59 protein-coding genes and 1 pseudogene (1 of these 60 only partly in view) are annotated in these 55,815 nt (G+C 43.6%); 41 read left to right on the plus strand and 19 right to left on the minus strand.

Annotated features, from left to right (window positions below; genetic code table 11):
- The 3 genes from L9Q40_RS09510 to L9Q40_RS09520 all read right to left on the minus strand — a co-directional run.
- The coding region (locus L9Q40_RS09510; RefSeq protein WP_498793102.1) for an amino acid ABC transporter ATP-binding protein at window positions 1–441 on the minus strand (441 nt) is incomplete at its 3' end.
- A gap of 132 nt (window positions 442–573) precedes the next feature.
- The gene (locus L9Q40_RS09515) at window positions 574–1,233 is read right to left on the minus strand and encodes a lysoplasmalogenase (RefSeq protein ID WP_498793103.1); all 660 of its coding nucleotides are present in this window, start codon (window positions 1,231–1,233) and stop codon (window positions 574–576) included.
- A gap of 294 nt (window positions 1,234–1,527) precedes the next feature.
- Window positions 1,528–2,676 carry an iron-containing alcohol dehydrogenase gene (locus L9Q40_RS09520; RefSeq protein WP_498793104.1) on the minus strand — a complete coding sequence of 383 codons (1,149 nt, stop codon included), beginning with the start codon at window positions 2,674–2,676 and terminating at the stop codon, window positions 1,528–1,530.
- A 206-nt stretch (window positions 2,677–2,882) separates the two neighbouring features.
- Between L9Q40_RS09520 and L9Q40_RS09525 the strand changes: the two genes are divergently transcribed.
- Both L9Q40_RS09525 and L9Q40_RS09530 read left to right on the plus strand, forming a co-directional pair.
- Complete coding sequence (locus L9Q40_RS09525) at window positions 2,883–3,764, plus strand: AraC family transcriptional regulator (protein ID WP_065298553.1); 882 nt, start codon at window positions 2,883–2,885, stop codon at window positions 3,762–3,764.
- Window positions 3,765–4,040: 276 nt separating this feature from the next.
- Complete coding sequence (locus L9Q40_RS09530) at window positions 4,041–7,208, plus strand: chitinase C-terminal domain-containing protein (RefSeq protein WP_498793105.1); 3,168 nt, start codon at window positions 4,041–4,043, stop codon at window positions 7,206–7,208.
- Between the two features lie 79 nt (window positions 7,209–7,287).
- Here the strand turns inward: L9Q40_RS09530 and glgC are convergent, their stop codons facing one another.
- The 4 genes from glgC to L9Q40_RS09550 all read right to left on the minus strand — a co-directional run bounded on the left by glgC (window position 7,288) and on the right by L9Q40_RS09550 (window position 12,740).
- Complete coding sequence (gene glgC / locus L9Q40_RS09535; RefSeq protein ID WP_020334926.1) at window positions 7,288–8,502, minus strand: glucose-1-phosphate adenylyltransferase; 1,215 nt, start codon at window positions 8,500–8,502, stop codon at window positions 7,288–7,290.
- Window positions 8,503–8,861: 359 nt separating this feature from the next.
- Window positions 8,862–10,610, minus strand: a complete 1,749-nt coding sequence (locus tag L9Q40_RS09540) for a formate--tetrahydrofolate ligase (RefSeq protein WP_498793106.1) — start codon at window positions 10,608–10,610, stop codon at window positions 8,862–8,864.
- A 221-nt stretch (window positions 10,611–10,831) separates the two neighbouring features.
- Window positions 10,832–12,136 carry an inosine/guanosine kinase gene (locus L9Q40_RS09545; RefSeq protein ID WP_014234279.1) on the minus strand — a complete coding sequence of 435 codons (1,305 nt, stop codon included), beginning with the start codon at window positions 12,134–12,136 and terminating at the stop codon, window positions 10,832–10,834.
- A 130-nt stretch (window positions 12,137–12,266) separates the two neighbouring features.
- Window positions 12,267–12,740 carry a CreA family protein gene (locus L9Q40_RS09550; RefSeq protein ID WP_014234278.1) on the minus strand — a complete coding sequence of 158 codons (474 nt, stop codon included), beginning with the start codon at window positions 12,738–12,740 and terminating at the stop codon, window positions 12,267–12,269.
- Between the two features lie 260 nt (window positions 12,741–13,000).
- Between L9Q40_RS09550 and L9Q40_RS09555 the strand changes: the two genes are divergently transcribed.
- The gene (locus tag L9Q40_RS09555; protein WP_498793107.1) at window positions 13,001–13,510 is read left to right on the plus strand and encodes a flavodoxin; all 510 of its coding nucleotides are present in this window, start codon (window positions 13,001–13,003) and stop codon (window positions 13,508–13,510) included.
- A 355-nt stretch (window positions 13,511–13,865) separates the two neighbouring features.
- Window positions 13,866–14,534, plus strand: coding sequence for an HAD-IA family hydrolase (locus tag L9Q40_RS09560; RefSeq protein ID WP_014234276.1), 669 nt, complete (start codon window positions 13,866–13,868; stop codon window positions 14,532–14,534).
- Window positions 14,535–14,992: 458 nt separating this feature from the next.
- Here L9Q40_RS09560 and L9Q40_RS09565 read toward each other — a convergent pair whose 3' ends face one another.
- Window positions 14,993–16,423: a methyl-accepting chemotaxis protein gene (locus L9Q40_RS09565; RefSeq protein ID WP_498793108.1), complete on the minus strand. Its 1,431-nt coding sequence runs from the start codon at window positions 16,421–16,423 to the stop codon at window positions 14,993–14,995.
- A 550-nt stretch (window positions 16,424–16,973) separates the two neighbouring features.
- On the opposite strand from L9Q40_RS09565, the gene L9Q40_RS09570 reads away from it, so the two are divergent.
- Together L9Q40_RS09570 and L9Q40_RS09575 are read left to right on the plus strand one after the other, a co-directional pair.
- Window positions 16,974–17,570, plus strand: a complete 597-nt coding sequence (locus L9Q40_RS09570; protein ID WP_498793110.1) for an acyl carrier protein phosphodiesterase — start codon at window positions 16,974–16,976, stop codon at window positions 17,568–17,570.
- Window positions 17,571–17,637: 67 nt separating this feature from the next.
- Window positions 17,638–18,888: a DEAD/DEAH box helicase gene (locus L9Q40_RS09575; protein WP_498793111.1), complete on the plus strand. Its 1,251-nt coding sequence runs from the start codon at window positions 17,638–17,640 to the stop codon at window positions 18,886–18,888.
- An 87-nt stretch (window positions 18,889–18,975) separates the two neighbouring features.
- On the opposite strand, the gene L9Q40_RS09580 is transcribed toward L9Q40_RS09575, so the two are convergent.
- Both L9Q40_RS09580 and L9Q40_RS09585 read right to left on the minus strand, forming a co-directional pair.
- Window positions 18,976–19,764: an EAL domain-containing protein gene (locus L9Q40_RS09580; protein ID WP_498793112.1), complete on the minus strand. Its 789-nt coding sequence runs from the start codon at window positions 19,762–19,764 to the stop codon at window positions 18,976–18,978.
- A gap of 180 nt (window positions 19,765–19,944) precedes the next feature.
- Window positions 19,945–20,577 carry a hypothetical protein gene (locus L9Q40_RS09585; RefSeq protein ID WP_498793113.1) on the minus strand — a complete coding sequence of 211 codons (633 nt, stop codon included), beginning with the start codon at window positions 20,575–20,577 and terminating at the stop codon, window positions 19,945–19,947.
- A 206-nt stretch (window positions 20,578–20,783) separates the two neighbouring features.
- Here L9Q40_RS09585 and L9Q40_RS09590 point away from each other — a divergent pair, with 206 nt between their 5' ends.
- The 3 genes from L9Q40_RS09590 (at window position 20,784) to L9Q40_RS09600 (ending at window position 22,301) form a co-directional block, all read left to right on the plus strand.
- Complete coding sequence (locus L9Q40_RS09590) at window positions 20,784–21,026, plus strand: DUF2164 domain-containing protein (protein ID WP_014234269.1); 243 nt, start codon at window positions 20,784–20,786, stop codon at window positions 21,024–21,026.
- Between the two features lie 169 nt (window positions 21,027–21,195).
- Window positions 21,196–21,735 (plus strand): cytochrome b, encoded by a 540-nt coding sequence (locus L9Q40_RS09595; protein ID WP_420659596.1) that lies wholly within the window; start codon window positions 21,196–21,198, stop codon window positions 21,733–21,735.
- A complete protein-coding gene (locus tag L9Q40_RS09600) occupies window positions 21,732–22,301 on the plus strand; it encodes a YceI family protein (RefSeq protein WP_014234267.1) in 570 nt (189 codons plus the stop codon). Before L9Q40_RS09595 ends, L9Q40_RS09600 begins: the two co-directional genes overlap by 4 nt.
- A gap of 89 nt (window positions 22,302–22,390) precedes the next feature.
- On the opposite strand, the gene focA is transcribed toward L9Q40_RS09600, so the two are convergent.
- The gene (gene focA / locus L9Q40_RS09605) at window positions 22,391–23,842 is read right to left on the minus strand and encodes a formate transporter FocA (RefSeq protein ID WP_239951069.1); all 1,452 of its coding nucleotides are present in this window, start codon (window positions 23,840–23,842) and stop codon (window positions 22,391–22,393) included.
- Between the two features lie 257 nt (window positions 23,843–24,099).
- Here focA and L9Q40_RS09610 point away from each other — a divergent pair, with 257 nt between their 5' ends.
- Window positions 24,100–25,005 carry a LysR substrate-binding domain-containing protein gene (locus L9Q40_RS09610; RefSeq protein WP_372379178.1) on the plus strand — a complete coding sequence of 302 codons (906 nt, stop codon included), beginning with the start codon at window positions 24,100–24,102 and terminating at the stop codon, window positions 25,003–25,005.
- Between the two features lie 226 nt (window positions 25,006–25,231).
- Window positions 25,232–25,717, plus strand: coding sequence for a DUF1097 domain-containing protein (locus tag L9Q40_RS09615; RefSeq protein ID WP_020334913.1), 486 nt, complete (start codon window positions 25,232–25,234; stop codon window positions 25,715–25,717).
- Between the two features lie 127 nt (window positions 25,718–25,844).
- Here L9Q40_RS09615 and L9Q40_RS09620 read toward each other — a convergent pair whose 3' ends face one another.
- Window positions 25,845–27,479 carry an ATP-dependent endonuclease gene (locus L9Q40_RS09620; RefSeq protein ID WP_498793116.1) on the minus strand — a complete coding sequence of 545 codons (1,635 nt, stop codon included), beginning with the start codon at window positions 27,477–27,479 and terminating at the stop codon, window positions 25,845–25,847.
- A 258-nt stretch (window positions 27,480–27,737) separates the two neighbouring features.
- Between L9Q40_RS09620 and L9Q40_RS09625 the strand changes: the two genes are divergently transcribed.
- Window positions 27,738–29,480, plus strand: a complete 1,743-nt coding sequence (locus L9Q40_RS09625) for a bifunctional metallophosphatase/5'-nucleotidase (protein WP_498793117.1) — start codon at window positions 27,738–27,740, stop codon at window positions 29,478–29,480.
- A gap of 523 nt (window positions 29,481–30,003) precedes the next feature.
- Window positions 30,004–31,053 carry a TerC/Alx family metal homeostasis membrane protein gene (locus tag L9Q40_RS09630; RefSeq protein ID WP_498793118.1) on the plus strand — a complete coding sequence of 350 codons (1,050 nt, stop codon included), beginning with the start codon at window positions 30,004–30,006 and terminating at the stop codon, window positions 31,051–31,053.
- Here L9Q40_RS09630 and L9Q40_RS09635 read toward each other — a convergent pair.
- Window positions 31,021–32,259, minus strand: coding sequence for an ISL3 family transposase (locus tag L9Q40_RS09635; RefSeq protein ID WP_498791601.1), 1,239 nt, complete (start codon window positions 32,257–32,259; stop codon window positions 31,021–31,023). The genes L9Q40_RS09630 and L9Q40_RS09635 overlap by 33 nt on opposite strands.
- A gap of 398 nt (window positions 32,260–32,657) precedes the next feature.
- Here L9Q40_RS09635 and L9Q40_RS09640 point away from each other — a divergent pair, with 398 nt between their 5' ends.
- Window positions 32,658–32,849 (plus strand): hypothetical protein, encoded by a 192-nt coding sequence (locus tag L9Q40_RS09640; protein ID WP_014234260.1) that lies wholly within the window; start codon window positions 32,658–32,660, stop codon window positions 32,847–32,849.
- 158 nt (window positions 32,850–33,007) lie between these two features.
- On the opposite strand, the gene L9Q40_RS09645 is transcribed toward L9Q40_RS09640, so the two are convergent.
- The 3 genes from L9Q40_RS09645 to L9Q40_RS09655 all read right to left on the minus strand — a co-directional run bounded on the left by L9Q40_RS09645 (window position 33,008) and on the right by L9Q40_RS09655 (window position 37,533).
- Window positions 33,008–33,565 carry a PhnA domain-containing protein gene (locus tag L9Q40_RS09645; RefSeq protein ID WP_014234259.1) on the minus strand — a complete coding sequence of 186 codons (558 nt, stop codon included), beginning with the start codon at window positions 33,563–33,565 and terminating at the stop codon, window positions 33,008–33,010.
- Window positions 33,566–33,861: 296 nt separating this feature from the next.
- Window positions 33,862–36,270 carry a VolA/Pla-1 family phospholipase gene (locus tag L9Q40_RS09650; RefSeq protein WP_498793119.1) on the minus strand — a complete coding sequence of 803 codons (2,409 nt, stop codon included), beginning with the start codon at window positions 36,268–36,270 and terminating at the stop codon, window positions 33,862–33,864.
- 21 nt (window positions 36,271–36,291) lie between these two features.
- Window positions 36,292–37,533: an outer membrane protein transport protein gene (locus tag L9Q40_RS09655; RefSeq protein WP_498793120.1), complete on the minus strand. Its 1,242-nt coding sequence runs from the start codon at window positions 37,531–37,533 to the stop codon at window positions 36,292–36,294.
- Window positions 37,534–37,947: 414 nt separating this feature from the next.
- Between L9Q40_RS09655 and L9Q40_RS09660 the strand changes: the two genes are divergently transcribed.
- On the plus strand, window positions 37,948–38,976 hold the full coding sequence (locus L9Q40_RS09660) for a site-2 protease family protein (RefSeq protein ID WP_498793121.1): 1,029 nt from the start codon (window positions 37,948–37,950) through the stop codon (window positions 38,974–38,976).
- Between the two features lie 78 nt (window positions 38,977–39,054).
- Here L9Q40_RS09660 and L9Q40_RS09665 read toward each other — a convergent pair whose 3' ends face one another.
- The gene (locus L9Q40_RS09665; RefSeq protein WP_498793122.1) at window positions 39,055–39,843 is read right to left on the minus strand and encodes a M48 family metallopeptidase; all 789 of its coding nucleotides are present in this window, start codon (window positions 39,841–39,843) and stop codon (window positions 39,055–39,057) included.
- Window positions 39,844–40,013: 170 nt separating this feature from the next.
- Between L9Q40_RS09665 and L9Q40_RS09670 the strand changes: the two genes are divergently transcribed.
- The 5 genes from L9Q40_RS09670 (at window position 40,014) to cutA (ending at window position 43,066) form a co-directional block, all read left to right on the plus strand.
- Window positions 40,014–40,442: a hotdog fold thioesterase gene (locus L9Q40_RS09670; RefSeq protein WP_020334902.1), complete on the plus strand. Its 429-nt coding sequence runs from the start codon at window positions 40,014–40,016 to the stop codon at window positions 40,440–40,442.
- A 12-nt stretch (window positions 40,443–40,454) separates the two neighbouring features.
- Complete coding sequence (locus tag L9Q40_RS09675) at window positions 40,455–40,688, plus strand: DUF3389 domain-containing protein (RefSeq protein ID WP_020334901.1); 234 nt, start codon at window positions 40,455–40,457, stop codon at window positions 40,686–40,688.
- Between the two features lie 79 nt (window positions 40,689–40,767).
- On the plus strand, window positions 40,768–42,465 hold the full coding sequence (locus L9Q40_RS09680; protein ID WP_498793123.1) for an SgrR family transcriptional regulator: 1,698 nt from the start codon (window positions 40,768–40,770) through the stop codon (window positions 42,463–42,465).
- A 6-nt stretch (window positions 42,466–42,471) separates the two neighbouring features.
- The gene (locus L9Q40_RS09685) at window positions 42,472–42,723 is read left to right on the plus strand and encodes a hypothetical protein (protein WP_243978208.1); all 252 of its coding nucleotides are present in this window, start codon (window positions 42,472–42,474) and stop codon (window positions 42,721–42,723) included.
- 10 nt (window positions 42,724–42,733) lie between these two features.
- Complete coding sequence (cutA, locus tag L9Q40_RS09690) at window positions 42,734–43,066, plus strand: divalent-cation tolerance protein CutA (protein WP_014234250.1); 333 nt, start codon at window positions 42,734–42,736, stop codon at window positions 43,064–43,066.
- Here the strand turns inward: cutA and L9Q40_RS09695 are convergent.
- Window positions 43,028–43,396: pseudogene (locus tag L9Q40_RS09695) on the minus strand (DUF2238 domain-containing protein); the annotation flags it as partial. The gene cutA and the pseudogene L9Q40_RS09695 sit on opposite strands and share 39 nt — an antisense overlap.
- Window positions 43,397–43,571: 175 nt before the next feature.
- Entirely contained in the window at window positions 43,572–44,303 is a 732-nt protein-coding gene (locus L9Q40_RS09700; RefSeq protein WP_498793126.1) for an XRE family transcriptional regulator, read from the minus strand.
- 127 nt (window positions 44,304–44,430) lie between these two features.
- On the opposite strand from L9Q40_RS09700, the gene L9Q40_RS09705 reads away from it, so the two are divergent.
- From L9Q40_RS09705 to L9Q40_RS09805, 21 genes are all read left to right on the plus strand, one after another.
- Window positions 44,431–44,847, plus strand: a complete 417-nt coding sequence (locus L9Q40_RS09705) for a helix-turn-helix domain-containing protein (protein ID WP_498793127.1) — start codon at window positions 44,431–44,433, stop codon at window positions 44,845–44,847.
- Window positions 44,840–47,104, plus strand: a complete 2,265-nt coding sequence (locus L9Q40_RS09710) for a DDE-type integrase/transposase/recombinase (RefSeq protein ID WP_498793128.1) — start codon at window positions 44,840–44,842, stop codon at window positions 47,102–47,104. Before L9Q40_RS09705 ends, L9Q40_RS09710 begins: the two co-directional genes overlap by 8 nt.
- Window positions 47,105–47,127: 23 nt before the next feature.
- The gene (locus L9Q40_RS09715) at window positions 47,128–47,829 is read left to right on the plus strand and encodes an AAA family ATPase (RefSeq protein WP_498793130.1); all 702 of its coding nucleotides are present in this window, start codon (window positions 47,128–47,130) and stop codon (window positions 47,827–47,829) included.
- Between the two features lie 72 nt (window positions 47,830–47,901).
- Window positions 47,902–48,405 (plus strand): hypothetical protein, encoded by a 504-nt coding sequence (locus tag L9Q40_RS09720; RefSeq protein ID WP_498793131.1) that lies wholly within the window; start codon window positions 47,902–47,904, stop codon window positions 48,403–48,405.
- Window positions 48,402–48,839 (plus strand): helix-turn-helix domain-containing protein, encoded by a 438-nt coding sequence (locus L9Q40_RS09725; RefSeq protein WP_498793132.1) that lies wholly within the window; start codon window positions 48,402–48,404, stop codon window positions 48,837–48,839. The genes L9Q40_RS09720 and L9Q40_RS09725 overlap by 4 nt, the downstream gene beginning before the upstream one ends.
- Before the next feature lie 245 nt (window positions 48,840–49,084).
- Window positions 49,085–49,357 (plus strand): Kil protein family, encoded by a 273-nt coding sequence (locus tag L9Q40_RS09730; protein WP_498793133.1) that lies wholly within the window; start codon window positions 49,085–49,087, stop codon window positions 49,355–49,357.
- A complete protein-coding gene (locus L9Q40_RS09735) occupies window positions 49,342–49,539 on the plus strand; it encodes a hypothetical protein (RefSeq protein ID WP_498793134.1) in 198 nt (65 codons plus the stop codon). The genes L9Q40_RS09730 and L9Q40_RS09735 overlap by 16 nt, the downstream gene beginning before the upstream one ends.
- On the plus strand, window positions 49,527–50,141 hold the full coding sequence (locus tag L9Q40_RS09740) for a DUF3164 family protein (protein WP_025636975.1): 615 nt from the start codon (window positions 49,527–49,529) through the stop codon (window positions 50,139–50,141). Before L9Q40_RS09735 ends, L9Q40_RS09740 begins: the two co-directional genes overlap by 13 nt.
- Before the next feature lie 11 nt (window positions 50,142–50,152).
- Window positions 50,153–50,353, plus strand: a complete 201-nt coding sequence (locus tag L9Q40_RS09745; protein ID WP_498793135.1) for an ANR family transcriptional regulator — start codon at window positions 50,153–50,155, stop codon at window positions 50,351–50,353.
- Window positions 50,350–50,544, plus strand: a complete 195-nt coding sequence (locus tag L9Q40_RS09750) for a hypothetical protein (RefSeq protein ID WP_115206381.1) — start codon at window positions 50,350–50,352, stop codon at window positions 50,542–50,544. Before L9Q40_RS09745 ends, L9Q40_RS09750 begins: the two co-directional genes overlap by 4 nt.
- Window positions 50,545–50,604: 60 nt before the next feature.
- The gene (locus L9Q40_RS09755) at window positions 50,605–50,967 is read left to right on the plus strand and encodes a hypothetical protein (RefSeq protein WP_498793136.1); all 363 of its coding nucleotides are present in this window, start codon (window positions 50,605–50,607) and stop codon (window positions 50,965–50,967) included.
- 2 nt (window positions 50,968–50,969) lie between these two features.
- Entirely contained in the window at window positions 50,970–51,149 is a 180-nt protein-coding gene (locus tag L9Q40_RS09760) for a hypothetical protein (RefSeq protein WP_498793137.1), read from the plus strand.
- 4 nt (window positions 51,150–51,153) lie between these two features.
- Entirely contained in the window at window positions 51,154–51,834 is a 681-nt protein-coding gene (locus L9Q40_RS09765; RefSeq protein ID WP_498793138.1) for a DUF2786 domain-containing protein, read from the plus strand.
- Window positions 51,827–52,303 carry a hypothetical protein gene (locus L9Q40_RS09770; RefSeq protein ID WP_498793139.1) on the plus strand — a complete coding sequence of 159 codons (477 nt, stop codon included), beginning with the start codon at window positions 51,827–51,829 and terminating at the stop codon, window positions 52,301–52,303. The genes L9Q40_RS09765 and L9Q40_RS09770 overlap by 8 nt, the downstream gene beginning before the upstream one ends.
- Window positions 52,296–52,871 carry a gp16 family protein gene (locus L9Q40_RS09775; RefSeq protein ID WP_498793140.1) on the plus strand — a complete coding sequence of 192 codons (576 nt, stop codon included), beginning with the start codon at window positions 52,296–52,298 and terminating at the stop codon, window positions 52,869–52,871. The genes L9Q40_RS09770 and L9Q40_RS09775 overlap by 8 nt, the downstream gene beginning before the upstream one ends.
- A gap of 166 nt (window positions 52,872–53,037) precedes the next feature.
- Window positions 53,038–53,577 (plus strand): HI_1489 N-terminal domain-containing protein, encoded by a 540-nt coding sequence (locus L9Q40_RS09780; protein ID WP_169650499.1) that lies wholly within the window; start codon window positions 53,038–53,040, stop codon window positions 53,575–53,577.
- A gap of 8 nt (window positions 53,578–53,585) precedes the next feature.
- Window positions 53,586–53,852 (plus strand): hypothetical protein, encoded by a 267-nt coding sequence (locus L9Q40_RS09785; protein ID WP_498793142.1) that lies wholly within the window; start codon window positions 53,586–53,588, stop codon window positions 53,850–53,852.
- A gap of 143 nt (window positions 53,853–53,995) precedes the next feature.
- On the plus strand, window positions 53,996–54,601 hold the full coding sequence (locus tag L9Q40_RS09790) for a hypothetical protein (RefSeq protein WP_122069526.1): 606 nt from the start codon (window positions 53,996–53,998) through the stop codon (window positions 54,599–54,601).
- 92 nt (window positions 54,602–54,693) lie between these two features.
- The gene (locus L9Q40_RS09795) at window positions 54,694–55,095 is read left to right on the plus strand and encodes a Mor transcription activator family protein (protein WP_031831645.1); all 402 of its coding nucleotides are present in this window, start codon (window positions 54,694–54,696) and stop codon (window positions 55,093–55,095) included.
- A 144-nt stretch (window positions 55,096–55,239) separates the two neighbouring features.
- A complete protein-coding gene (locus L9Q40_RS09800) occupies window positions 55,240–55,686 on the plus strand; it encodes a DUF5675 family protein (RefSeq protein ID WP_065297129.1) in 447 nt (148 codons plus the stop codon).
- Window positions 55,687–55,693: 7 nt separating this feature from the next.
- A protein-coding gene (locus tag L9Q40_RS09805) for a hypothetical protein (protein WP_498793143.1) crosses the window boundary here: on the plus strand, window positions 55,694–55,815 show its 5' portion. The gene runs 145 nt beyond the window's last position; 122 of the gene's 267 nt are visible here — the first part of the coding sequence; it begins with the start codon at window positions 55,694–55,696; its stop codon lies off the right edge, out of view.

Here is a 55,815-nt window from a genome sequence, read left to right on the forward strand (position 1 = left end):
AACTCTTTGTTGTTGCCCACCTGACAATTGAATTGGGTACTTCTCTGCTTGCTCTTCAATATCGACACGTTTGAGATAGTGACGTGCGCGCTGTTCCGCTTGTTGTTTTGAAAGTTTTAGTGTTCGCATGGGCGCGAGCATAAGGTTTTCGAGTACGGTCAGATGTGGAAAAAGGTGAAAGTGCTGAAACACCATGCCTATTTTTCCTGGCTTGATCCCTTTGTTGCGTGCGGGTTGTCCAAAAACGTAAAGATGCCCCTCTTGTATCGACTCTAAGTCGTTAATACAGCGAATAAGCGTTGATTTTCCTGACCCTGACGGTCCACACACAACAACGATTTCACCTGAGTGGACAGAAAAGTTGATATCTTTGAGAGCGTGGTAATCACCATACCATTTGTTTACGTTGTTAAACTCAACGACAGGAGTAGTCTCTTTCAAAAAGTTCACGCTTTTAGGGTAACGATGACCTAAACATAGCAAGTCATGAACTTGATTTCAGTTAGTGTGAACACATATTTGAATAAGAATGGAACGATAGAGCTTTCTACACACTGCGTCTAACAATGCCGATTATGCATTGATAACAGTTAGATAAGGGGTACGAATCACAATGGCGATTACCGACATCGTAATAAGAGTTTGCGCTGAGTAATAGGTCACCATGACTACCTGACGGGAAAAAATGGATTGACCGTCAAAGCGTCCGAACGCCAATACCATTCCGGAAATAACGAAGAGTAAACATCCCAATATAGCAAAGGATGAGGACTGAGTCTGACCACTTAAATAGTATTCCAGTGCCATCCAACTCATCGCCATCAAAACCAGTATATAGATTGCTACGGGTAATTTCTGCTTTCCCAGACTCGGTCTAAAAAACATATAAATACAACCACCTAAACCAAAGATGGCGATGGGTAACCAGGGTGTGATATGCCAAGCGGAGATGAGTGCAAAACTAAAACAGTAGGATAAATGGGCTAAACAGAATGCACTGAATCCTAGCAGTGACTTGTTTCTGTGTAACATAAGCAAAATGTCTCCAAACAGGGAGAGCGACAGACCTAATAAAATCCATTGGGTGTAGGGTAGATGGGTGGCTTCGGATGTGATCAAAATGCCAATCATTAAGAGAAGCGGGAGCGGTTTTGATGCGTAAAACAGCCACTTCGGACCGTGACGAATACTCATAATATGCAAGGATGCCAATACGACAACGACTAGCCACATAGATTGTTCTCTTGAATAGACAAACTAAGCAGCATGGTGCTATCGCTCTGAGCAAGATATCCAAGTAGGACACTAACTCTTTCATATTTTTATTTACGCTAAGCTGCCGCTTTAAAATTATATTATTTTTAGTATTTTCGAGCTCTTAAGGAGTATTGCTTTTATTAACGTTACATTTAGCCTTAAAAGCCTAGATATCAAAACTCATATTTTTAAAGCGTAGCATAAAAAACGGTATTGTGACTTTGTATGCACAATACCGCAACGTTATATCAGTCGGTCTGAAAACCGCTCTTACGCGATGGCTAAATCTAGAATTTCGCGGCTAGTAGCAAGGTCAATGGCTTGGTTTTCACCAAGGACGGTCATACCGTGTTTTTCTAATTGCTCGATGACCGTATTAATTGCCTGTTGGCGGTCATCACCGTAATTTTCAAGTTTGGTTGCAACACCTAGTTGGTGATAAAAATCTTCAATCAACTGAACAGTGCGCTCAGCAAGATCATCACTCGCTTCTAACGCAAATACATTTCGGCCCATTTGTTCCAGCTTCGATCGCTTGAACTTCATTTGGTTGCGAAGCAGAGATGGTTGAATGATCGCAAGTGATCGCGCGTGATCGACACCCCAAACTGCAGTCAATTCGTGACCGATCATGTGCGTCGCCCAATCGTGAGGCACACCGCTACCAATGAGACCGTTCAGCGCCTGATTCGCTGACCACATAAGGTTTGCACGCCATTTGTCGTCATCGCGCTCGGCAAATTGTTCACCTAGTGTTTTTAGCGTTTTTAGCAAGGTCTCTGCGTACCCGTCTTGTACCATTGCACCTGTTGGTAACGTTAAGTATTGTTCACAAACGTGTACCCAAGCATCCACAATACCGTTGATTAACTGGCGTTCTGGCAGTGTTTTCATCACATCTGGGTCAAGAACGGCAAATCTTGGTTGTACCGCCGGTGACATGAACGGAAGTTTATCTTGAGTTTCTGCTTTGGTGATAACAGCGCCCATGTTGGATTCAGAGCCCGTTGCAGGTAGTGTTAAAATCGCTGCTAACGGTAGCGCTTCTTCCACTTGATGTTGACCAATCAGGATATCCCAACCGTCACCATCATATTTAGACGCTGCTGCCACGTACTTCGAACCATCAATAACAGAACCACCGCCTACGGCAAGAATAAACTCGACGTTTTGTGTTTTCACAATCTCTACGGCTTTGTCTAACGTTTCTTTGGTCGGGTTTGGCTCTACGCCAGAGAACTCTAACCACTCATGGCCTTGTAACGCATCCGCTACTTGATCATAAACACCATTCTTCTTGATAGAACCACCACCGTAAATGACCAGTACTTTTTGGTTTGCAGGGATGGCTTCTTTAATTGAAGCGATTTGGTTCTGACCAAAGTAAATTTTGGTCGGGTTGACATAAGAAAAGTTCATTACAGGCCTCTTGTTTCTTTGTTGAGGAGATTGAATACGTGCATATTAGTACTGTGTGGTGGGAAGTAGTAGGCTCATTTCTGGAAATAACTTGCCTATTTCTACAAAATTAATCATTGCCTGATAGAATATATTGCTTAAGTGAGTGTATATTACTCAATATCACCGCAAAATGAGAAAAGTATGGTTACTTGTGGAGGGTCTGGATGAGTTCATTAGCAGAAATTATGAAGCAGTATGTTGATCAGCATGATTTACATGAACTGGAAGGGATCAAACAAACCGCGATTGAAGGGGTATGGTTTTATCGCAGTAGTAAGGGAAACAACCGGCAGCCGTTTGTTTATCAATCTGGGATCATTGTTTTAGGCCAAGGACACAAAAACATCCATATAGGTTCGACACCTGTTCAATATGGTCCAGATGACTATCTTGTCGTTGGTGTACCGATGCCATTGGAGTGTGAAGCGTTTGCATCCAACGACGAGCCATTGTTGGGAATCTCAATTGACATCTCACCAGCGCTATTGAACAAACTCGTCAAAAAACTAGAAGCTCAAAATTACAGTAATACCTGCTCAGATAGCTCTCTATGTGGACTTAAATCCGTCAAAATGAACTCGAGTATGCTGGATGCGTGTAAAAGATTGATGAGTGCACTTTGCAATGAGCTGGACGTGGCAATTTTAGGTGATCTTCTACTCGAGGAAATCGTGTATCGCACCTTAGTCAGCAAGGAAGGGTATGTGTTATTTGAGCTCGCTCATCAGGAGGGCTCTTATGCAAGGGTGGCAAAAGCGTTAACCCGTGTTCATCAGGCATACCATGAACAACTCAACGTACAGACGCTCGCGGAAGAAGCGAACATGAGTATTTCTGCATTTCATCAGGCATTTCGTAGCGTGACGCTTGAATCTCCTCTGCAATACATCAAAAAAGTGCGACTTAATAAAGCTCGTGACTTAATTCAATTAGAAGGACGGAGAGTGAATGATGCGGCTCGACTGGTGGGTTACAGCAGTCCGTCCCAGTTCAGTCGTGAGTACAAGCGTCACTTTAATGAAACGCCAAGAGCAACAAAGTCTTAGTGATCTTGAGTCAAAAATTATAACTTTTTTCGCCTGTTTTATTAATTTTCGACGGACTTATTTATTTGAGCTAAAAAATTAGCGATTGCTGCCAAGTGATTGATACATATTTGCAACATTGTAGTGGATTGTTGAGAAGTGACACCGAAAATTGATCACAGTGAGAGGTGATTTTTAAAAACTGTACTTAAGTTATTTTACTTCGAAATAAAAGTGTAAATGCGTGCTACAAGCACGTTTGTTTATTTTTTAACAATAACTTAAGGAAAAGGGAAAATGCACCTTAAAAACGGGAAAGCAGTGAAAAGTGTTTTTACGCTTAGTACGCTGACGGCTTCTTGTCTCATGGCTTTTAACAGTTATGCTGCCGTTGATTGCTCTCCATTGGAGGTTTGGGAGTCATCAACAATTTATACAGGTGGTGAGCAGGTTAAGTTCGAAGGTAATGGATACGAAGCTCGCCATTGGACACAGAATAATAACCCTTCACAGTCTGGTGAGTGGGGGGAATGGGAAAACTTGGGGGCTTGTGAAAATACAGACCAGGTTGAACCACCACAAAACACCGCCCCAACTATTGCCTTGACTTCACCTTCTGCGTCAGACACTGTTTTCGTAGGGGAAGTTGTAACTTTATCTGCTGATGCGGCAGACTCAGACGGCACAATAAGTAAAGTAGAATTCCTTGTCGATGGTGTCATTGTTGGACAGTCCAATTCAGCGCCTTTCTCAGCCTCTTGGACTGCCACAGAAGGGCAACATAATTTCTCAACATTGGCGTATGATGATGCTGGTGCAGTGAGTTCAGCAAGCAGTGTCACCCTCACTGTTCAAAATTCTCAAGCGAGTAACGAAGCGCCAACCGTTGATCTCACGCTTTCAACATCCTCAATAGAGCTAGGTGGTAGTGTAACGTTGACTGCCAATGCAGCCGATGCCGATGGTACCGTGACTAAAGTTGATTTTTACATTGCAGGCGTATTAGCAGGAACCGCGACAAGTGCACCATACTCTTTAGACGTTACTCCTTCACAATCGGGTTCTCTGGCGGTCTATGCAAAAGCGACAGATGATGCTGGTGACGCTACAGATTCTTCATTACTCACTCTGAATGTGGATGGTGGCTCAGTGGCATCTAACTGTCGTCCTGATGGGTTATACCAAACTTCTGGTGTCGACGTTCCTTATTGTACGATCTACGACGAAGAAGGGCGTGAGAAGATGGGCGCAGATCATCCTCGTCGTGTGATTGGTTACTTCACCAGTTGGCGTAGTGGTGATGACCTACAGTCTACGTATCTTGTAAAAGACATTCCATGGGAGCAATTAACTCATATCAACTACGCGTTCGTCAGTATTGGCTCTGATGGCAAGGTTAATGTGGGTGATGTCAATGATCCAGCCAACCCTGCAACCGGAAAAACGTGGCCTGGTGTAGAAGTCGATCCTACTTTGGGTTTCCAAGGTCACTTTGGTGCACTGGCAACCTATAAGCAAAAACATGATGTTAAGACGTTAATCTCAATCGGTGGTTGGGCAGAAACCGGTGGCCATTTTGATACCACTGGTGAGCGTGTTGCAGACGGTGGTTTCTACACTTTGACAACCAATGCTGACGGCTCAGTTAATCACGCAGGCATTGAAAAGTTTGCGTCGTCTGCTGTGGAAATGATGCGTAAGTATAAATTCGATGGATTGGATATTGATTACGAATACCCAACATCGATGGCTGGTGCTGGCAACCCTTATGATACAGATTTTATGGAGCCAAGACGTGCGTACCTTTGGGCCTCTTACCAAGAGTTGATGAAAGTACTGCGCGAGAAGTTAGATGCGGCTTCGGCTCAGGATGGTGTTCATTACATGTTGACCATTGCCGCACCGTCATCAGGCTACTTACTGCGCGGCATGGAAACGTTCGACGTAACTAAGTATCTGGACTACGTAAACATTATGTCGTATGACTTACATGGTGCCTGGAACGACCATGTCGGTCACAACGCTGCACTGTTTGATACAGGGAAAGACTCGGAGCTTGCTCAGTGGAATGTGTATGGTACGGCAGCTTATGGTGGCATCGGTTACCTGAACACGGATTGGGCTTACCATTACTTCCGTGGATCTATGCCAGCAGGCCGAATTAACATTGGTGTTCCTTACTACACTCGTGGCTGGCAAGGCGTCACTGGCGGTGAAAATGGTTTATGGGGCCGTGCTGCGCTACCTAACCAGTCTGAATGTGCGGCAGGTACAAGCGAAGGTGAAAGCAACAATTGTGGTCATGGTGCGATGGGTATCGACAACATGTGGCATGATTTAGACCCAGCCGGAAACGAAATGGGGGCCGGTTCTAACCCTATGTGGCATGCGAAGAACTTGGAGAAAGGTATCTGGGGTTCTTACGCAGAGGCATACGGTCTTGATCCTGTAAATGATCCTACTGACCAGCTCGTCGGCACGTACACTCGTCATTATGATGACGTAGCGGTAGCCCCGTGGTTGTGGAATGCAGATAAGAGTGTATTCCTGTCTACGGAAGATAAAGCATCCATCGAAGTTAAAGCGGACTACGTTATCGACAAAGAGATCGGTGGCATTATGTTCTGGGAACTGGCAGGTGACTACAACTGTTATCTAATTGATGAAAATGGTAACCGAACTTCTGTCGATGCAACCGAGCAGGCGTGTGCTGCGGGGAATGGTGAATATCACATGGGTAACACCATGACAAAAGCCATTTACGACAAGTTTAAATCCGCAACACCATACGGTAATAAAGTTGCTATGGGTGCGCTTCCGACAGAAGCAGTCGATATTACAGTGAGCGTTGGCGGCTTTAAAGTTGGTGACCAAAACTACCCAATTAACCCTAAAATTACCTTTACCAACAATACTGGCCAAGCTATTCCCGGAGGTACCGAGTTCCAGTTTGATATTCCTGTATCCGCGCCGGACAATGCGAAAGACCAGTCTGGTGGTGGTTTGAAAGTTATCGCTTCTGGCCATACTCGTGCAAACAATATTGGCGGTTTGGATGGCGTAATGCATCGTGTCTCTTTCTCACTACCTACGTGGAAAGAACTTCCAGCAGGCGGAACCTATGAGTTAGACATGGTTTATTACCTGCCAATTTCGGGGCCAGCGAACTATACGGTTATTTCTGGCGGTAAAGAGTTTGCGTTTAAATTCGAGCAGCCAGACTTGCCAATTGGTGATTTAGCCTCGGGCACGGGTGGGGATGGCGGTACGACAGAGCCAGGAACTTGTGACACTGCCGGTCTGGTAACATACCCAGATCTTCCTCAAACGGATTGGGCTGGTAATCCAAGTCATGCCAATCAAGGTGATAAGGTGATTTACGACGGTGTGGTATACCAAGCAAACTGGTGGACGTCTTCTGTGCCGGGTAGTGATGGTAGCTGGTCTACGGTATGTAATATCTAAGATTTTATCTGACCACTAACACAAAAGCGCACGATATCAATCGTGCGCTTTTTTTGATTAAGCAGAAAGAGTCGTTGAATTAAAACGTATAACTTTCAGGAACAACAACAATCCCTTTCTCTGAAATTCGGAACCTTTTAGCGTCTTCTACTTTATTTAGTCCAATTTGAGTGTTCGGTGGGATTCGAACGTGCTTGTCGATGATGCAGTTAACTAGCTGGCAGCCTTCACCAACTTCAACATCATCAAATAGAATGCTGTCTACGACGGTCGCGCTGTCTTTAATGCGAACGTTGGAGGAAATAATGGAGTGCTGGACTGATCCACCAGAATTGACCACACCATTGGCAATGATAGAGTTGATGAAAATGCCTTCATTACCTGTTGCGGATGAAACGGTTCGTGCTGGTGGAAATTGAGGCTCATAAGTACGAATGGCCCAGTTCGACTGGTATAAATTCATTGGCGGAACGGGTTCTAATAAGTCCATATTGGCTTCAAAGAACGAGTCAATCGTACCAACATCTCGCCAGTAGCAGTCCTTATCAACACGTCCTTTGCTGCCGCAAAACTTGTAAGCGTATACCGATTCTGAATCAATTAATTTTGGAATGATGTCTTTACCAAAGTCATGGCTTGAGTTTTCATTATTTGCATCTTCGCGAAGCGCTTCTTTAAGTACGTCCATATCAAAAATGTAAATGCCCATGGACGCAAGACTCTTAGAGGGATCTTCAGGCAGAGTAGGCGGATTTGATGGTTTTTCTATAAAGGACTTAACCAGCCCATTTTCCGCAGTACCAATCACGCCAAACGCCGTCGCTTCTTCTACTGGTACATCCATACACGCGACGGTAAGTTTAGCGCCTTTTTCTTTGTGCTCTTCCAGCATGGCCGCGTAATCCATTCGGTAGATGTGGTCGCCAGATAATACAACGACGTATTTTGCATCATTTCGGGACAACAACCACAAGTTGTGATAGATGGCATCTGCGGTACCTTCATACCATGCACCACCTTTGCGCATTTGAGGAGGGACGGCGGTGATGTATTCACCAAGCTCTGGGTTAAAGATCGACCAACCATCACGAAGGTGCTTCTGTAGCGAATGAGACTTGTATTGTGTTAGGACTAAGATTTTTCTTAAACCTGAATTTAGACAGTTAGTTAGAGTGAAGTCGATGATGCGATATTTACCACCAAATGGTACAGCCGGCTTGGCGCGGTCATCAGTCAGTGGGCTAAGTCTGGAGCCCACACCTCCAGCTAAAATTACGGCGAGTGCGTCTTGCATAATGTTCCCTTTCCCTTGTAATACATGACCCAAAATAGTGCTGAACCGGGGAGAGGTGGTTCCAAGCAAACGGCATTTTGAATGACAGGTATTAGTGTGTTTATGTTCTAATGCAACTTTAGTACAAGAATCGAGCCATAGAATAAATTTTTATAAATCAATAAGATTAATTTAAATACAGACAAATAATGCCCTATTTTAGGGAAGGGTAAAAATAGTATGCACCATATTGATGCACTAGAATGGCCGTTTAAAAGTATGAAGAATTTACAATGTAAAGTAATGCCGAAACAATGAGATAGAGAGCGATATACGCTCTCTATAATGAGGTTTAATTTAAATGACAGGACGTAGTGTTGTTATGACAAACCAATAATGTTGCCTTCCTCATCTAAATCCAAGTTCATAAATGCAGGTTTGTCCGGAAGCCCTGGCATCGTCATCACACTGCCTGATAGTGCATAAATGAACCCTGCGCCAGCGCATAAACGTAATTCACGTATTGGAACCGTAAATCCACGCGGAGCCCCTTTGACGCTGGAGTCGGTAGTGATAGAAAGTGGTGTTTTTGCAATACACACTGCGAGGTCATTAAAACCTAAAGCTTCAAACTTCTTAAGCTGTGAAATGCTCAGATCACTCAATTCGACATTTGACGCGCCATACCCAGCTTCACAAACCGACATTAATTTCTCTTCCAGCTTTTGTTCTTTTGTATAAAGCGGGCGGAAATCCGTTTGAGTATTGCATGCTTCTACCACAAATTGAGCGAGCTCTACGGTACCTTCACCACCGTTTGAAAAAGCGGTACTGATGGCCACATTGACACTTGGGTCGTAGTCACGAATCATCTGACGGAGTACGGAGAGTTCCTGTTCGCAGTCTTGCGGAAACTGGTTGATCGCGACAACGGCAGGAAGGCCGTATTTCTTAACGTTATTTATATGCCACTTCAGGTTTTCAAATCCGGCTTCTAGCGCTGGCTTATCAGGATTAAATATCGATTCAGGAATAGCAGCGCCTGGACGAAGATCATAATGCCCCGAATTCGCTTTTAGGCCACGTAAGGTGGCAACAATCACCACACAATCAGGAGCGTGGTTTGAGGCTGCTGCTTTAATATTGCATGCTTTCTCCAGCCCCATATCCGATCCAAAACCGGCTTCAGTTACAGTGTAACTAGAAAGTTTTAGTGCAATTTCATCAGCGATGATAGAAGAGTTGCCGTGAGCAATATTCGCAAAGGGACCTGCGTGAATAAGAGTAGGGACACCTTCTAAAGTCTGCATTAGTGTAGGCGCAATGGCTTCTTTCAACGTTACTGCCATAGCACCCGCGACTTGAAGGTCTTCAGTCGTCACCGGATGGCCATCTAAATCATAAGCAACAACAATTCGTCCGATTCGTTTACGCAGGTCTGCTAAATCTTTGGCGAGTGCAATGATTGCCATGAGTTCTGATGCGGCAGAAATGTCGAAACCTTCGCTTCTTTCGATGCCATTAATGGTTTTACCTGGTTCGTTTAGACCAATTTTTACCATGCGTAGTGCGCGATCATTATGATCCATCACGCGCTTCCACGTGATACTGTCGACATCTATTTTTAACGCTTTTAAACCAGTACGAGCTTCAAATGCATCGTAGCCTTCACGTTGCTCGTGGTATAGACGAGCATCTAGCGCGGCTGATGCAAGGTTATGAGCAGCGGTAACGGCGTGAATATCGCCAGTTAAATGTAAGTTTAACTCTTCCATCGGTGCGACTTGAGAGTAACCACCGCCGGCCGCACCACCTTTGATTCCAAATACTGGTCCCATAGAAGGCTGTCTGATGCAGGCCATCACGGATTGGTTTAACTTTGCTAACCCTTGTGCAAGGCCGATAGTTGTGACTGTCTTACCTTCGCCGAGTGGCGTTGGTGTTATGGCCGTGACTAATACTAATTTACCGTCTTTGTTTTCTTTGAGACGGTTTAAACATCTTGGATGAACTTTGGCTTTGTGTTTGCCGTGCGTATCATATTCATCAGGCTGTAAACCTGCATTCGCGGCAATAGTATCGATTGAGGATAGAGGGGTGTTTCGGCAAATTTCAATGTCGGACTGCATGGATGCTCCCAAAGTGACTAAACCGTAGTGCATAAAGCGAAGGCATTGCTGTTACGCAATCGTTTGCGCGAGAATAATACTGGTAAAAAACCAACTGTAAAGAATTTAATGCGAATCTTTGCGGTGCATATTAGCAAAAACAACTAAACACTGCTCTAGATCAAAACAAAAAGGCCACCAAAAGGTGACCTAAGTGAATTTTTACACTGAAAATCAGGCTATTAGCGATCCCAGTATGCCTCTTCTAAACTGTCTTCGCGTTCAGGAAGAGCACGAGACAGGCGAGGAGAGTGCTGTGTTAATACTTCATAGCTCACTCGGTTTGCGTATTTACAAATTTGGGAAAGCGAAGAGTATGTTAAGCAGCGTACTTCGTGCTTTTCTGAACCTGGCACTTCTTTCTGGTGGAATGAGTTTGCTGCCATATCATGCAGAAGTGCGGAAAGTGCTGCATCGCCAGCACCATTGGTATTCTTAATTTCCAGAGGTCCGCCCAAGTATGGGCCAATGTGAGAGTACACTTTCATCGCATTTTTACAGTCAGATTTGCGCATTGCACGGCTAAATTCGTATTGGTTGAATTCACCAATGCTGCTTTCCAAAATGTCATGCGTGGTTTCACGCTTCACTGTCTCGTCAGTGTAGCCTGCCATGTACAAGCCATTTGGTCCTGCGGTGCACAGAACTAGATCGACCCAATCAAGCGTTTTATCGGCTGCTGCTAGTGGATCGGTTAATCCAGTTAGAGCCGCGCCTTCTTCTTCATTCATAGCAACTACAGATACATTTTCACGAATGTATTCCTGCCACCATTCAGCGTTGCCTTCGATCACGTATTTCGTCCCTAAAGTAAGTACAACCGGAACATCATGCTTTTTAGCAAAATCGATCGCTTTCTGTACCGCCTGTGGCATTGGATCTTCTTTTTTGCCACGCATTAGATAAGAAGAGACGACCAACGCTGATGCTTTGCTGAATACTTCTTCTGGGATACTTTCTGGTAGAAGTTGGTTCATGTGCCCTTCGTTTATCGCAAAGGTACGCTCGCCATCTTGAGAAATAAGGGTGTAGCAACGACCAATAGGGCCATCTACTGTTTGTAGATGATTAAGGTTCATGCGAGAAGAAGTCTTACATAGGTATCGGTATGCAAATGAACCTACTTGAATGTTTCTAGACATGACACCCAATAGCACTGATTTACTGTCTGCAAGTACTGAGTAGTTGTGCAGCGTATTGCCAATGGTATCTCCAGGATATTGGTGCGTAATCAGGCCTTGTTCAACCAGCTCTTCGTACAGTGCATCGGCTTTGTTCTCTTCAAGAACGAGAGAGTGTCCTTTACTTAAGTTGTACTTCTCTAAAAACGCATCGTCTACACGCGCTTCGATATCGACGATGGTTTGGCCTACACCGACAATCGTTGGACGATATAACTTTGGTGTTTGTCGAATTTGGTTAACGATTGGATCACGAGCGTGAGTTGGAAAGTAGTGTTTAGATTTACGCTGGCCAGGAAACTTCATGCTTGTTCTTGAGTGAGAAAAAAAGAGGTGTGATTGTATCACATAAAAATGAAATTAAACTGGTTTTGTTGCAAGAAAACTTGCCCACCAACACATTATGGTGGGCTTTCGAAGGATAATTGAGGAGGTATTAATTGGTTTTTGCTTGTGTCGGCTCGACGTAAGCTTTTGTTCCCCAGAGTGGCACAGTTGATAGACTATGTTTGAAGCTCCCCGACGTCTCCTTTGTAGAGTATGAAAGGTACATCAGCGTTTGATTTTCTGGGTCATAAATGCGTCGAATCTTCATCGACTTAAAGAAGATACTCTTTGACTTCTTAAAGACGACATCGCCAGATTTACTCTTATCAATCCTGGCTAGCATTTCAGGCGTGATTTCACCGGTTTGGCGACAAGAGATAGAGCTATCACTTGGGTCAGCAAGACTGAAATCCGCTTCAATACTGGCAACGTGACAAGTCACCCCCGGTACTTCGGGATCGACAAGCGTATTGAGTTTGATGTCTTTCATAGTAAACATGCCCAGTGATACATCACCAACTTCATCACTACCACAGCCGGCAAGCAGGGTTAGTAAGCTTAAAGCAAGTATGCGTTTTTTCATTATTTTGGCCTTCATGAGAAAAGTTTGTGGATTTAATCTATCAGACGTTAGCGAGTAAAACAAAATTTGGCGTTACCTCAGGACTTTAGCTAGGTTTGTTATAGGCTTCATGCTAAGGTACAGCCTCAAAACGAAGCTACGCGATGCGACTTTTAAGTTCAGAGGTATCCCACACGGATTTTGTTGTCGATACAAGACGCAATTTGCTTTCGCTTTTGACTTGCTACTACTTTGTAGCCTGTGATTGTTAAGGTATGTAAATGAATGAAATACAGTTAGCCAGCATAGAACGCAAGAACGCGTGGCTGCATGATCTGGTCGAAGTCGAGTTTCCTACACCCGAAAGTTTGAAAGGGCGAGACATCTACTTTCAAACGCTAAAACAGCAACAATACCAAATCGTTGATAAAGACTCGATGTTGGCCGGCGAGGCGGAGTGCAAAACTGACGATATCTTCCTCGTAGATTTCCATCGATTGACCATTATGTTTTCACTTCTTCAATCGCAGCGCTGGGATAAGCAATACGATAAAGACATGGTGGTTGAATACCTGACTCAAATCATTTTGACACCAGATTTTGAACTGTATGTCGGTTTTAAAGACGGAAGTCCTATTGGCGCTGCTATCACTAGCCATTTTGAAGGCAATACACTCATTTCAGATGTCGCTGTTGCCGATGTAATAGAGAAAAGCCAATTTGAGTCTGATCTAGCGAAGCGATTAGATAACGAAGCAAAACTTTGTGAGACAGTAATTATCGAGCGTTAACACATTCATCGCCATCTCTATAACGCAGCATCGCTAACCCTTTAATAACTGACGAAACTTTGCAATCAAGTGCCAAATTCTAACGTTATACGTGTTGCTGCGTTCGAACATTTTCCCCCTTCTCTACAGCTCTGGTCATTGGCTCTCGCAATATATCGAACATCCTATTAAAAAGTTCACACTTTTAACGGTAACTAGATAGAAATCGGTGATCTTGATTTAAAAAAAGATAATTCTTCGAATTCATTTTTGCGAAATGCAGAGTTCATCGTTTAAATAATCCTAAACTCAAATATTATTGTTCTACAAAACAAAATAAGCTCAGCAATATTTTTAACGTGTTTGGGGGAAGGTAATGGCAATTAATAATGTTAAGTGCGTGATTTTTGATTGTGATGGAACACTGGTCGATAGTGAGCGTTTATGTTGTCAGGCTTTAGTTCATGTATTCAACCAGTACGGTGCTGAACTCACTATCGATGAATGCGTGTCTCACTTCAAAGGTGGCAAACTCGCCGACATTTTAAGAGATACCAAAGCGTTAATGAATATTAATGTGCCGATTGACGTACTCGAACCCGAATATCGCCAGGAACTACATAAGCTTTTCGTTCGACACTTACAACCTATGGATGGTGCCAAACAACTGCTGAGCTTTTTTGATTCGCATAACATTGAATATTGCGTCGCATCTAATGGTCCGAAAGACAAAATAGAATATGCTCTGGAACTAACAGGGTTATTGGATTCTTTTAAAGGCAAAGTGTTTTCCGCGTTCGATGCAAATAGCTGGAAGCCTGAGCCTGATTTGCTGATGTACTCAGCAATGAATATGGGATTTTTACCCAGCGATTGTCTCTATATAGATGACACGCCTAAAGGTGTAGAAGCTGGAATAAATGCTGGTATCAAAACAGTGCATTTATTTAATGGTGAAGATATTAACCGTGTCGACGACGAACGCGTAATAAAAATTCAGCATTTTGATGAATTAAAAGAGCAGTTGTTAGGCTGCTCTATATAAGACATACATCGTAATCAAACCAGTAGTTAGTGACATATGCGACTTAAGCTGTGGATGTGTTTAACTTTGGATTGTAAGTAAGGCGTTTGATGTAAACATTGGATTGAAGAAAAGCTTTTCGTATGAAAACCGCAAGCCGCGCAAGTGAACTTTTCGCCATCCGCAGAAATTAAATATTCATCGCATTGGCATAGTGGACAGGTAAGGTTTTCGTTTTCGTTATTGTTTGTATCTTTGTAATTATTCATATTGTTTTTCCAGCAGCAAATGGAATCTACATGTTCAAGCATAGCGGAACACAATCTTGATGAACATTCTTTCATCAGGTAGTAATGGAACTTTCGATTCACTTCAAATATTTCAATTAGGTCGACAGTTTGTAAATGTTGGGTTAACAAAATCGAAATGAAAATAAGCCAGATAAACACACTGGGCTCTTTTTAGGAGCCCAGTCATTATTACTTGGTACGATAACGAAGAAGTACCTCTCCCAAATCAACAGACGCTTTGGTTAAATTCGCAACCCCAATTGTTGACTGTTGCGCCACTTCTCTAATCGTGCTGGATTGTGAGCGAATGTCTGTGAGCTCCGATGCAATGTCGTTGGCGACAGCACTTTGCTCTTCTGCTGAAGTAGAAATTTGGATACTCATGTCCATTAATGAACGCGCTGAATCAGCAATTGAAGAAATGTCATGACCAATTTCATCAATTAGATGGCTACTGGTTTGCGCTTGTTTAACTGTACGTTCAGTGATAGATGCGATGTTTTGGCTTTCAGTATGCAGCTTCTCAATCATTGCCTGAATCTCTACAGTAGCTTGCTGCGTGCGGCTGGCTAGTGTGCGTACTTCATCCGCGACAACTGCAAAACCACGGCCTTGTTCACCCGCTCGAGCGGCTTCGATGGCTGCATTAAGCGCAAGTAGATTGGTTTGTTCAGAAATCGCATTAATGGTTGTGATTACCTCATTAATTTGCGTTGTGTTCTCATTTAAATGGGTAACAGAATTCGCTACTTGCTCAATGAAAGAAGATAAGGTTTCTATCTCGCCAATAACATTTTGTACGCGGCCACGACTTTGTTCAATTTTGTGCGCATCCTGATCGGATTGTGAGGTCGCCTGTTGCGAAATACTTGAAACTTCTTTTGCAGAAGCCGTCATTTCTTCCATCGCGGTCGCGACAGAATCGAGCGTTTGATACTGATGAGATATCTGAGTTTCGCTTAATAGCATGTCTTTTTCGAAAGCTGAAGACGTTTCACTTAACGTGTACGCGTTATTTTTAACACTATTAACTAGCTCCGTCAGCGTATCCATTGATTTGTCGAGTGCGCAACCAATGGTACCGAATTCGTCTCGGCCCGGATGAAAGCCTAAGCGAGACGTCAGATCACCTTCACCAATTTTTTGAGTCGTAGTGTAAAGAACCCAAAGTGCACCTCCAATGAAAGTGGCAACCCAGTAACAAAACAAGGCAAATGGAAGAACCCAAATAAAGCTAAGCAGCAGCGAGGTTAGGGCATTAGACTTAACTTGTTTATATTCTGTACTTCTATCTTCGGCTAATTTAATCACTTCCCCGTTGTCAGTGTGTGAATAAACAGTGACAGACCCGTCTATGAATAGACTCTGCTGTTGTCTATTTGCTTCTGTGATGCCATCGACTTGATAGATATTGCTTGGTTTTGCGTCGATGATCCCCGAAAGTTTCGCCTGTGCAGAAATGATTGCTTGATGTTCAAACTGGTTGATTTCGTTGTAGTAACGGCTCCCTGCAACCGAAGTTAGAGCCAGCAGAAACAGTAGGAAGATAACCCAGACTTTGTCATTTATAGACATCTTAATAAAGAGTCGATCTATAGTTCTAAACTCAACTTCTCTCATTTAACACTCCGTTTGAGATATAAGGTATTTCATCTCGTTATCGTCAGTGTTGAGGAAAACATGAGACCCAAATCATTAAAAAATGTAATATCTATAACGTTAATTTAATTATATGTGACATAAGTCAACTTATGTAGTGGCGCTAGACATTGGCTTTGAGTCATTTGTCCGTTAAAAACAAGCAGTGAGCTGAGAGCTTACCGATATGCAAACGATTACCTTTGATGTTGCTCATAGGAAATTAAATCTTTACTTTTCGCTGTCATGAATGTGTCATATAAAGATTATAAAAAGGATTCACTGACATAGATTGTCAGTAGGAAGAAGCAAGTACGCTTCAAAATAAAACAAAGGAGGTCACAATGAGCGACCAGTACCAAAACGACGAGAACCTAGAGCTACTAGATGCAATGGAAATTGGCATCATCTTGTCGGATTACTTTGGCTCAGAAAACGAATCTGAGTAGAGTGTCACTTAATTATCAACGCTGTGCTCAAGACGTTATACTAAGTTCATGTTACATCAAGCCTAACGGCAATATGGCGTCTAATGAACTTTCTTGCCCATCTACACATCGCAGATCACTGTAACAGCCATTTATTGGGGAATTTGCTTGGAGACTTCGTGAAAGGGGATCCAAGCAAACAGTATCAAAGTGATATTTCTAATGGCATCAAACTTCATCGGTTTGTCGATCGTATAACAGACCATCATCCTATTGTTGAAGTGTGCAAGCCTCACTTTACTGGTGTTTCGCGACGCTTCGCTCCCATTGCTCTTGATATGTTTTGGGATCACTGTTTAGCTAAACAGTGGTCTGCGTTTCACCACCACTCTCTGGATAAATTTGTAAATGCTGCCTACCAGCGCGTTGACAGAGACGTTGGCGAGCAATTGCCAGAGCGTTTTCTTGTTCTGCATAGCAGGATGTGGACGGGTGGATGGCTTCAGTCCTATCAGGATTTAGAAAATATCGAATTTGCTCTGCATCGTATGTCCCAAAGAAGTCCTAGAATGTCAGATCTGACGACTACTTTCGCGGTATTAGATGAACAATATGCGACATTAGAGGCTAAATTTCCGCTTCTATACCGTGATGTGCTTCGACAAGCCTTTGAGTTCCACCAGCAATTAATCAATGCATAGAGTGTAAAGGTAGTATGGTCTGGAGTGCTCTGGTAAACTCTGCGCTCCAAAAATTATGAGGTTTATCATGTCCGTTAATTTTGCTGACCTTGGCATTGAACAAAATCTGGTGGAAACTCTGAGCACATTAAACATCGTGACTCCGACACCGGTGCAAGAAAAGTCGATTCCCCATGTTCTGGAAGGAAAAAACCTGCTCGCTGCTGCACAAACGGGTACTGGTAAAACGGCTGCGTTTGGACTGCCTATTATTCAAAGCGTACAGCAAGAAAAACTGAACGGAACGCCAAAAGCTCTAATTTTGGTACCTACGCGTGAACTCGCTCAACAAGTCTTCGAAAGTTTGTCTCAGTACGCGTCCCAGACGGCATTACGCATTGTTTGTGTATACGGTGGTACCAGTATTGGTGTTCAGAAGAAAAAACTTGAGGATGGCGCGGACATTCTGATTGCGACCCCTGGACGCTTGTTGGATCATTTGTTTAACGGCAATGTAAACATCTCAAAGACGAATACGCTTGTACTCGATGAAGCCGATCGTATGTTAGATATGGGATTTTGGCCTGATTTGCAACGAATCCTACGCCGCTTGCCAGATGAAAAACAGATCATGCTATTTTCCGCAACGTTTGAAAAGCGCATTAAAACCATTGCTTATAAGCTGATGGATTCTCCGGTTGAAATTGAAGTTACTCCACCAAACACGACCGCTGAAACGGTTACACAGATAGTTTATCCCGTCGACAAGAAGCGTAAACGTGAATTGCTCGCCTATTTAATTGGTTCAAAAAACTGGCAACAAGTGCTGGTGTTTACCAAAACAAAACAGGGTAGTGACGAACTGGCGAAAGAGTTAAAGCTAGATGGCATAAAAGCTGTGTCGATTAATGGTGATAAGTCACAAGGTGCTCGTCAACGCGCATTGGATGAATTTAAACAGGGTAAAGTACGTGCATTGATTGCGACTGATGTTGCAGCCCGAGGGCTTGATATTCAGGAACTAGAGCAAGTAATTAACTTTGATATGCCGTTTAAAGCTGAAGATTACGTACACCGTATTGGTCGTACAGGACGAGCGGGTAATTCTGGACTTGCCGTATCCTTAATGAGCCGAGACGAAGAGTATCTGTTGCATGCGATTGAAAACTTACTGGATCAGCGATTGCCACAAGAATGGTTGGCGGGTTTTGAACCTAGTTTAATCGAAGAGGTCGAGCCTGAACGTCACGGTGGTGGCCGTAAAAGTCGCTCGGCAGAAAAACGAAAACTTAAAGCCAAGTTAGCTATCCATAAAAATCGTGGTAAAAACCGTCGATAACTTAGTTTTTAGTGGGTTAAGTTTATTGATGACTTAGATTCGTTGATAAACTTAAGTAATTGGTTCATTTGGTAAATATCAAATGAATTAGGCTGTTTTCGCTTGATCATAAACGGCTAACGTTTCTGGAAGTGCAAGGTAATAGCCTTGATACATATCGAAGCCGAGTTTCTTCATTAAATTAAGTTGATGCTCGGTTTCAATTCCTTCGATAACGGTTTTCGCGCGTAAGTTTTTTGCCAATAAAAGCGCACTTGTCAGTGACGACAGGTCGCCATGTTCGTATTTAACCAGTAATGAACGGTCCATCTTAATGATGTAAGGTTGAACAGATTCAACTCGCTCTATTGTCGATGCATTAACACCATAATCGTCTATCGCAAGCTTAAAGCCGCATCTACTGAGTTCTTGCGTTGATTGATAAAAACAGGATTCATCGTTCGCATCCAACTCGATTAACTCCAACACAATCTGCTCTGTTTTCAAATGAGACTGACTGATGGTCTGCTTGAGCAACTGACAGTACGACATGTCCTGTAACATCATTTCTGCTGCTGTAGGAAGCACATTGAGAAAGAGCTTCTTATGTTGGTAGCGCGATTGGCCAAAGTTCTTTATGTGTATCAAGCGACTTAAACGTTCGACATTAAATTGGTCTGAAACCGGAATGCTTTCTGACTGGAAAAAATAGTCAGGGCGGATCGTCGAGCCGTCAATATCGGTGATTCTTACCAGTGCTTCCAGACCAACAATAGAATGATCCTTTTGATAAATGGGTTGAAATACGCTTTTCAGTGTTAAATTTTGATATTTTGCGATGTACTGTCCATCTGCCTGTTTAGAAATGCAGCAAGTAAGCTGCGAGATACTCATCATTATTACAACCTAAATTAATGCTTATCATCGATGCGAGTACATCAAGCTTCATTGATTATAAGAATCTAAGCGCGCGCGACCTGATGAGGCAAGCTCGTTAGTTAGTGTTAATAAGATTTATCGAGCGGTATCAAACAAATGTATAGATAGATTGATAAGGTACGTATTCCCATCTTTAAGCTACCACTGCAATACGGCGTATAGCTGGAGATATTTTCGAACAAGTTGCTGTTTGTTTGATCGGCGTAATGGGTGGCCAAATTTGATATAGCATGGGTTGATATCAAAGCGAGAATTGAGCGATTGCGTAAGCTGTGACTCACTGGTGTATAAAGTAATACCTTGTTCAGTATATTCATTTATTGGATCCGGTAACTCACCCATCCACCAATGCAGTAGCTCCCTGCTAGTTTTACTTCTACTTATCCAGTGATCACAAACCAGAAAAAGCAAATCGTTAGGCTGTAACGCGTAGCCATATTCGCTTTGCCACTCGGTTATCGAAGCAAGCATTTTTTCGCGACAAGGTTTACCCGCACTGACCATGTGATAACTCAAAACCCACACGGTGCCAATCTCTGAAGTAATGCGGTAATGGTGGGGAAGGTCGGGAGCATTAAGTACTTCAAGTGGTTTAATGACACTGCTGTGGCCAAAGTGACGAAGCGTATGCTCCATCCGCCTTGAAAACGCGAGACCTAAATGATGTTCACTCATCCCTTGGTTGTGAACCGCAGGGTAGTGCTTTTCGCAGATCTTGAGGCAGTCTTCCTGAAAATCATTAACACTTTGTATTACTAAGTCGAGTAGCAAAGAAAATCCCTTAACGGTTATAAAAACGATGAGAAAAAATTAGCATAGTCTTTTTAGCATAGACTAAGTTGAATCGGCAACTTCTTGATCTAAACATCAAAATTAGGAATTCTATCCATCAATATCTTAGATAGTCCTAGTGATTGTTGGATAGAGTAGATTGTCGTGAGGTCGATAATTGGACGATGAAATTTAGAGAGCAGTAAATGATTAAATTAGACAGAACACAAAAAGAAACATTATCAACGGCGATTCAAGATTATATGGAAGACGAACTAAGTATTGAAATCGGTCAGTTTGATTGCGAATTTCTCATTGATTTTATCACTGAAAAGCTTGGGGCAGTGTACTACAACAAAGGAGTTGAAGATGCCAAAGCCTTATTCGAGCGCCGTATGCTAGAAGTTTCCGACGAACTTTATGAGATAGAACAGGAAGTAAAACTCTAAAATTCATGAATTCTTACATTTAACTTATTCAAAAAATTCGAACAGGTTGGTAGATGTGCTGTAATTGGCTAGATGTAAATAATGGTAAATAATCTGTTTCATATAAAGTAAATCGGTTAATGTGTTGTTTCTTATTCAATATCAACACAGAAAATTCTTGGGAATTGAGATGGATACATCCGTAAAAAACTACAACCTTCTGACCCGCGCGATGCACTGGTTATCAGCCATCGTTATTGTTGGCTTATTTGCGGTCGGCTTATGGATGGTCGATTTGAGTTACTACAGCGAGTGGTATCGTACGGCACCTCATTACCATCGTTCTATTGGAATCCTACTCGCGATAGTCACGTTATTCCGGATCGTATGGAAGCACATGAGTGCATCTCCTAAGCCAGAAGGCAAAAACCATGAAATCATCGCAGCTAAGTTAGCGCATGGTGCGATGTATTTGTTACTTATTACCATTTTCGTAACGGGTTACCTGATTTCAACCTCGGATGGTCGAGGTATCGAAGTATTCGAGTGGTTTACCGTACCTGGCGCAGGCGAGTTGTTCCCAAATCAATCTGATCTGGCGGGTGAAATTCACTTTTACGCAGCTTGGGCTATCGTCCTAATTGCTGGTTTACATGCCGTTGCTGCACTTAAACATCACTTTATCGATAAAGACAACACATTAAGAAAAATGTTAGGAGCTTCAAAATGAAAAAGTCACTATTTGCTACAGGATTAGCGATCGCTATGGCACTTCCGTTTGGTGCGCAAGCAGCAGACTACGTTATTGATACGAAAGGGGCTCACGCTTCGATTAACTTCAAAGTAAGTCACTTGGGTTACAGCTTCATCAAAGGTCGTTTTAATACATTTTCTGGTGACTTTTCTTTTGATGAGAACAACGTTGCTGACGCTAAAGTGAATGTTGTTGTTGATACCACAAGTCTGGATTCAAACCATGCGGAGCGTGATAAGCACATCCGTAGCGGTGATTTCATCGATGCAGGTAAATTTGGTCAAGCAACGTTTACTAGTACAAAAGTAACGGATAAAGGCGACGGCAAACTAGATGTAACTGGTGATTTGACACTTCACGGTGTAACCAAGCCTATCACTATTGAAGCGGAATTCGTTGGCGCAGGTAACGACCCATGGGGTGGTGAGCGTGCTGGTTTCGTTGGTACTACTCGTCTAGAGCTAGCAGATTTTGATATCCCTGTAATGGGTTCTTCTAGCTATGTGGATATGGAACTTCATATCGAAGGCGTTAAGAAGTAATTTATTGTCACTCGTATAATAATATTAAAGCGCTCTTCAAACGAAGAGCGCTTTTTTAGTGCCAACTAACTAAAGTTAGTGTTTTATTGTTATGCGGTTTCTAATTCGTCTTGTTCTACTAGATTCAAACGCTCACCGTAAACGGTACGTAATGCATTCATTATTTCGACACGTGTTACTACGCCGACTAAGAGTCCATTCTCTAATACCGGAAGCACTTGCGGTTTACTGACGTTCATACTCTTGGCACGCTCTTCCAAAGAAAGAGAAGTTAAGCGTGTTGCAATGCCCATATTGCTTGTAGGGAAGAGCTTTTCTTTGTCGATACACATAAACTCAACCACATCGACTAAACGGTCACCAGCATCAATAGCGACAATGTCACGGCTCATCAAATCAACCACTTTCTGACCGTTAACCGGAATGTAATCCTCGCACCAAAGATCGACCATAATATCGTGCGCCGACAGGAAGCCCACTAAACGATTATGAACATCAACGACAGGGGCGCTGGTTAAGTGATGATCAAGTAAGGTATCAAGTGCTGTGACTACCGGAGTTTCTGCGCTGATAGTCACTGGAGCAGGGTTCATAATGTCCTTAACAAAAGAGCTATTTTTCATGTTGGATTCCTTAACTGACATGAGTGGTGTTGTTTTAGTGATGGTTTGAATGTTGGCGGCTTTTAGCTCAGGTCGACGGAAAATACACCAGTTTGATAAGCCAACTAATACAGCGCCGCCTACTATATTTCCTAGTGTTACCGGGATTAAGTTTGCAGTGACAAAGTGAAACACATTGAGGTCTGCGTATTGGGATGCAGGAACGCCGACAGACAGCCAGAACGACTCTGGCGCAAAATTAGCGATAACAATGCCAAGCGGGACCATGAACATATTGGCGACACAGTGCTCGAAGCCACTGCTTACGAACATAGCGACAGGTAAAATCGTCATTGCCGCTTTTGTCATCGCATTTGCAGAACTAAAGGTTAGCCAGATTGCTAGACACACCAAAAGGTTACATAGAATACCGAGTGCAAACGCCTGAACTAACGTGTGATGCAGTTTGTGCTGTGCGATGTTAAGCGCATTCAATCCCCATTGACCGCCGTCCATTTGGTATAAGCCTGCCGCTGTAACCAATGCGAGCAACAGCATTGCTCCAATAAAGTTACCCACATAGACCTTGCCCCAAATTGATAGCATTTTTCCAAAAGATATCTGCTTGTTCGCCCAGGATATGCTTGAGAGCACTGAGCTAGTGAACAGTTCGCCTCCACAGATAACGATCAGGATCAAACCCATACTGAAAGCTATTCCGCCTGCAAGACGACTCAATCCCCAACCTGCACCTGCGCTACCCGTTGTCACGGTGATATAGAACAAGAATGCCAAACCGATAAATGCGCCAGCCATTGCGGCAAGACTGAGTGTCATCGAGCTCGTTTTTTGGGCTTTGCTCAGTGCAAACTTCTCTGCTTCAGCCATCATTTCTTTCGGAGAAAAATACTGGTGATTGTCAGAGTTGATCACCGCCATACTGACTCCTTAGTTTTTGATGCCATAAAAACTCCTTGATTTATAAACTCATAACGATTGTTTTTGTATTTAGAACTGCGGTATTCCTCAACCGCACAATCAGGCTAATAGGAAAATTCCGACAGGGAAAATTGATATTGTTTAAGGTTCACATCAATTCAATTGATAACTGATCGAAGATGAGTAAAATGAATGCCGTTGCTTATGTTTTTAATCAGGTGAGGGTATGGGAATACTCGCTCGTAAAGGAGGACACATTGCGCTATTCACTAAAGCAATTAGCCGTTTTTAATGCAGTTGCCGATTCTGGAAGTGTAAGTCAGGCTGCAGACAAGCTGGCTTTGACACAATCGGCGACAAGTATGTCGCTCTCACAATTGGAAAAAATGCTTGGTCGGCCATTATTTGAAAGGCAGGGCAAGCAAATGGCGTTAACCCATTGGGGAGTGTGGCTGAGGCCAAAAGCAAAACGCTTGCTGCAAGATGCTTTACAGATTGAAATGGGCTTTTACGAGCAACATTTGTTGAGTGGGGAGGTTCGTATTTGTGCGAGTCAAACGCCTGCAGAACACTTAGTCCCTGATCTTATCAGTATTATTGATAATGACTTTCCTGAGATGCGTATCTCTTTAAAGGTGAAAAGTACCAGAAGCGTCCTTGAAGGCGTATTGGATTACAAGTACGACTTGGGAATCATTGAAGGCCGCTGTGATGACAACCGTTTGCACCAGGAAGTCTGGTGTCGCGACCATCTGACGGTTGTCGCGGCTTCACATCATCCTTTTGCCAAGCGCCAAACCGTAAGTTTAGCCCAGTTAGAACAAGCAAAGTGGGTATTGCGTGAAGATGGTTCTGGTACACGCAAAACCTTCGATAGTTCGATCAGTAAACTTATCGAGGATCTTGATGTTTGGCGTGAATACGAACATGTGCCAGTACTTCGTAGCTTAGTGGCTAATGGCCAGTACTTAACCTGCTTACCTTATTTGGATGTCGAGCGGTATATCCAAGCTGGTCTGCTGGTTGCCTTAGATGTTCCAGAGCTCAAAATGGAGCGCACGCTTTCATTCATCTGGCGAGCGGATATGGCAGAAAACCCATTAGTAGACTGCATTAAGCGCGAAGGCTTACGCATGATGAAAGGGAAGCCGACGATTCTATAGCGCTTGGTAATATCGCATGAATGACGGTGTTTGTTATTTACTAAATCTGTTGATTTATCGTTTACGTCAAATTTATAGTGTAATAAATGAAACACAAGTTATTTATTTGTGATCAGCGTCACCGATAAGCTGAGGGAATACTTCTAGTATCGGTTCTTGATTTCAATGTTTAACGCCAGTTATCAAACCAGAAGGGTCTGATACTAGCTAAGCAGGTACGAATACCATGACGACACTATTAGCGATTTCTATTACTACTGGGATTTTGTCCGGCGTTTGGGGATGGATAGCTATCTCTTTAGGCCTACTATCCTGGGCGGGGTTTTTAGGTTGTACTAGTTACTTTGCCTCCCCGACAAGTGGCCTGAAAGGATTGGCAACCAGCCTTATTACAAATTTAACCGGCGTGTTCTGGGCTATGGTCATTATCTATGGTTCAACCTACGTAGGGTTAGAAATTCTGGGCTATGTAATAACGGCAATTGTGGCTTTCTTTATGTGTATTCAAGCTAAGCAAGCTTGGTTATCTTACATTCCTGGTACATTTATCGGCTCATGTGCAACCTTTGCAGCGGATGGTAACTGGCAACTTGTTGTACCGTCGCTGGTATTAGGTGGTGTATTTGGTTATCTAATGAAAGCGACTGGTCTTTGGTTACACTCGAAATCAAATACTACTTCAACTTCTTCGCTCGCAGAGCAAGTGCAGTAGTGACCCCCGATCTAATTGGTATCCACTGAGCACTGAGAGTACTTTTCTTCTCAATGCTATTCATCAAAGTTATTGATATTTGATACAAGCACACTTTAATAGTGTGCTTTTTTTTACTTTTTCCGCCCTAAGTATTCCCACTTGCCATAGTAACGATACGTTTTAGGGTCCAGCGCAATAGAACAGGGATACATTCCACGCCGTTCTCTTCACAATGCGAAACAATCGCTAGGGCTAAATCAGGCTTGGCATGTTTTTTTAGCACTCGGTTGACCACTTTTTTCGCGGGAATTTGATGATCGTGAGGAACCTTTATCATGTCTTTAAAGAAAACTTCAAATCCATGGTTGTAAAGGAAATGCTCAATATCTCGATCAGGCAACTCGGTTAAACGGTGGCGCTCCTGGTCATGCTCTAATTGTGAACGAACCGTATGAGCGTACTTTTTACCAGCGGCATCGCCGTCTGTTACTACGTGCCAGTCAATACCAAACTCTTTTGCGACTTTAATTATTGAACGCAAGCCAGACTGAGCAAACTCGACTATCTGAACACCTTCAGCCGCTAAATCATAACCACATTGACGCGCTAACTCATTAAAAAGCCAGACTTCGGTTTCACCTTCCACTAGCAACCAGCAACGAGCAAAAAGCGCACCTGCTCGGTGAAAGCGTATGTGAAAACCAATACGCCTTAGTTCATCTCGCCCGAATTTAGATGGATTAAGGCTCTTCGCGATAGTGCGATCAGACAGGCGGTACAGACGCCGTATCGAATAAAGCGGAACGGAACCGAGCAAACTCCCACTGTTAGTGGTCAGAATTTTTTGCATCGGCAGTAGTTGAAGCAAGGACCAGGCTCTCGCTAAATGAGTAGGGTGTAAGCGACCTTCAGGATCTTCAATGATTAAGATTGGTCGTGCACAACGCCTTAGTTCGGTTGGTCCTTTCGCTTGCAGGTAAGTGTTAAGCAAGCCCATTAGAAGTAAGCGACTCTGCTTATCGTTAGTTTCTCTTAAATATTGGCTCAGGCCTTTATCGGAAGGATGGCTATTATAAAACAGTCCGTCTCTAGGCTTCCTTGGGTTCCCTCTGCTGGTACTTCGGAACGCGAAATAGTGATCGATCAACGTTTGCATAGAAGAAAGGCTACTGCGAATTTCCCCCTTATTGACTTGACCTGGCATGGCTAATAGTCGTCTACAAGTGTTGTCGATGCGCTTTTCAATCCGGGAATTTTTATTGTCACCGTTGATATGAGATGGGTGAGGGAAACGACGAGAGTCTCTTAAGCGAATGACAGGATGTAGCGTCATTAATTCAATAGCAAGTTTTTCAGAATGATGGATCTTTATTGTTTTCCCTTCATTATCGAGAAACGTATACTGAGTCGTGATGTCATGACCGACACGAGAGCCACTGATTCTGTAGTAGATTACATGCTCTCCATTGTCTTTTGTACACCAAGCAGGCTTAATCCTACGGTAACGGCCCGCTTTTACCTCTTGCCTATCTTGTGCTTTAAAGCAAAGAATAATCTCGATATGCTGAGATTGAGGGTGGGAGATAGAGTAATCAACGTGAAAATCTTTCAGGTCAAACTCATATAGATTCCCGTCTGTTGGTAGTGCAATGGATAGGGCATCAAGTAATGAAGACTTACCCCATGTATTCTCACCAATGAGCGTGGTGAGTTCATCAAAAGAGAGTGAAAGGCGTTTGATGCCTCTAAACCCGGAGATTTCGATGCGTTCTAGTCTCATCTCAATCCTCCTCGCAATTATTTGAATTATAGAGAATTATCTTGCTGTCTCTAAGCATATAGTAATTCTTGAATGTTGCTATAAGCTCAGTTCACAAATTTACGAGAGCCTGCATAGGAAGTGGATCGATACGTTTATGAAATGTGAGTTCACCTATGTATGGTCACGGAAAAATGAAATGGAAATTCGCTGTTTCATAAAATTCATGATTCTGTCATGATCCACTCCTTATTATTATAAGGAATGAAAAGAGAGAAGATGAAAATGAATAAAAATCATAAGCCAGTAAGAATAAAACTGGCACACATCAATGACACTCATTCCTACTTTGAGCCAACGTCATTACAGCTAAAATTACAAATCAACAAAGAAGTTACGCTAGAGCCTTACGTGAGTGCAGGTGGTTTTTCTCGCATTGCCACACGCGTCGAACAACTCCGTGATGATGCGAATCGCCAAGGGCACGGAATGTTATTTTTACATGCCGGTGATTGCTTCCAGGGTACTCTGTACTTTTCTTTATTTAAAGGCAAAGCCAATGCTGACCTGCTAAACGCGCTACAAATCGACGCGATGGCATTAGGCAACCATGAATTAGATATGGGTAATGAACCCGTAGCGCAGTTCTGTCAGCGTACCAATTTTCCATTACTTGCTGGTAACTGGGATCTGTCCAACGAATCAGTTTCTAAAACTCATCGAGTGAGTGATTGTGGCAATGTGCTGAGTTATCAGCATCAAACTCAAAGCGCGCAATATATGGTGAAAGAGTTTGATGGCGTACCAGTGGCCATTTTTGGTCTGTCGATCGATAAAATGAGTGATATTGCGAATCCCGATGCAGATACTCCTTTCGTGGCAGCGATTGAAACAGCTAAAGCGACGGTTGAGCAAATCCACGCGGCTGGAATAAAAAACATCATATTGCTTAGCCACCTGGGTTACGAAGGTGACTTAGAACTCGCAGAACAGGTTGACGGAATTGGGATCATCGTTGGTGGCCATAGTCATCGTCTGCAAGGCGATTTCTCATCGATAGGCTTAGGTAAAGACGACCAATACGGGGTGAACGTTAACGGGACGTATGTGGTTCAAGCTGGCTTTCATGCACTGACGATTGGACACTGTGTACTCGAGTTTGATGAAGATGGCAGAGCGACGATGCTAAATGGTCAAAATGAGCTTTTACTTGGCCGTCGTATATTTTGGGATTCTTCACTCAACCAACAACTGGACCAGGGCGTATTTGAAACAGCGTGTGACTTTATTCATGGTCAGCCAAATGTTGTCGTGTGTAAAAAACACCCTGAGACGCAGGCGATTTTAACGGACAAGTACATACCACGCGTACGCGCACTTCAATCGCAGGTTATCGCGAATGTCGAAAATAAAAAACGCCACGTTCGTATACCTGATGAATTTGGCGGTAGCGAACTCGCTTCCGCGGTGGCGCATTCATTCTTGCACAGTTTAAATCAACGTGGACATGAAATTCAGTTCGCCATTCACAACGCTGGTGGCGTAAGAACGTCACTCAACCCGGGTAAACTTACGATTGCCGATGTTGCCGGACGTTTATTGCCATTTGCCGTTCCTATTGGTTTTTATAACGTGCAGGGAAGTGTGATTCGCCGAGCTTTAGAAGGCGCAATTAATAACGCGTTGAACAATGGTGTTGAAGGCACCGGTTCTGGTAGTTATCCGTACACATACAACCTGAACTTTGAGTACAAAGCCCATCTTCCTAAAGGGAAACGCATTACCGTATTAGAGATCTTCAACGAGAATCGCTGGATCAAGGTACAAGATGAGGTTTGGTATCGTGGTACCTCATCGGCATATACAATGAAAGGCAAAGAAGGTTACGAAGCCTTATTGGATATGGAAGGTGAGGGAAGTGTCAGCAATCTGTCTATGGCGGATTGTTTCATTGAACTGCTCACTGATGATCCTAACTGCTTGAACCAAAATCACAAATTCTATACTCAGCAGCGTAGTTAGCCATTTTGGGTACTCATCTTGCTTATCTTTCCATGATAAATGGGGTGAAGGTAAAACGGATGTGGAACAAAGACTGGAGTGATGTTGCGGTAGTTGTTGCTTGGGTTGCCGCTTGGTCATTACTAGCACATGTTATGCCTGTGATGGGATATTGAGCTGAGCAAAATATTAAGAAAAGGGAGCACAGTCGTGCTCCCTTTTTTATGGGCATCACATTCATTAATGTAATGCTTTGAATGTCATAAAGTATCTCTGCCTTATCGATAGCTATTCTTTGTTGGAAAATTAAAATGACAGGCGTATGATGACCCCGTTTGGGGAGTAGTTAGCGCAAGTTTACTTATCGTCATCTCGTTAAGCGTATGCTTATCCGGTAAGTAAAGGTGTCATTGATTCATTTAATTTGGCACTTCAACGAGACCAACGCATTCAACAATTGGCAGACACATGATTCATGTGGCTGTTGGTTTATATTGTATGCGGAAGGTCACCAAACCAGTGGTTCTTCCGCGTAGGAGGAATCATGTCTCTTATTGAAAATACCACCCAAGTTAGTCAATCGGTTCTGCTTCAAGAATCTCTCAATATGTATGCCGTTTTCGGGCTATTTACACTCGTTTTAGTCGCGCTTGATATTTACCAAACGCGCGGTGGCGTTGTGTCGATGAAAAAAGCCATTACTTGGAGCATCTTTTGGTTTTTGTTGGCCTTTGTGTTTGCGGGGTCTATCTATCTGTTCTGGGATTTTTATGCGCCTCATAGCCACTATACCAATACAAAAGCGGCAGTTTCGTTCCTTACCGGGTATCTGCTGGAGAAATCACTCAGTGTTGATAACCTGTTTGTTTTCGCAATCATTTTTGCTCAGTACAACGTGCCTGAATATTTACGACCGAGAGCATTGCTTTGGGGTGTGATTGGTGCGCTGTTACTTCGTGCCGTCATGATTGCTGTCGGGGCGCAGCTATTGGCTCAATATCACTGGGTATTGTACTTATTCGCGGCATTTCTGATTTGGACCGGTATTAAACTCGCGCAAGGGAGTGATGAAAACGAAGAGGTTACCCCGTATCCGGAGAAGTTTATCCGTAAACTCATTCCAGTAACTGATGGTTACCACAATAACCACATGATAGTGAAGCAGGCGGGTAAGTGGTTGGCGACACCGATGTTCATCGTCGTAGCGGTGATCGCGGTAATGGATGTGATGTTTGCATTGGACTCAATTCCCGCGATTTTTGCAGTCACACGTGAGCCCTTCTTGGTGCTTGCAGCGAACGTATTTGCGTTACTTGGGCTTCGCTCATTGTATTTTGTATTACAAGCAATGTTAGATAAGTTCGTTTACTTGAAGCCAGCTTTGTCTGTGATCATGATGTTTATTGGTGTGAAAATGCTTTTGGTTGGTACGGACTATGAAATACCGACGATTTGGTCTCTCACATTCCTAATCTTGGTGATGACCTCGGCCGTAGTCGCTTCGGTTTATAAGAACAAAGAAGATGCAGTATCCAGAGTTAATATTACGGTTCTTCTCCGCTTAGGTGAGCTTGATATTTGGGTAAAAAGTTGAGTGGGTATCAGGAACCGATGTTTGTCTGATCTTCAACTTAAAATAATCTGTATCTCTTACTCCTCTGGCTCTTCGTCTGAGTAACCCTATAGATACATTGCCAGCCTCAACCCGAGCGTTGGTCAGCTTGTATTTTGCGTAGTTACAGATACCTACTTTTCTTTCTAATATTGAGTCTGCAAAGCTGCTTAGTGACATTATCCGAGTTGACTTTGCTAGACGGCACCAAGCTTCAAGAGCGGCTGTCATGGTCTCGTAACAAGGCTCATCCCATATCGCTTGTAGCTGCTCTTTTAGCATATAAATCACGCACAACGTCTTGTTACTCTCAAGTAAATCGTCGAGTCTGTCAGACTGCTTGTCATCCAATTTCTGTGCATTTTTCAGTAGGAGGAAGAGTGTGCCTTTAAGCATCCTTTTCTCATCGTGCGAGCCAATCCTAAAAGCTTTCGCTCTCTCTTTTCTGATTAAAATGCAGTAGTTTTGCATCACATGGAATCGGTCAAAAACGATGTCTGCATGAGGTAACATTTTTCTTACCGCTGATTGGTAAGCTTGCCCCATATCCATTGATACCGCTTTAATTCCAGCCTTTGTTTCCTCTGATAGTTGCTCGAAAAATGAGATAAGGACTTCTGCTTTTCGTCCATGTTCTACCCAAATTAAATGACCAGAAACAAGGTCGTAAACGACGGTCATATAATCGTGTCGTTTAGCTCTAGCTACTTCATCAACGCCAATGTGGAGTAAGTTCTTTAGTTTCTCGGGTTCTAAAGCTGGCAGGCTTGAACGCAAGTATTCTCTATCGATGTTTTTGACTGTTTCCCACCGAATACCTAAATGCTGAGACACGGCATGTATGCTCATGTGGCGGCATAATCCACTGATAAACTTGCAAAAGCGAGCGGTATAGCGACCTCCTTTAGAGACATAGTCAGTATCTTCAATTAGCCGTCTTCCGTCTTTATCTCTGGTTTTAGCCAGTTCAACTTCTATCGTGCATGGCCGTCCGCTAACAGGCAGATCCTGAAGTCGTCTTTTGACATAGTGGTCTACGGTGCAGGTTGCACCTGTGATTGGATCTTTGACCTTATATCTTCGGTCTCGACGGCAACGAACGAAAACTGATTGGGACACTTCTTCTATTGAACAAGATTCGACACACTGACCTTTAAAGCAAAACAACGAGGAATACAAAGACGACAAAATACACTACAAACTTATAATAAAAATAAGCATTATAAATCATGTGATTATGATAGGTTCATTGATGTTGTTTGACTCATGAAAGCGGAGAAGAGCCATATTACTAATCAAAAATATTGACGTGTTTGGTGTGTTAATTTGATATTGAATATTATATTGGTTAATAAAATGTTGCTAAATCGGGTTGGAATATGAGGTAACTTAAAGTTATTCAAGCATTATTGGGCTAATTTGAATAAATATTCGCCTGGCGAGTATTAGTATATTCAGTGTTTGTTATGAGTTTGTTTTATTAGAAAAAGTAATTCGAAAGGGTAGTTTTTGTCACTTTTTAAACTGAAACGATGTGACTATTATACACCCAACAAAACCTATTACTGCTTTAAAGAGAGGCAATCATGGCACAAGCAATGCAAATGACAAATGTAGCTTTACCAACCTCTATGGATAAGAAGACCTACTCGGTCAACTTCAAAGGATTGATTGCACACTTACTAGACATTCTTTTTGTAGATAACTCAACACCACGTGGTTACTACGCGGAAGATTTGTCAGCTCATATTCAGAAAGACATCGGTATGTATCGTTAATCTGAAGACAGTAATGAACAAAGCCAGCTTAATCGCTGGCTTTTTTGTATCTATTTCAGGGTCACCACAAGGCGGTATGACTAGCCACTCCATATAGCGAGCTGAAACAAAAACAGGGCTCCGACTGGAACCCTGTTTTTAGATAAAAGTAACGTCTATTACTTCTTACGACAGAACTCTGCGATCACATACATAGACTGACCACCGTTTGCCTTACCAGAAACCAATTTTGGATCGTCGCCAAGACTGATACCACGGATAACCGTACCTTGTTTGATTACTTGGTTTGTGCCTTTAACTGGTAGATCTTTAATTACTGTTACATCGTCACCTTTTTTAAGTTCAGTGCCGTTACAGTCAACCGTTTTATCATCAGCAGACATACCCTTCATGGCCCAGTTCATTTGCTCTTCTTCCATGTACATCATGTCAAGAGCATCTTGAGCCCAGCTTTCAGTGTTTAGGCGAGTCAGTTGGCGCCATGCAGTAACTTGTACTGCTGGCACTTGGCTCCACATGCTGTCATTTAGACAACGCCAGTGGTTAATGTCTTTAGGTTCTTCGATCTCGCTTAGACATTTGTCACAAACCATAATAGCGGTATCAACTGTTACGTTACCGTGTGGTGGAACAGCGTAAGCAGTTAATGGAGATTCAGAAGAACATAGTTCACATTTTGACTCGCAGCGTGCAAGCAAAGTAGATTCGATAGACATAAGGACTCACCTTAGTAATGTTATTTTGTGGCGGTATTATCCACTTTATCCTGATAAATAAAAGGGTGTTAGGGAATTTAGGTTTGGTTTTTACAATATTGCAACTTGATTAATGTAAATATGTAAAACATTTGGTAATAAAATTGATGTCGGAATATAAAAGCTCATTGTAACTATAAACAGGCATGAATCTTTTAGCGCTCCTGCCATGCAAATGCCCCCAATAATTGAAGATCAACTATTGAGGGCATAACAATAAGACTTAGGGTTTCAGTCTTAGATTTTATATCTGATGTTTATTTCAGAACTGACGTGTTAGAGACACCAGTTAACACATTATCCATTAGGAAATCGGTGTTCTCGGTTTGCATTTCGATGTAGTGATCGAGGTCAGCCAAAGTACCACTTGGTGATGCAAACGTACTGTGTGTCGCTGTCGAGTTGAACTGAACGAAGCTCGCCGTTGCTGAGACTGCTGGGTCTGAACTATTAACCTTCTTTAAGCCTAGTTTCTTGGCCAGTGGTTCTGTACCTGCGAATAGTGCGTTGTTAACGCTATTCGGAACTACTGAATCACCCTCAGTTTGTGTCATAAAGAATGGTGTTGATAGCGTACCTGAAGACATCAAATCACTAGCGTTAGTGAATGGGTCAACAGTATCGAGCGTTGTCTGAGCAGCGTAGATGAACTGAGAGAAGCCAGAGCCTAGTTCGGTTAGCTGCGCTGCAGTGGCCAGACCTTCAAAGGTCTCATAACAGGCTTTTGCATCTAATTCGGTACATTGTGCATCAGCAAATGACATGTAGCCCGTTGAAGCAGCGTAAGCCAGATTATGCTTTATCTGAGGCCCGAAGTTTGCCGAGCCCAATAACAAGTTACCAATTTGGCCGCCTGAGTTCTGGATAGAAGCCGCGCTAAACGAATAGAGCGCATCTGCCGTTGGGCTACCTAGAGAATTATTGGCTGCTGCAACCGCAGATGTACCAACGATACCGCCTAGAGAATGACCCAACATCTTAACTTGCGAGCCAGTCATTGGGTTGAAACCCTGAAGAGGCCCAGTTGCTAAAAGACCACCTTGTGCCGATACGACCAAGCTTGCACGAAGGCCCAGAACGTCCAGTACACTTTGACGTAAATTGTCACGAGCTACCGCTAAGTTCGATAGATTCAAATAAGCTAGAACGTTCGCATTCGCCGAGCGTTGTTCATCAAGGCTACGTGTGCCATGCATAGGCAAGTCGATAGCAATAACGGCTACGCCTGCTTTAACCATGTTGTAGGCAAACGCATAGGCTGTTTCTTTTGATGACGTGATGCCGTGTTGATAAACCACAACGTCTGTTGCGACACCTGACTGCGGAGTGAATAGAAGAAACTCTACATCTTCAACAGACTTAACTGCAGGAACAGGAGAATAACGCGTAATAATACGTTCACTGTCTAATTGGCTACCGTCGCTCAGATACAGGGTAGAACCAACCAGCTTAAGCTGTTCCGTCGGATCACTTGCCAGCTTCGTTACATCCACAGGGTTCTCTGCGAAAACACCGGTAGAAAGCTGCTGAACCATATTCGCTTGTTCGTTTGGATCGGCGAGAGCAGCGCTAAGTTTTGCAAGGCTTGGCATTGCAGAAACCATTGGCTGCATGTTCCAATCTGCACCTTTCTCAAGGTAGTAAGGGAGTTTTACCGAGCCTTGAGTCACATTCACGCTAGCGCCAGAAGCGTTGTAGAGGCCTTTTATCGCTGTCTTAGCTGCGTCTAGGTCACTAACGTATTGATTAAAATCCTGGTCATTATCAAGAGCCGTTACAAAATCCTCGGTCGTACCAAACGTCATGGTATAAGCGGCCGCGAGATCAACGGAATTATCATTTGAATCTGCTTTATACACATTATTCAGCGTGTTTGCGCCAGTTGCGAATCCTGTTGCCGTTACGCCTTTCACTGCGGCCAGAGTATCACCCACTGATTGCGTGCTAAACCAAGATGAGTAGACGATATCATCAGGGCTAACACTTGCTAAGCCGAAAATACCTTCAACTGCTGTTGTCACTGCTTGAACAGAAGCTAAGTCGCCGGTTTCGTACACGACTTCCTTACTTTTCGCGATAGCGTAGTTCGAAGATGTACCGATCGGGTCGCCATTAACATCAGTTATGTCTTGCGTTACAGCAAAAATGTACTCGCTCGATTCGTCCAGAGCATCCATAAACTGGATATAGAGTGAATTACCATTGGTTTGGACAACATAATCTGTGCCGAGTGTCAGAACTTCTTCGATCGGATTGCTGGTGCCATCCCAATCAGTCAGGCGCGTATTGATTTTGATGACTTTTACACCCGACGTCACCATGCCTGTAGCAAATCCATCACCGTCGAAGTTTAATACGATAGGCATTGATGTAGACCAACCATCCATAGTGTTCATCGAGGCTCTTGGATTGGTTAATGCATCATCGCCTTCGGTCGGCAGCCCTAAAGTGCCATCGGTCGAATCCATCAGTAGATAGGATGGGGCAGGAACCACTGCATTCGCACCTTGAAGGGTGAATTGTATTGATGTTTGGCGATCAAGTAGTGCCTGAACAGACGGTTCAAATCCTATTTGTTCCGAGGTGCCTCGACTGGCAGACTCGTCACCACAACCAGCAAGTAGGATGGCAGAACAAAGCAGAGATAATTTAAAAGTGTGTTTCATTGGTTTACTCCGTTAAACCTACTAGTTGAAGGTGTAATTCATTTGTACTGAACTGATGTAAGCCATACCGTCAGAATCGAATGTCAGCTCTTGGCCAGATGCGTTAGTTTCTTTGAAAGAACTGTCTTCACTCTGCACTAAAGTGAAACCAGCATCAAAAGACAGGTTGTCGTTCCACGCGTAAGTTAAACCCGCGCTATACCAGTAGCGATCCGTATCTGGGATGCTCAATGTTGGTTTACCAGCCTGCTCGTCGTATGCAACACCCGCACGGAATGTCCAGCTAGGGTTCAGCGTGTAAGTAGCACCAACTGAATAACGGTTATTATCATCGTATTTTTCTTGTTTGGAGAAACACACGCCGTTGTTACATTGGTCACTGGTCGCTCGTAGTTCAGTAAATTGACTCCAGTTGGTTAGCATCCAGCTGTAGTGAAACGCCCATTGGTCATTGACTTGGTGAAAGCCCGATAGCTCAAAGATAGAAGGAAGCGTGATCTTTATACGTCCGTCGACTTTGGCTGCGGTTGCGATACCAGAGTCGTAACTACGGAATTCACCTTCTTCGAAATCAAGGTCAACTTGTGAACGGTAGCCGATACCAAAACGGTTGTTCTTATTCACTTCATACAGGGCTCCAAGGTTCCAACCCCAGGCAAACGTCTCATCTTCCATGCTGATCAATTTGTCTGACTTTTGGCTTCCTGGTCCAAACAATGGTGCTAGTGAACCTTTATGTCGTGTTAACTCAGCTTCGGCATAAACCAGACTCACGCCGCCAGCAACACTAAATGCATCATTGATACGATATGCAAGGTTTGGATTTATGCTGACCGACATTAGCGATGTGTTACCTGCCAGATCGCCCGCAGAAATATCCGTTGGATACTCCGTTGCAACACCGTATGTTGTAAACATGCCGATGCCCCAAGCAAACTTATCGTTGATAGGACTGACATAGTAAGCAGCAGGAACGGCGGCCAAAGGTGCTATGTCATCAGAGTGTTCATCATAAAAAGTGTCATAAATATTTATTTCAGGATCAATCACGCTTATAGCGCCTGAAAACTGAGCTTGTTCGAAAAGTGTCATGGCTGCCGGGTTTCGTGCCAGAACACTGGCATTGTCTGCGACAGCGGCTTCGCCTGAAAATGCTCGACCAAGACCAGATGCTGAATGTTCAACAACCTGAAAACCCGCTGATTGGGCATTACACGCAAACAATATCGAAATTGTAAGCAGAGAGCAGCGCTTCTTGTTCATCCTTGACCCTCCTGGGGTGTCTTTAAGCTAGACCGTAGTCCTTTTAATTGTTGTGTAGTGATGAGGCCATTGTTTGTTATGAATTATGTTCACAATGTAAATGCAATGTTAAACGTATGTTTAATTAATTGTCAAAGATTGAGATGAATTTGTTTTTTAAATTTGATGCATAGGTCAAACGTTGGGACGTAAGCTTATGTATTGTCTTTGTATTTTTTATACGAATGGTTAGACCAGAATTATTTCGTAACACTAATGGATAAAAAGCGTTCAAAAGGCTGGCAATTAGGCTTTATGAAAGCCATATAACCTCTGATAAACTTGGTATTTTGAATTTTTAGGTCATTAGGCTAGAGCACGTTGGAATTACTACATATTGAATTTTTAGGCCGATCACTCAGATTAGAAGGATCAATGGCGGGCTGGCAGCAGTTGTATTGGGACAACACACTAGTCTCTCAGATTGATGCCAGTGAGAACGAGTCTGAGCGAAGCTCACATCAGTTTAAACTTATGGCTGGTGAAGAGGTATTGCAGTGTGAGCTAGATTGTGCAGTTCAGTGGCAGCCTTTCAGTTTGTCATATCACGTCAAAATGAATGACACTCTAGTGACTAGTGGTTCTCGAAATGAGAAAGATATTGAACGTCAGACACCACAAGTCGCACCTCCAAGTGAAAAGCGCTTAAGCCTAATTGGTATCGTATCGTTAGGTATGAAAGCCTTAAAAAGTGCCAAAGTCATTAAAGTGGCATTAGCTTCTGCTAGTTTGGCCGCATACTCTTGGTTGTTCTCAATCGAGTTTGCCCTCGCACTGATTGCCTGCCTTGTGTTTCACGAATGGGGGCACATTAAAGCGATGAAGTACTTTGGTATGAAAACCAAAGGTATTTACCTGATTCCATTTCTGGGTGGGCTTGCGTTAAGTGATGAAAAAATCAACACTCGCTGGCAAGATGTGGTCATCTCCATTATGGGACCGTTTTTTGGTTTGGTTTTGAGTATTGTTTTTACTCTTCTGTATTGGGTAACTGGTGAGATAACGTTTGCTGGTCTCGCCGTATTTAACGCATTGCTAAACCTATTCAATTTATTACCAATTTTGCCTTTAGACGGCGGGCATGTGCTGAAGAGTATAACCTTCTCCATGAATACCTGGGTTGGGTTAGCGGGCAGCGTAATCACTGCGATACTTGGTATCGTACTGAGTTACTCACTTGGTTTAACGCTGCTTGGCTTTTTATTGATCATGGGGATGCTGGAAGTGGTCATGGAATGGCGAACCCGTCACCACAGTCATTTATTGCCACTAACACGTTATGGGCAATTGTTCTCTTTTGCCTGGTATGTCGCATCCGTTGGTGGTTTCGTGGCTATTATTTGGTATTTCGCGAGCCTGGGAGATAGCTTACTCAGTTTACCGATGCAAATTTTAGGAACTTAAACCCCTAACTCTGAATGTTAAAAAAGCTCCAAAATGGAGCTTTTTAAGTTTATTCACACGTCGTTTTCTAAATGGGGCTTAACCACACTTCGGCGCTTTAACGTTGTAATTAGGCAACTTTCTTATTGTCGCTTGTAGCTCTTTAATACGCGTGCTGTGGGAAGGGTGAGTGGAGAAAAATTCAGGCGGCTGAGCACCACCAGATGCTGCACTCATATTTTTCCATAGATCGATGCTCTGGTTTGGATCGAAACCTGCTTTTGCCATGTAATCGAGGCCAACAATGTCAGCTTCGGATTCCTGAGTTCTTCCGTATGGTAAAATCACACCGAATTGGACACCAGCACCTAATGCCGCCATCGTCATTTCTTGATATTGCTTATATTCTGAAGCGCCAATAACAACGTTAGCAAGTGATAAACCCGTGTTTGCTAACTGGCTTTGAGATAGGCGTTCATTACTGTGGTCTGCAAGAACGTGCGCGACTTCGTGACCAATGACAGTTGCCAGCTGATCCTGGTTTTTGGCAACTCCAAGCAAACCCGTATACACCCCAATTTTTCCGCCAGGCAGAGCAAAGGCGTTGACCTGTTTACTGTCAAATACAACAACCTCCCAGCTTTGGAACCCTGGTTGCGAGGGAATGACATCTGTTACGTGTTTAGCAACACATTGAACGTAAGCGTTCATCTTTTTATCTTTACTGATTGGGATGTCTTTCTTCATTTGGTCGAAAGATTTCGCCCCGAGAGAGGACATCTCTTGATCAGAAAACATCAGAAGCTGATTACGACCAGTAGGAGATGCACTACAAGCTGTTAAACCTGCGACGGCCAAAAGAGCAGAAGCTTTAATCCATACCTTCATATTTGGTTCCACATATTTATTTCTATTTCGATCAACAGTATATACGTAATTATCGAGTATAAAAGAGCATCTTGCCGTTGTAGTTATGCCTTGAAGTAGAGACGTAATAGAGACTATGCTAGGCAATTCCTAATCCATAGTTACCAACACTTTAAAAATAAGAGCATAAAATGAGCATTTGGAAAAAGCCAATCAGTGTAGAGATACTTAATGCAACGTCAAAAAACACTATGATGGAGCATTTACAAATTGAATATACCGAATTCACCGACGACTCCATTAGCGCAACCATGCCAGTGTGTAGCATTACGCATCAACCGTTAGGGCTGCTGCATGGAGGTGCTTCTGTTGTACTAGCGGAAACGCTGGGTTCGGTTGCAGCCAACTTCTGTGTGGGTGAAGGAAGCTATTGTGTTGGCTTAGACATCAATGCCAACCATGTCAGAGCGATGCGCAGTGGTTATGTTATCGGTACAGCAAAACCATTGCATTTGGGCGTCTCAACTCAGGTTTGGCAGATCAATATTACCGACGAGCGTGATCGCTTAGTCTGCACCAGTCGTTTGACTATCGCTGTGAAACAGCAAAAATCGAAGTGAGTGTAGACTAAGATGGTCATTGAATTCTCACTAGGTAAAATCATCGCGACACAACGTGAAATCGTTATTAAGTTATCCGGTGCTTCCATGGTAACACTACAGGCTCAGACGGATGCCATTCAACTTCTCGGAAGAGGTGCAAACGTGGTGTTGTGTCATGGTGCGGAGTGTAAGTGGTCGATAAAACTCGATAACGAGGAGCAACTCATTCTGATTTCAAAAGAAATTGGTATAGATATTCAATAAATTACCCATCAAAATTTGCACTTTTTCATAAAAATGAGGAAACTTAGTTTATTGACATCTAAACAAGATTTTCCTCTTTATGAGTAGTCCGCGCCTACGTGTTCAGTTTGAAACACTATTTGAAAAATTCTCTGGAAACGATACAGAAGTTCAGCTTGAAGATATTACTGAAGCGCTGTTTTGTACGCGTCGTAATGCTCGCATTGTTCTCAATAAACTAGAAGAAGAGGGTTGGATTGAGTGGCACCCAGCCGCGGGGCGAGGAAAGCTCTCTAAGCTGGTATTCAAACGCAGTCGTAGCGATGTAAGTGAAAATCTGGCAAGACGCTATCTGGATGAAGGAAAAATTGGTCAGGCCTTGGAGGCGTTAGACAACGACGCAACCAGACTGACTCAGGTCATTCAAGGTTATTTAGGACTTCAGCACCGCCAAGGTGAGCAGGTTATCCGTTTACCTTATTACCGTCCGCTAGCCATGCTTAATCCACAAAAGCCAATGCGGCGCTCAGAACAACATATCGCAAGACAAGTTTTTAGTGGTCTGACTCGGCTGGATGAAAATGAACAGCTTAAACCCGACTTAGCTCATACTTGGGAGTCGCTAAGTGATACACACTGGCGTTTTTATTTACGCCGAGGGGTACGATTCCACAACGGTGAACTTCTCACAACGGATTGTGTTTTGGAAAGCGTTCGTGCGCTAAGTGGATTAAACCTGTTTGCGCATATCTCGAAAGTCTCATCACCTTTGCCTTGGACGGTTGATATAGAGCTTGTACGTCCAGACCGTTATTTGCCTCTTGCATTAAGTGAATCTCACGCAAAAATTCTGTTACCTCAGGCACAACGTTCAGAAGGGTTTGATAGAAAACCGATAGGAACAGGTCCTTTTCAGGTCAAAGTGAACGATGATAAACGCCTTATTTTAACGGCGTTCGATGGATATTTCGGCTTAAGACCTTTATTGGATCAGGTCGAGGTGTGGGTAATTGACGAAGCTTATTCATCAATGGTTTACCCAAGCTTATCCAAGCCTCAGATGGACAAGCATGCTTCAACCGATGAGGTCGAGCTGGATCCTGGCTGTACATTTCTCTTACTCAACAAGAATACTGGCATAGCCAAAGACCCAAGATGGGCCGAGTTCTTCAGTCAGGTGTTAAACAGCCATCAAATATACGCTCATGTACCACAAGATAAAGTCATAGAGCTTGGTGTGTTACAAGCTTTTGGGATTAAGCCGGGCTGGATTGATTTAAGGCCAGCTCAAGCTGGTGCTGTACCTCAGCAAGGTAAAGTTATTTCAGTAGCATACCAAAAGAAACACCCGATGTTTCCGGTGATTGCCAAAGCGATTAAGAGCCTCTTGAAACCTCATGGTGTCGAGGTTGAGTTCATTCGATATGATAGCCAGCCGCCAGAGCCAAACGCAGTAGACATTTGGATTAAAGCGATGGGTATCGCTACGAATCGAGACGATGCGCTCGCTGGTTGGCTGCTGGACTACAGTGACATTGAGACGTTTAGCTCCAGTTATGACTTTGCCGATTGGGCGGCGCTCGTTGATCAATGGCGTGCAGGCGTCTATGCGGAATTTCCCGCTCGTGAACTCGGTAAGCAGTTAGTCAAAAGTCATCAAGTGGTTCCGATGTTCCATTGCTGGCTGGGTGTGAATAAGGACCACAGCGGCGCATTACAAAATGCGAAATGTAACGCTTTGGGCTGGTTTGATTTTAGTAACGTATGGGTAAAACCGCACATACCCAATAATTTATAAATAACGATGGCAAAACCGAATAAAAAGCAACCGACGAAAACCGTCGATATTTATTGCGTAAAATGCAAAGCTCAGCTGTTTAAATACCGTAAAGGTGGAAAAGGCGCTTTAGTAAAATGTTTTAAAGAGCGTATCGTAGAGGACTTTACACAAACACCATGTATTTGCCCTGGCTGCCAACAAGAGTTTGCTAGAGATACATTGGTAAGAGGCACGCCGGCATATAAAATGATTGGTGGCAAAGTGACAATGAAGTAGGGAGTTCAGAATGACCACAGAGCATGATTACTGCATAGTGCTAAGTACCACAGCGAATGAACAGAACCGGGATCAAATAATAAAAGGTCTGTTAGAAGCGAAGCTCGCTGCGTGTATTCAAACGATGCCTATCGAGAGTCATTATGTCTGGAAAGGCGAAATTTGTAACGATACGGAATGGCTGTTAGTGATTAAAACTCGGCGTGAGTTGTACGAGCTGGTCGAAGAAAAAATTGAGAACTTGCACGAGTATGAAGTGGCTCAAATCGTACAAGTTCCCATTGTTGATGGTTTTAATCCGTACTTAGAGTGGCTTCGTGAGTCGACGCTGAGCCGACATTAGAATTAACGCGACGATAGCACCGACCGTGTCACATAGAATGTCTTTCTGGGCATCCCATATATCACCTTGTGAACCCAGAAAGGCAATGCCTTCATCGCCACCAGCAATAGCAGCGTACCACCACTCAATGATTTCATAGCCTGCTGCTAAAGACATAATGGCAAACAAGGCAAACCAACAAGAAAACTTAACATTGAGCTTCTTTTTATATATCAAATATTCCGCGATCGGGTAGGCGTACAAACCGATCGAGAAGTGGGCGACCCGATCAAAATTGTTTCTTTCTGATCCAATCAAATTGTTAAACCAGTCAAACGGAACTTCAGTGTAGGGAACCATTAATAATAAAAAACTAAGGATTAAGTAGGAAATGAAGGGATTTGGCGGGAAAGCTAGGCCACATAAGGGATTGTGGAAATTTCACGGCGATCCAAGAAGTTCGCAATAAATGAATAAAAAACGGCGGCTCCTTTTCACGGTGCCGCACAGATTGAAAAATAAATGACTAGGTATCTTTCGAGATCCTCATTACCTGGCCAATAACTTCTAGCTGGTGTACTTGTGTTTGATCAAGTACTTGAGGTGGGTACTCTTTATTATCGCTGATAATCGTCAGCCCTCCGCCAACCAGGCACTGAACGCGCTTGGCGTACAGTTCCTCTCCAAGGCGAATTACAAAAATCTTGCCGTCTATCGGAGTAGTGCGACTAATGTCGACCAGGAGTCTATCGTTATTCGTGATAGTAGGCTCCATGCTGTCACCTTTGCTTGATACAATCGCTAGGTTTTCAAACTGCAAGTTACGTTTACGCAGGTATGCCCTGGAGTAGGGTTCGCTACCTGTAATCTTCTCATCATCACAGATGGCACCATTGCCTGTACTCACTTGTACCGAATAGATGGGTACTTGGACTACCTCTGATTCAACGCTGTTTAAACGGCGTTTAATAGGCTTCCCCAGGTTGTATAGCCGAACTTTATCTTCCTCGACGATATCTGGGCTTGGTTTAATGTGACGAACTTGCTCCAGGCGCATTCCACCAACACCGGATAAAAGCCAGTTAGCGTTGAAGCCTAGCTTTACAAAGCCTGCAATTACGCTTGAGTTAGGAGTAGTTACTCCTCTCTCATTATCTTGATAGCCCCGTTTTTTTGCTCCAACAGCTTCAGCCATCTCTTCCTGACTCAATCCCAGGCTAGTCCTTGCCTTTTTAAGTCTATCTTCAAGAGTTTCCATGATCTAAGTATCGCTTCTCTAACTTGGAACTCTGATGCACGTTATTACGTGCTATCTCGTAAAAATAAGTTCCGTTAAATATCAATAACATACATTCACATACGACAGAATGCCCGTAAAAACGTACTTGGAAGTATTGAAAGTACGTAAAAACGTGTTTATATTGTTGGGCATGACCAAAACAAAACGCCGAAAAAAAACAGGCTTGGCGACCTGTGAGCACGAAGATTGGGACCGTGCTGATATCAAAGCGGCTTTGGAGAAAGCTGGATGGTCATTACGACAATTGTCCATCCACCATGGATTAACTCCAAAGACATTTCAACATGCACTGCAGCGGCCATACCCAAAAGCCGAAGCAGCTATAGCAGAAGTTATAGGTGTTCACCCCAGTGTCATATGGCCAAGTAGATATGGAGCGGATGGGAGACCGAACCGTAAACGAGGACGACGAGCGAAAAATCCTGAACTTCAACATGAGCAGGATTATAGCACTACAACTGAGTGCCATAAACCAACAAATCAAGGGGATAATGATGATTGATTGGGCAAGTGCTGTTGAGATCGCTGATGCGCTAGGCGTTTCGAGACGAAATGTCAGCATTAGAGCCAATAAAGAAAGTTGGACAAAAAGAAATCGTGCAGGTCGAGGTGGGGGATTTGAATACCAAATTTCACTGTTACCAGCAGATGTTCAAGGCATCGTCTCTACTCACTTGGCTCAAAAAGTATCTCAACTAAGACCAGAGTTTATTGATGGAAAGCGGGTAGCTGAAAAGGCTAATAAGCGAACTGAACGAGAGGAAAAGAACGCATCTCTAAACAAACAAAATGGGTTGGTTGAATTTAATCAATTAAAAGGAAGCGCAAAAAAACGTGCAGACGCAAAATTGCGTGTCTGTATGGCTTACAAACAGTTTCTAGTTCCATACACAGCAAAAGGGAAAAAAGTTGAAGGTGAGAAGGAGTTTATCAACCAGTTCAACTCTAAAAAACTTCAGCTGGGTGAAGATGTAACAAGTGTTATTAAGCAAGTCAGCTTTAGTGGGATACGTCGCTGGATTAAATCTCTGGATGAATTTGGGCCTGCTAGTTTAGCGGGAAACTACCGAGTGCAAGCAGAGCGTAAGCATCTAATAGACGAGCATGAGGAGCTTCAGGCTTTTTGTCGTGGAATGTTGTTTCACAAGCCGGATATACAGGCAACGAACTTAAGAGAAGCACTGAAGGGACAGATTGACCTGGGGAAAATTAATGTAGAACTGCCGTCACTTAGTGCATTTCGGCGTTGGATAAACTCTTTCAAAAGAGAGTTTGAACTGGTTATTCATCAACTTGAGAACCCAGATGACTTCAAAAACACAAGGCAAGTTGCCTGGGGTAAAGCTGATGAAGCTATTAAACGAATTAACCAGCTATGGGAGCTCGACTCAACTCCTTCAGACGTAATGTTAAAGGATGGAAGGCATAGCATTATTGGTGCGATTGATATCTTTAGTCGCCGTCCAATAGTCATTGTGCATCCAACATCCAGCGCTGAAGCGGTTTGTATTTTGATGCGTAAATCCATTCTTCAATTTGGTGTTCCGGAATCAGTCAAAACCGATAACGGTAAAGACTACACCAGTTTACGAGTCATGGGTGTGCTTGATGCGTTGGATATTCAGCAAGTAATAACCAAGCCATTTGCCGGTGATGAAAAGCCTCACATTGAACGGTTTTTTAAGACTTGGGCACATGGGATTAGCACTTTGCTGCCAGGTTATGCGGGACATAACGTGGCAAAACGGCAAGAACTTAGAGCTCGTCAAAGCTTTGCTGATCAAATTATGGCGAAGAAGAAGAGTAAAGACGACGACGGCAAAATGCGGCTCAGTAAAGGTGCAGATGTAGACGTTAGCCTCACTTCACAGGAACTGCAGAATATTATTGATGAGTGGATTGAGCACCACTACATGCACAAGAAGCATCGTGGAATAGGATGCACACCCTTTGAAAAGTGGCAAAGTCAGCGCACTACCATTCGCTCAATTGGTAATGAGAGAGCTCTCGATATCTTGCTAAGTCCAGTTCCTGCCGCATCGGGCAGACCAGCTGGTATTAGGAAAGCGAACAAAGATGCGGGGATCGTCGTTGAAGGGATCAGTTACTTCGCTCCTGAATTAGGTTCACGTATTGGACAAGCGCTCTACTGTTCCTGGGACTCACACGATGTCGGTCAGCTTTATGTATTTGAACCTCAAAGCATGGCGTTTATATGTGTTGCTAAAAACCCTGAATTTTCAGGAATGGCAGTATCACTGAGCGAGTTGAGTAAAGAAGCGAGAAGACAACAAAGCGCAAACATGGCGGAGCAAAAAGCACTACTCCGAAAAGCATCAAAATCAATATCAATTGGCGATGTTGCTACGGATGTTCTGGAAGCTGCTAAAAAACGCAATTCAACACTTACTGGTTTGCCTCACGAGGAAAAAGAGCATCAGACAAGTGCACTTAAGAACGCGGAGTTGGCAACGAGGCAACCTGAACAAGAACGACTTTCACGTAGTGAGTTCCAAAAGCAGCGTGAAGAGCAATTGGCTATGGAAAAAGCGCTTAAGGCTCAGGATGCAAAACCACGCTTTGCAAACCAAATTGAGGAGTTCACTTACTACTTGCGTCAACAAGATTTAAGAGAGCTAACACCTGATGAAATAGCTGCGATGAACCGATTCAGAGCAGCTCAGCCAGCGGCAGCAAAGATGGCAGAAAGGCTTAAGAACGGTGCTGGGGAATCAGCAGCGAAAAGAAATCAATTTTAAATTAGAGATAAAGGGAAAGAACAATGAAATACAAAGTAGCTTATACAGAAAACGTAGCACAGGCGAATATCCTTCTAACTAAACTGATTACTCGTTCTCCGGCGGTTCCTGGAATTGGTCTTATGGACGGTCGTCCTGGACTGGGTAAAACCTTTGCAACACTTAAGTTGCTCAACAACATCGATAACGGCGTTTATCTGCGAGCTGTTCGATTAGAAACACCGGCCACTTTCCTTGAGCGATTGTTAAAAGAGCTGAGTATTCGAGACTGTCCGCGAAGCAAAATGGATAAGTTCAACAAGGTTGTAGATGCACTCGCGATGGAACAGAAAGTTATCTTTCTAGATGAAGCGGATTACTACATGGACCAGCCAGAGTTGTTGGAGATGATTCGTGATATTCATGATTTAACAAGTACGCCAATTATCCTGGTTGGCATGGATAAAATCGCTCGAAAGGTTGCGGGACTACCTCAGTTGGATAGTCGCATTTCAGCACGTTATGAGTTCCAACCAGCGAATATCGAAGATCTCCAAATTATGGTTCATGAGTTATTTGAAGACGAAATCACAGTCGCTGATGATCTCTTAAGACGAGTGCTTATGGAGACGAACGGGAACTATCGTTTTACAGCGATTGCTCTGGAAACCATCGAAAGAAAAGCGCAAGTGGATAATATCCAGCACATTAACTCGGACCACTGGGGCGAAGAGAAAATCATCTAATCAATCTAGCTAAAGTGAGGTTTGTAAATGTTGTGTAGTACCAAAAGCCCTCGTGAGCTTGCTTGGTTAGAAATGAAAAAGCGCGTTGTTTTTAGCGTCGTAGAAATAGCCCAAGTGACGCCAATGACTAGGAGACAGGTATCGACGTTTGTCTCTAGGTTATTGGATAAACAGGTTGTTGAACTCGTTCAAAAAAATGGCAGGACGTATAAATATCAATTGAAAGCTGGGGCAAACATAGATTTTGGTAAAGGTAAGGCTTCTTCCAGTCCAAAGTCATTACCTCCTTCGCGCCCTAGGCACAGAATGTGGACGTCAATGCGAGTTCTGCGCAAGTTCAATATCTGTGACATTCAAACAGCCGGAGAGGTAAAGCGTAGCGCGGCAAATAAGTTCATCAATATTTTAGTTAAAGCTGGATATCTAAGAAAGCTTTCTCCTGGTAGTCCTACCGGAGAAAAGGCCATGTATTTGATGGTTAAAAACACTGGCCCTAAAGCACCGATTGAAAGACAAAAGAAGGGGTTATGGGACCCAAACCTATCGAAATTCGTTTCGTACAAGGAGGTTAAATGAAAAATAACTGGTTAGATGTCCTACGAAGCGAATGTGAGCCACCTAGTTCTCAACGCCAGGTCGCAAAAGAGTTAGGTGTGAGTCCCGCTCAGATATCTCTTGCTCTAAAGGGGAAATATGCAGGAGACATAGAACGTTTGGAGCAACTTGTTTTAGGTCGATACATGAAACAAGTTGTGAACTGTCCGGTACTAGGTGAAATATCCATTGATAAGTGTATCTGGCATCAAGAACGAGAATTTGCAGCGACGAACCCTCAAAGAGTGATGCTGTACAAAGCATGCAGAAGCGGTTGCCCACATTCAAAATTAGAAGCAACCATCACTGTGCGTAACAAAAGCACTCCTCGTGGAGAACTGCTTATTAAGCCCAAAGAGCACGATGAGAAAGTTATTTATTGTAAACCAGTAGGTGAAAAAAAACGCCGCCCCTAAGATAGATATCAATGAAGAACCGAACATGTACGACACCAATGTTCAACTTGAATACATAAAACGGGCAGGCGGCGGCAATAACTCAAAGTATTGTGACTTATTAGAAAAAGAACTCATAAAACTCGCAGCCAAATACAACCAGCTACTTTGGAATGCGAAGTATAAAAAATAGCCAAAACAATAACCGAAGTGAATCGGCTTCCTCCTATATAAAGGAGGAAACTGGTTCACAAGGAAGGTGATTTATGACCATTACAACGAACACAATCAGCAACCAAGAAAGACAGGCTTCCCACGTTATCAAGAAGCTCCGCCATTACGGTTGCAAAGTAGTAGTAGCACTGAAAACACCACGCGGCGTGATTATTAATATCGAACAGCCAACGCCTGAAATGAAAGCTAAAGCCATCGAGATTAAACAGTTTTTAAAGGGCGTTTATTCCACGGTTTACACACTTCAGGTTGATGGTTGCACCGTGAACTGGAAGCAAGGAGATCTGCCATGTCGACTGCATTAAGCGCCAAGGTGGTCATTAATGTGTCGCTGGATACTGAAAACAACAAGGTGTGTTACGCCATCACCACCAACGAGGGTGACTGCAGCGGCATTAACCAACTGGCTGAAAAGCTCACCAAAAGAATCTTACTTGCGCTTCCTGAATGCGCTAAACCACAAGGAATTACCAAATGTCAGAAGTAGCAGTACCAGAAGGCTATCGCCTAAAAGCGAACGGCACGTTAGTGCCTGAATCACAGGTTAAAGATATTGATATCTTACGTGATGATTTGGTCACTGGAATCGTGGAGAAGGCCAAGGCCGCTCAACAAGCATTAGCTGAATTCAAAGCCATAGCAATGAGCCAGATTCGTGATTTTGTTGACCTGTCTGCAGAAGAATACGACGTGAAGTATGGCGGTACCAAAGGCAACGTTTCGTTGCTGTCGTTTGATGGCAAGTACAAGTTGATGCGCGCTGTGGGTGAGCACCGCGTATTTGATGAGCGTATTCAAGTGGCGAAGAGCAAGATTGACAGCTGTATCAGCCGTTGGTCAGAAGGCGCAAATGACCACATTAAAGCGCTGGTGGAGCATGCGTTTCGAGTCAATAAGCAAGGCCACATTGATTTGAACTCCGTGCTCTCTTTACGCTCACTCAATATCGATGAGCCTGACTGGATGGAAGCCATGGAAGCGATTGCTGATTCAGTGCAAGTAACAGGGACAAGTGCTTACCTGCGTATTTATGAGCGTCAGGAGAACGGCCAGTACAAGCAGTTCCCCCTCGATATCTCAAAGCTCTAAGGAAGGACAAGATGGCAAAGGAAAAAAGCAATTACTCAGAGTATGCCGAGCATGCGGCCAGTTTAGAAAGAGTCGGTTACATCAAAGACGCCGCTTTTGCCTGGCAGGTAGCAGCAAACTATGCAGTTAAGCCGGAGAACCGTCACTGGGCAGAAAGTCGCTGTCAGTTTTGTCAGAAATGGGCTTGGCGTTACGAGAAGGAGGCAGCATGACACAGTTTACCAGCCCTCATGACCAAGAGGCCGTCGAGAAAGAAATCGACCTTGCGCAGACACTGATTGAAATCGAAGGAACGGGATACCCCGATGATACCTACGAAGATGGTGTGATAGCCGCCCTGCGATGGGTGCAAGGGCGATGGTCCGCCCCAACCAGTGATGCGATAGAGCACTTAGAACGGTAGCCAATAGATGTATGTCCCCGCTATCGCGGGGATTTTTTTACCTGAAATTTGGATAAACGTATGAAAAAACAACAACTAGGATGTGGCTATGTTGGCCATGAATTTGGAGCACATTACCCAGATGGTCAGTGCATTGATGGCTACATGTGGGATTTAGACAGTGGTGGTCTCGATGAAAGCGGAGATTCTTATCTAGATATTGGCGGAGAACTACCTTGCCGGAAATGCAACTCAAAAGCCTTTATTAGGTACCACGCTGATAGCTTACTTAACGATGGATATGAAAGTTTAGACCATCCACTTACAACAAAAATGGTCAAAAATGTTCTTTCAAAGCTCCCGTCACATCAAAGAAGAATGGCAAAGCGTTATTGGTGGCAAGGCCGTCGAGAAGCGATACGTGAAGCCAAGAAGGAGGGGTAAGCATGTCAATAATCACCAAAGAGCAACGGAAAGAGCTCAAAGATAACAAAGAGCAAGTTTTAATGCGTTTGAGAGAGGCAATTCAAGAAGCTGAGGTTTTTGGTTTGGTTCGAACTGAATCTGGTCAAGTCATCACGGGAGCGGTAATAACCGACGATGGTGTTGTGTTGGTGGAGGAATAACGAAATGAACGACAAAGTTTTGGATAAGATTAAAAAACTACTTCGCCTAGCTAAATCCTCAAACCCACATGAAGCATCTCTAGCATTGTCTCGCGCTCAAAAGCTCATGATTGAGCACAACATTGGCGCTGACAATCCTGAGTTGAACGGTGTTTGTGATGAGACCATTACATCTCAATTGAGAATTCAGACACCGCCTGCTTACCTATCGGGGCTGTTTAACGTAGTTAAGTTGGCCTTTGGTTGTGATGGGTACTTTCAGCCAACATTTACACGTATGGAGATGGTCTTTATCGGCCACGACCAACGGCCAGAGATTGCGGGCTATGTATACACCGTTCTTGAGCGCCAACTTACGGCTGCACGTAAAGACTTTATATCTACGTTGAGCAAAAGAATGAAGAAGTCTAATAAGACTATTCGCGCCGATCAGTTCTGTGAGGGGTGGGTCATTGGTGTTTATAAAAAAGTTGAAGCCTTTGCCTTAAGCGATGATGAGAAGCTGCAGATCGAAAGCTTTAAAAAATCCGAAAACCTTGAAAAAGCAAATGTTCGAGCAGCTAAAAGTGCAGGCCAGAAAGGTAACGAAGCTCGATACCAAGGCTTCAAAGAATCAAAGAACGTAGTGCTCAATCAGGGTGTTCCAGGGCAAGAAAGTAAAAAGTTGGAGGCTAGCAATGGCTAAAGTAATTAAGTTCAGTCCAAAGGCTGTGGCACTAGAGACTCACGAAGGTTTCGCCCACGAATGGGTTGAAACTGCAGAAGGTATCTATGATTTCGTCCGTGAAGCCATCAAAGATGAGTGTGACTGTGGATGTGGAGAGTGTGGCGGCTTCCCATTAAGTCAGCTTGCCAATGAAGAAATCTTACTTGCCCCTGGTGCAATCTATCGAGCCCGAAATACCAAGGAACCAGCAGAGTTAAAAAAGCCATCGCCATCTACGGAAGATAAGGTCAAAGGTGAAGCGGTAATGCAGTTTGTTAACAGCATTATTGGAGCGTATGAGACGGGGTTTATTGATAGCCATGAGCTCACCCTTGCTGACCTATATCTTTGCGCCAAAATGCATGTAACGGACAACTATCATATAGCCACACCAAAGTTAAATGATGCTTGGGGTGATGGTGCTGAGGAGTGGTGTAAAAATGGCTAACCGCAACCGCCTTATCCAAATAATCCATGTCGCCAAACGCGAGCTGGCTCTGGAAGATGATGTTTATCGCTTACTACTGGAAAGCGAAACAGGCAAAGCCTCCTGCAGCAAAATGAACATCAAAGAGCTGGAACAAGTAATTGCGGCGCTAGAGGCCAAAGGATTTAAACGCAAGGTAAACACCAGTAAAAAGCCATTTAAAAAGCGTTTAAGCCCTAAGTCAGGCAAATCGAAAAACACCATTATTGATAAGTGCCGTGCCATTTGGATCACGATGGCAACCCATGGCTTTGTTCGCGACCGCTCTGAAAGTGCGCTGGATAAATACACTCAGCGCATCCTCAAAAATCAAAAAGACAAAGTGGACTGCATTGCCTGGTGTGATGAAGACCAAGCCACACAGGTACTAGAAGCGCTTAAACGTTGGCACCGTCGCGTCATGATTGACGAGATGAAAGACAAAGGTTGGACGGTACCGTGGAATGAGCGCACCAACAAACCTATGGGTTATGACGCTATCGCACAGCACTACAACTGGATGTTGAATTTACGCAAGGAGGCCGAGTGAGCAATTTGAATCGCAAAGCCAAGGAGCTTATTAAGCACGTGCGAACCCATGGCAGTAAAACGGAGGAAGAAGCGATAGCTTACCTTGATCGGTATTGTGGAGATTGGCGAAACACACCATTACCAAGGGCTAAAAGAATAAAATCATTAGGTACAGGGGAGGTTGAATGAAGTTATCGAGATGTCCTGTCTGTCATGCCAACCTGCACCTAGAGTCGCTGGTTCAGGATGATGCAGGTCGAGAACTTTTGGGTGAGGTGGCAAAGTTGCCTGATTTTGTCGCCAAACCGATGTTGAGTTATTTGGGGTTGTTCCGTCCGGCCAAGCAGGATTTATCCAATGCGCGAGCGGTGAAGCTGTTGCGAGAAGTATTGGAGAAGTACCGAGCCGATCATGTTCTGGCTTCAGCCTTAGCGGAAACCGTGAGTAAGATTCATGAAAAGCGTTCTAGCTATAGCGATTCAAAACCCTTGGCAAACCACAACTACCTAAAGCAAGTCTATCAGTCTGCAGCGACTCGTTTAGGTGGTTCACCTGATGGCAAGCAATCAGGGCCGCAAGTGGATCAGCCAAAAGACGATGGTTCAGCCTGGTACTTTGAACAGGCCGAACGCATGATCAAGGCAGGGCAAGACCCGTTAGGGAAAGAAAGCTCCATAGCGAATCGATTGAAAGAGCTTGGCTGGAATGCACAAAATCAAAGGTAGATTTAGCAATGTATAAATGTCCAACTTGTAAAGGTCAAAGGCAGTCAATTGCTTTCGTTAATACAGGAATTGATAGCTCTAAGCACTACAGTGAAGTCCAAACGTGTGAAAGATGTTTAGGTGCTGGGTATGTATCTAAAGACATTCTAGATGCGATAGAGCGTGGAAAGCAGCTGAGGAAGGAGCGTATAGATAAAGGTTATACGCTTAGAGACGCGGCAAAAGCGGAAGGTGTTTCCGTCTCTATTATCTCAAAACGAGAACTTGGTTATTGAACCTTATTCTTTGACTAAAACTAAAGCCACTCTTCGGAGTGGTTTTTTTGTGGTTGAATTCTTGTTTTCTTGGTGCACGTTCTCTTGTCACGCTCAAATCAGTTACTATGCATTCGGTTACTATTCAAATGGATGTTTTATTAATGAAAAAATCAATATTACTTTTGCCTCTATTATTATCTGCCTGTGCAACTTCGCCAAGCGTCCATTGGATCGCAGATCGTTCAGTTGACGAGTTTACCGATGAATCTCGCTGTAAAGTGACGGTAGGTTCTGTCTATACGAGTAATAGTGTTTACACTGAGGTTGGTAAGCTGTATCCATTTCTTGAGCAAGTAGATGGAGAACTGCGAGTTGGTGTTATGAGCGGCGGTAAATACCAAGTTCCGGTTGGCACGGTACAACTGCGAATTGATAGCAACAAAGCTTGGACAATCACCAATGCTGAAACGCCAGTAGACAAGAGTCTCGACTTCACCTCAATGAGCAGCTACTACGAAAACCTGCCTGAAGACCAACAACAAATTGTCAAGTCTGCTATCGAAACCTCAAAGCAGACAACTAACCAAATGTTCCAGCCCTATACCGCGACGACTGGCGATAAAGCCAGAGCAATTCTCAATGAAATGCTGCGAGGCAAAACAATAATTTACCGCTCTGAAGGTGTGACAAACTCAGGCACAACCGGAAAGTATGAGTTGGATGAATCCTTAGCTGCTGCCATGAAGAGTTGTGGGATTCGAGTTTAGAATATCCTGAGATGATCTTTTCGCGGGTAACTTCCTCTTGAGGATCATTTTCACTGTTTCATACTTCCCATATGAAGTGGGAGGGTGTGAAGATGGCTCAACGAGAAATGTTCAGTGACGAAGAAATCGATAGCAAGGTGCTAGACCATATTGGTGACTTACCAGAAGGCAGTGCAGCTTGGCCTGCAATGCTTTTGGAACTGCATGGTGTTGTGGCCAATGAGCTCAAGCAAGCTGGTATCGAAACCCCTGACTTACCGTTAAAAGTGGTGATGAGCATTGGTGAATACATGGGCGGCATGCAGGTGTACTTGCCACGTGGTGACAAACTCAAGCAGCAAATCCGCGATATGGAGATTTTCAACGAGTTCAATGGCCGTAACGTTCCGCAGTTAGCCAAACGTCACCACCTGACCAGCAAAACCATCTACGAAATCATTGCCAGGATGAGACAAGTAGAAATCCAGCGCCGTCAATTCAGCCTATTTGAATAACCAACGCCTCCAACTCTGGGGGCGTTTTTTACCTGATCTTTTTTCAACTCTCCATTGTTGCGGGTGAATTCCTGCTCCCCACCAACCCCAATCAAAATGTTCATAACAATCAACGGAATCTATGCAATTCGTGAGGATATGAGCATGCCTGAAAGCCCACAAACTTTAGTTCTTTACCGTCGAGGCTTTGAACACGGCACCTTTGGTGTGCTGTGTGATGAATTCGGCAATGAAATCTGCAAAACCATTGAGCGCCCGTGGAAGGACAACGCGCCTATGATCTCTTGCGTTCCTGATGGTCACTATGACCTGGTGCCTCACCAGAGCCCTAAGTTTGGCAAATGCTACGCCCTAGACGGCGAAGAGCAAGGCGTCACTATCTGGGGACCATCTCAGCGCACTCACATTCTTATCCATGTGGCGAACCGTGTTGACCAACTGCAGGGCTGTATCGGTGTGGGGTTTGATTTCGGAGTCCTTAAAGACAAACAAGGCCGCAATCAGTGGGCAGTACTCGATTCTCGCTCAGCCTTTAATCACCTCATGCACAAGCTGGGTGGCAAGCCAGCCAAGCTGATCATTAAGTCGTAGGTGCAACATGGGACGCAATTGGGATTGGTCATATCAACGTGGGCGAGAGAAACGGCTAGAGGCCGAAGAACAGGCTCAACACAACAACGCTTCTGTGCCTTCACGTCCACCGTTACACAGTCACGATGC

The organism is Allocatenococcus thiocycli (assembly GCF_921292965.1).
In the GTDB taxonomy this organism is placed as follows: domain Bacteria; phylum Pseudomonadota; class Gammaproteobacteria; order Enterobacterales; family Vibrionaceae; genus Vibrio; species Vibrio natriegens.

Excerpts from the sequence above, each read along its gene's own strand:
- L9Q40_RS09745 (WP_498793135.1), top strand. The coding sequence starts at position 50,153 with ATGGCAAAGGAAAAAAGCAATTACTCAGAGTATGCCGAGCATGCGGCC.
- L9Q40_RS09645 (WP_014234259.1), bottom strand. The coding sequence starts at position 33,565 with ATGTCTATCGAATCTACTTTGCTTGCACGCTGCGAGTCAAAATGTGAA.
- L9Q40_RS09730 (WP_498793133.1), top strand. The coding sequence starts at position 49,085 with ATGACCATTACAACGAACACAATCAGCAACCAAGAAAGACAGGCTTCC.
- L9Q40_RS09620 (WP_498793116.1), bottom strand. The coding sequence starts at position 27,479 with ATGAGACTAGAACGCATCGAAATCTCCGGGTTTAGAGGCATCAAACGC.
- L9Q40_RS09550 (WP_014234278.1), bottom strand. The coding sequence starts at position 12,740 with ATGAAAAAACGCATACTTGCTTTAAGCTTACTAACCCTGCTTGCCGGC.
- L9Q40_RS09755 (WP_498793136.1), top strand. The coding sequence starts at position 50,605 with ATGAAAAAACAACAACTAGGATGTGGCTATGTTGGCCATGAATTTGGA.
- L9Q40_RS09750 (WP_115206381.1), top strand. The coding sequence starts at position 50,350 with ATGACACAGTTTACCAGCCCTCATGACCAAGAGGCCGTCGAGAAAGAA.
- L9Q40_RS09540 (WP_498793106.1), bottom strand. The coding sequence starts at position 10,610 with ATGCAGTCCGACATTGAAATTTGCCGAAACACCCCTCTATCCTCAATC.
- glgC (WP_020334926.1), bottom strand. The coding sequence starts at position 8,502 with ATGCAAGACGCACTCGCCGTAATTTTAGCTGGAGGTGTGGGCTCCAGA.
- L9Q40_RS09720 (WP_498793131.1), top strand. The coding sequence starts at position 47,902 with ATGAAAAAGCGCGTTGTTTTTAGCGTCGTAGAAATAGCCCAAGTGACG.
- L9Q40_RS09765 (WP_498793138.1), top strand. The coding sequence starts at position 51,154 with ATGAACGACAAAGTTTTGGATAAGATTAAAAAACTACTTCGCCTAGCT.
- cutA (WP_014234250.1), top strand. The coding sequence starts at position 42,734 with ATGACCACAGAGCATGATTACTGCATAGTGCTAAGTACCACAGCGAAT.
- L9Q40_RS09615 (WP_020334913.1), top strand. The coding sequence starts at position 25,232 with ATGACGACACTATTAGCGATTTCTATTACTACTGGGATTTTGTCCGGC.
- L9Q40_RS09740 (WP_025636975.1), top strand. The coding sequence starts at position 49,527 with ATGTCAGAAGTAGCAGTACCAGAAGGCTATCGCCTAAAAGCGAACGGC.
- L9Q40_RS09675 (WP_020334901.1), top strand. The coding sequence starts at position 40,455 with ATGGTCATTGAATTCTCACTAGGTAAAATCATCGCGACACAACGTGAA.
- L9Q40_RS09640 (WP_014234260.1), top strand. The coding sequence starts at position 32,658 with ATGGCACAAGCAATGCAAATGACAAATGTAGCTTTACCAACCTCTATG.
- L9Q40_RS09660 (WP_498793121.1), top strand. The coding sequence starts at position 37,948 with ATGGCGGGCTGGCAGCAGTTGTATTGGGACAACACACTAGTCTCTCAG.
- L9Q40_RS09685 (WP_243978208.1), top strand. The coding sequence starts at position 42,472 with ATGGCAAAACCGAATAAAAAGCAACCGACGAAAACCGTCGATATTTAT.
- L9Q40_RS09520 (WP_498793104.1), bottom strand. The coding sequence starts at position 2,676 with ATGAACTTTTCTTATGTCAACCCGACCAAAATTTACTTTGGTCAGAAC.
- L9Q40_RS09565 (WP_498793108.1), bottom strand. The coding sequence starts at position 16,423 with ATGAGAGAAGTTGAGTTTAGAACTATAGATCGACTCTTTATTAAGATG.
- L9Q40_RS09545 (WP_014234279.1), bottom strand. The coding sequence starts at position 12,136 with ATGAAGTTTCCTGGCCAGCGTAAATCTAAACACTACTTTCCAACTCAC.
- L9Q40_RS09775 (WP_498793140.1), top strand. The coding sequence starts at position 52,296 with ATGGCTAACCGCAACCGCCTTATCCAAATAATCCATGTCGCCAAACGC.
- L9Q40_RS09725 (WP_498793132.1), top strand. The coding sequence starts at position 48,402 with ATGAAAAATAACTGGTTAGATGTCCTACGAAGCGAATGTGAGCCACCT.
- L9Q40_RS09570 (WP_498793110.1), top strand. The coding sequence starts at position 16,974 with ATGAACTTTCTTGCCCATCTACACATCGCAGATCACTGTAACAGCCAT.
- L9Q40_RS09655 (WP_498793120.1), bottom strand. The coding sequence starts at position 37,533 with ATGAACAAGAAGCGCTGCTCTCTGCTTACAATTTCGATATTGTTTGCG.
- L9Q40_RS09625 (WP_498793117.1), top strand. The coding sequence starts at position 27,738 with ATGAAAATGAATAAAAATCATAAGCCAGTAAGAATAAAACTGGCACAC.
- L9Q40_RS09700 (WP_498793126.1), bottom strand. The coding sequence starts at position 44,303 with ATGGAAACTCTTGAAGATAGACTTAAAAAGGCAAGGACTAGCCTGGGA.
- L9Q40_RS09595 (WP_420659596.1), top strand. The coding sequence starts at position 21,196 with ATGGATACATCCGTAAAAAACTACAACCTTCTGACCCGCGCGATGCAC.
- L9Q40_RS09525 (WP_065298553.1), top strand. The coding sequence starts at position 2,883 with ATGAGTTCATTAGCAGAAATTATGAAGCAGTATGTTGATCAGCATGAT.
- L9Q40_RS09590 (WP_014234269.1), top strand. The coding sequence starts at position 20,784 with ATGATTAAATTAGACAGAACACAAAAAGAAACATTATCAACGGCGATT.
- L9Q40_RS09630 (WP_498793118.1), top strand. The coding sequence starts at position 30,004 with ATGTCTCTTATTGAAAATACCACCCAAGTTAGTCAATCGGTTCTGCTT.
- L9Q40_RS09560 (WP_014234276.1), top strand. The coding sequence starts at position 13,866 with ATGGCAATTAATAATGTTAAGTGCGTGATTTTTGATTGTGATGGAACA.
- L9Q40_RS09515 (WP_498793103.1), bottom strand. The coding sequence starts at position 1,233 with ATGTGGCTAGTCGTTGTCGTATTGGCATCCTTGCATATTATGAGTATT.
- L9Q40_RS09795 (WP_031831645.1), top strand. The coding sequence starts at position 54,694 with ATGGCTCAACGAGAAATGTTCAGTGACGAAGAAATCGATAGCAAGGTG.
- L9Q40_RS09580 (WP_498793112.1), bottom strand. The coding sequence starts at position 19,764 with ATGATGAGTATCTCGCAGCTTACTTGCTGCATTTCTAAACAGGCAGAT.
- L9Q40_RS09715 (WP_498793130.1), top strand. The coding sequence starts at position 47,128 with ATGAAATACAAAGTAGCTTATACAGAAAACGTAGCACAGGCGAATATC.
- L9Q40_RS09665 (WP_498793122.1), bottom strand. The coding sequence starts at position 39,843 with ATGAAGGTATGGATTAAAGCTTCTGCTCTTTTGGCCGTCGCAGGTTTA.
- L9Q40_RS09530 (WP_498793105.1), top strand. The coding sequence starts at position 4,041 with ATGCACCTTAAAAACGGGAAAGCAGTGAAAAGTGTTTTTACGCTTAGT.
- L9Q40_RS09780 (WP_169650499.1), top strand. The coding sequence starts at position 53,038 with ATGAAGTTATCGAGATGTCCTGTCTGTCATGCCAACCTGCACCTAGAG.
- focA (WP_239951069.1), bottom strand. The coding sequence starts at position 23,842 with ATGGCGGTGATCAACTCTGACAATCACCAGTATTTTTCTCCGAAAGAA.
- L9Q40_RS09710 (WP_498793128.1), top strand. The coding sequence starts at position 44,840 with ATGATTGATTGGGCAAGTGCTGTTGAGATCGCTGATGCGCTAGGCGTT.
- L9Q40_RS09735 (WP_498793134.1), top strand. The coding sequence starts at position 49,342 with ATGTCGACTGCATTAAGCGCCAAGGTGGTCATTAATGTGTCGCTGGAT.
- L9Q40_RS09785 (WP_498793142.1), top strand. The coding sequence starts at position 53,586 with ATGTATAAATGTCCAACTTGTAAAGGTCAAAGGCAGTCAATTGCTTTC.
- L9Q40_RS09555 (WP_498793107.1), top strand. The coding sequence starts at position 13,001 with ATGAATGAAATACAGTTAGCCAGCATAGAACGCAAGAACGCGTGGCTG.
- L9Q40_RS09650 (WP_498793119.1), bottom strand. The coding sequence starts at position 36,270 with ATGAAACACACTTTTAAATTATCTCTGCTTTGTTCTGCCATCCTACTT.
- L9Q40_RS09790 (WP_122069526.1), top strand. The coding sequence starts at position 53,996 with ATGAAAAAATCAATATTACTTTTGCCTCTATTATTATCTGCCTGTGCA.
- L9Q40_RS09770 (WP_498793139.1), top strand. The coding sequence starts at position 51,827 with ATGGCTAAAGTAATTAAGTTCAGTCCAAAGGCTGTGGCACTAGAGACT.
- L9Q40_RS09760 (WP_498793137.1), top strand. The coding sequence starts at position 50,970 with ATGTCAATAATCACCAAAGAGCAACGGAAAGAGCTCAAAGATAACAAA.
- L9Q40_RS09800 (WP_065297129.1), top strand. The coding sequence starts at position 55,240 with ATGCCTGAAAGCCCACAAACTTTAGTTCTTTACCGTCGAGGCTTTGAA.
- L9Q40_RS09680 (WP_498793123.1), top strand. The coding sequence starts at position 40,768 with ATGAGTAGTCCGCGCCTACGTGTTCAGTTTGAAACACTATTTGAAAAA.
- L9Q40_RS09575 (WP_498793111.1), top strand. The coding sequence starts at position 17,638 with ATGTCCGTTAATTTTGCTGACCTTGGCATTGAACAAAATCTGGTGGAA.
- L9Q40_RS09670 (WP_020334902.1), top strand. The coding sequence starts at position 40,014 with ATGAGCATTTGGAAAAAGCCAATCAGTGTAGAGATACTTAATGCAACG.
- L9Q40_RS09600 (WP_014234267.1), top strand. The coding sequence starts at position 21,732 with ATGAAAAAGTCACTATTTGCTACAGGATTAGCGATCGCTATGGCACTT.